This window comes from Streptococcus sp. A25 (assembly GCF_043674095.1).
GTDB classification, from domain to species: domain Bacteria; phylum Bacillota; class Bacilli; order Lactobacillales; family Streptococcaceae; genus Streptococcus; species Streptococcus suis_V.
Genome location: NZ_JBIMJO010000019.1, coordinates 1 through 52,172, shown reverse-complemented (window position 1 = coordinate 52,172; position 52,172 = coordinate 1). Strand labels below are relative to the sequence as shown.

At 41.0% G+C, this 52,172-nt stretch carries 54 protein-coding genes and 4 pseudogenes; 42 read left to right on the top strand and 16 right to left on the bottom strand.

All coding sequences use genetic code 11. The features are described 5' to 3' along the window. Window positions 1-555: 555 nt before the first annotated feature. The 4 genes from hrcA (at window position 556) to dnaJ (ending at window position 6,048) form a co-directional block, all read left to right on the top strand. Window positions 556-1,590, top strand: coding sequence for a heat-inducible transcriptional repressor HrcA (gene hrcA, locus ACHBID_RS09035; protein ID WP_394732176.1), 1,035 nt, complete (start codon window positions 556-558; stop codon window positions 1,588-1,590). Window positions 1,591-1,602: 12 nt separating this feature from the next. Further along, window positions 1,603-2,115 carry a nucleotide exchange factor GrpE gene (grpE, locus tag ACHBID_RS09030; RefSeq protein ID WP_002943082.1) on the top strand — a complete coding sequence of 171 codons (513 nt, stop codon included), beginning with the start codon at window positions 1,603-1,605 and terminating at the stop codon, window positions 2,113-2,115. Between the two features lie 335 nt (window positions 2,116-2,450). Beyond that, window positions 2,451-4,271: a molecular chaperone DnaK gene (gene dnaK, locus ACHBID_RS09025; protein ID WP_105206373.1), complete on the top strand. Its 1,821-nt coding sequence runs from the start codon at window positions 2,451-2,453 to the stop codon at window positions 4,269-4,271. 640 nt (window positions 4,272-4,911) lie between these two features. Continuing rightward, window positions 4,912-6,048 (top strand): molecular chaperone DnaJ, encoded by a 1,137-nt coding sequence (gene dnaJ, locus ACHBID_RS09020; RefSeq protein ID WP_105206372.1) that lies wholly within the window; start codon window positions 4,912-4,914, stop codon window positions 6,046-6,048. Window positions 6,049-6,096: 48 nt separating this feature from the next. Here dnaJ and ACHBID_RS09015 read toward each other — a convergent pair. Next, a pseudogene (locus ACHBID_RS09015) lies at window positions 6,097-7,556 on the bottom strand (IS1182 family transposase). A 401-nt stretch (window positions 7,557-7,957) separates the two neighbouring features. Here ACHBID_RS09015 and ACHBID_RS09010 point away from each other — a divergent pair. The 7 genes from ACHBID_RS09010 to ACHBID_RS08980 all read left to right on the top strand — a co-directional run bounded on the left by ACHBID_RS09010 (window position 7,958) and on the right by ACHBID_RS08980 (window position 15,215). Further along, window positions 7,958-8,353 (top strand): zinc ribbon domain-containing protein, encoded by a 396-nt coding sequence (locus tag ACHBID_RS09010; RefSeq protein WP_044677158.1) that lies wholly within the window; start codon window positions 7,958-7,960, stop codon window positions 8,351-8,353. After that, a complete protein-coding gene (locus ACHBID_RS09005) occupies window positions 8,350-9,960 on the top strand; it encodes an ATP-binding cassette domain-containing protein (protein WP_394732175.1) in 1,611 nt (536 codons plus the stop codon). Before ACHBID_RS09010 ends, ACHBID_RS09005 begins: the two co-directional genes overlap by 4 nt. A gap of 4 nt (window positions 9,961-9,964) precedes the next feature. Then, window positions 9,965-10,774, top strand: a complete 810-nt coding sequence (locus tag ACHBID_RS09000; RefSeq protein WP_105206370.1) for an ABC transporter permease — start codon at window positions 9,965-9,967, stop codon at window positions 10,772-10,774. A gap of 394 nt (window positions 10,775-11,168) precedes the next feature. Then, complete coding sequence (locus ACHBID_RS08995) at window positions 11,169-11,996, top strand: lipoate--protein ligase family protein (protein WP_394732174.1); 828 nt, start codon at window positions 11,169-11,171, stop codon at window positions 11,994-11,996. 10 nt (window positions 11,997-12,006) lie between these two features. Further along, window positions 12,007-13,455, top strand: coding sequence for an amidase (locus tag ACHBID_RS08990; RefSeq protein ID WP_394732173.1), 1,449 nt, complete (start codon window positions 12,007-12,009; stop codon window positions 13,453-13,455). A gap of 122 nt (window positions 13,456-13,577) precedes the next feature. Further along, on the top strand, window positions 13,578-14,453 hold the full coding sequence (locus ACHBID_RS08985; RefSeq protein ID WP_394732172.1) for a transporter substrate-binding domain-containing protein: 876 nt from the start codon (window positions 13,578-13,580) through the stop codon (window positions 14,451-14,453). Window positions 14,454-14,543: 90 nt separating this feature from the next. Beyond that, window positions 14,544-15,215: an amino acid ABC transporter permease gene (locus ACHBID_RS08980; RefSeq protein ID WP_014637448.1), complete on the top strand. Its 672-nt coding sequence runs from the start codon at window positions 14,544-14,546 to the stop codon at window positions 15,213-15,215. A gap of 31 nt (window positions 15,216-15,246) precedes the next feature. Here ACHBID_RS08980 and ACHBID_RS08975 read toward each other — a convergent pair whose 3' ends face one another. The 4 genes from ACHBID_RS08975 to ACHBID_RS08960 form a co-directional block, all read right to left on the bottom strand. Then, window positions 15,247-15,462 carry a helix-turn-helix transcriptional regulator gene (locus tag ACHBID_RS08975; protein WP_014637449.1) on the bottom strand — a complete coding sequence of 72 codons (216 nt, stop codon included), beginning with the start codon at window positions 15,460-15,462 and terminating at the stop codon, window positions 15,247-15,249. 1 nt (window position 15,463) lies between these two features. Further along, window positions 15,464-15,988 carry a hypothetical protein gene (locus ACHBID_RS08970; RefSeq protein WP_014637450.1) on the bottom strand — a complete coding sequence of 175 codons (525 nt, stop codon included), beginning with the start codon at window positions 15,986-15,988 and terminating at the stop codon, window positions 15,464-15,466. Window positions 15,989-16,122: 134 nt separating this feature from the next. Beyond that, window positions 16,123-17,991 (bottom strand): heavy metal translocating P-type ATPase, encoded by a 1,869-nt coding sequence (locus ACHBID_RS08965; protein ID WP_394732171.1) that lies wholly within the window; start codon window positions 17,989-17,991, stop codon window positions 16,123-16,125. A 149-nt stretch (window positions 17,992-18,140) separates the two neighbouring features. After that, on the bottom strand, window positions 18,141-18,602 hold the full coding sequence (locus ACHBID_RS08960; RefSeq protein WP_394732170.1) for a Fur family transcriptional regulator: 462 nt from the start codon (window positions 18,600-18,602) through the stop codon (window positions 18,141-18,143). Between the two features lie 161 nt (window positions 18,603-18,763). Between ACHBID_RS08960 and truA the strand changes: the two genes are divergently transcribed. The 11 genes and pseudogenes from truA (at window position 18,764) to ACHBID_RS08905 (ending at window position 27,532) form a co-directional block, all read left to right on the top strand. Beyond that, window positions 18,764-19,513 (top strand): tRNA pseudouridine(38-40) synthase TruA, encoded by a 750-nt coding sequence (gene truA, locus ACHBID_RS08955; protein WP_394732169.1) that lies wholly within the window; start codon window positions 18,764-18,766, stop codon window positions 19,511-19,513. Then, window positions 19,503-20,264 (top strand): bifunctional hydroxymethylpyrimidine kinase/phosphomethylpyrimidine kinase, encoded by a 762-nt coding sequence (locus tag ACHBID_RS08950; RefSeq protein ID WP_394732168.1) that lies wholly within the window; start codon window positions 19,503-19,505, stop codon window positions 20,262-20,264. The genes truA and ACHBID_RS08950 overlap by 11 nt, the downstream gene beginning before the upstream one ends. Then, window positions 20,254-20,739: an ECF transporter S component gene (locus ACHBID_RS08945; protein WP_394732167.1), complete on the top strand. Its 486-nt coding sequence runs from the start codon at window positions 20,254-20,256 to the stop codon at window positions 20,737-20,739. Before ACHBID_RS08950 ends, ACHBID_RS08945 begins: the two co-directional genes overlap by 11 nt. Then, complete coding sequence (locus ACHBID_RS08940; RefSeq protein WP_394732166.1) at window positions 20,720-21,283, top strand: TIGR01440 family protein; 564 nt, start codon at window positions 20,720-20,722, stop codon at window positions 21,281-21,283. Before ACHBID_RS08945 ends, ACHBID_RS08940 begins: the two co-directional genes overlap by 20 nt. Before the next feature lie 108 nt (window positions 21,284-21,391). Beyond that, complete coding sequence (locus ACHBID_RS08935; RefSeq protein ID WP_172066956.1) at window positions 21,392-21,820, top strand: Rrf2 family transcriptional regulator; 429 nt, start codon at window positions 21,392-21,394, stop codon at window positions 21,818-21,820. Window positions 21,821-21,895: 75 nt separating this feature from the next. Continuing rightward, window positions 21,896-22,897 (top strand): annotated as a pseudogene (locus ACHBID_RS08930) (NADP-dependent oxidoreductase). A gap of 11 nt (window positions 22,898-22,908) precedes the next feature. Then, on the top strand, window positions 22,909-23,745 hold the full coding sequence (locus ACHBID_RS08925) for an alpha/beta fold hydrolase (RefSeq protein WP_394732165.1): 837 nt from the start codon (window positions 22,909-22,911) through the stop codon (window positions 23,743-23,745). 134 nt (window positions 23,746-23,879) lie between these two features. Then, complete coding sequence (locus ACHBID_RS08920; RefSeq protein WP_394732164.1) at window positions 23,880-24,479, top strand: DUF1349 domain-containing protein; 600 nt, start codon at window positions 23,880-23,882, stop codon at window positions 24,477-24,479. Window positions 24,480-24,593: 114 nt separating this feature from the next. Next, on the top strand, window positions 24,594-25,877 hold the full coding sequence (tig, locus tag ACHBID_RS08915; protein ID WP_394732163.1) for a trigger factor: 1,284 nt from the start codon (window positions 24,594-24,596) through the stop codon (window positions 25,875-25,877). Window positions 25,878-26,041: 164 nt separating this feature from the next. Beyond that, window positions 26,042-27,172, top strand: coding sequence for an ABC transporter ATP-binding protein (locus tag ACHBID_RS08910; RefSeq protein WP_394732162.1), 1,131 nt, complete (start codon window positions 26,042-26,044; stop codon window positions 27,170-27,172). Window positions 27,173-27,313: 141 nt separating this feature from the next. Beyond that, window positions 27,314-27,532 (top strand): hypothetical protein, encoded by a 219-nt coding sequence (locus ACHBID_RS08905; RefSeq protein WP_002942208.1) that lies wholly within the window; start codon window positions 27,314-27,316, stop codon window positions 27,530-27,532. Here the strand turns inward: ACHBID_RS08905 and ACHBID_RS08900 are convergent. Then, window positions 27,529-28,497: an aromatic acid exporter family protein gene (locus tag ACHBID_RS08900; RefSeq protein WP_394732161.1), complete on the bottom strand. Its 969-nt coding sequence runs from the start codon at window positions 28,495-28,497 to the stop codon at window positions 27,529-27,531. The genes ACHBID_RS08905 and ACHBID_RS08900 overlap by 4 nt on opposite strands. A 74-nt stretch (window positions 28,498-28,571) precedes the next feature. Further along, window positions 28,572-28,961, bottom strand: a complete 390-nt coding sequence (locus ACHBID_RS08895) for a DUF1761 domain-containing protein (protein WP_105111365.1) — start codon at window positions 28,959-28,961, stop codon at window positions 28,572-28,574. Window positions 28,962-29,107: 146 nt separating this feature from the next. Between ACHBID_RS08895 and rlmB the strand changes: the two genes are divergently transcribed. From rlmB to rpsI, 6 genes are all read left to right on the top strand, one after another. Beyond that, a complete protein-coding gene (gene rlmB / locus ACHBID_RS08890) occupies window positions 29,108-29,836 on the top strand; it encodes a 23S rRNA (guanosine(2251)-2'-O)-methyltransferase RlmB (protein ID WP_394732160.1) in 729 nt (242 codons plus the stop codon). Next, on the top strand, window positions 29,836-30,357 hold the full coding sequence (locus ACHBID_RS08885) for an NYN domain-containing protein (RefSeq protein ID WP_105123580.1): 522 nt from the start codon (window positions 29,836-29,838) through the stop codon (window positions 30,355-30,357). The genes rlmB and ACHBID_RS08885 overlap by 1 nt, the downstream gene beginning before the upstream one ends. After that, window positions 30,354-31,217, top strand: coding sequence for a DegV family protein (locus ACHBID_RS08880; protein WP_105111363.1), 864 nt, complete (start codon window positions 30,354-30,356; stop codon window positions 31,215-31,217). Before ACHBID_RS08885 ends, ACHBID_RS08880 begins: the two co-directional genes overlap by 4 nt. A 54-nt stretch (window positions 31,218-31,271) precedes the next feature. Next, window positions 31,272-32,165, top strand: a complete 894-nt coding sequence (locus tag ACHBID_RS08875) for a haloacid dehalogenase-like hydrolase (RefSeq protein WP_394732158.1) — start codon at window positions 31,272-31,274, stop codon at window positions 32,163-32,165. Between the two features lie 174 nt (window positions 32,166-32,339). Further along, window positions 32,340-32,786, top strand: coding sequence for a 50S ribosomal protein L13 (gene rplM, locus ACHBID_RS08870; RefSeq protein WP_002876943.1), 447 nt, complete (start codon window positions 32,340-32,342; stop codon window positions 32,784-32,786). 19 nt (window positions 32,787-32,805) lie between these two features. After that, on the top strand, window positions 32,806-33,198 hold the full coding sequence (gene rpsI / locus ACHBID_RS08865; RefSeq protein ID WP_002942223.1) for a 30S ribosomal protein S9: 393 nt from the start codon (window positions 32,806-32,808) through the stop codon (window positions 33,196-33,198). 106 nt (window positions 33,199-33,304) lie between these two features. Here the strand turns inward: rpsI and xerC (ACHBID_RS08860) are convergent, their stop codons facing one another. The 5 genes from xerC (ACHBID_RS08860) to ACHBID_RS08840 form a co-directional block, all read right to left on the bottom strand. Next, window positions 33,305-34,522 carry a site-specific integrase gene (gene xerC / locus ACHBID_RS08860; RefSeq protein ID WP_105106608.1) on the bottom strand — a complete coding sequence of 406 codons (1,218 nt, stop codon included), beginning with the start codon at window positions 34,520-34,522 and terminating at the stop codon, window positions 33,305-33,307. A gap of 64 nt (window positions 34,523-34,586) precedes the next feature. Then, complete coding sequence (locus ACHBID_RS08855; RefSeq protein WP_105106609.1) at window positions 34,587-34,850, bottom strand: helix-turn-helix domain-containing protein; 264 nt, start codon at window positions 34,848-34,850, stop codon at window positions 34,587-34,589. A gap of 195 nt (window positions 34,851-35,045) precedes the next feature. Further along, the gene (locus ACHBID_RS08850; RefSeq protein WP_105106610.1) at window positions 35,046-36,413 is read right to left on the bottom strand and encodes a hypothetical protein; all 1,368 of its coding nucleotides are present in this window, start codon (window positions 36,411-36,413) and stop codon (window positions 35,046-35,048) included. A gap of 120 nt (window positions 36,414-36,533) precedes the next feature. Beyond that, a complete protein-coding gene (locus ACHBID_RS08845; protein WP_105106611.1) occupies window positions 36,534-37,133 on the bottom strand; it encodes a hypothetical protein in 600 nt (199 codons plus the stop codon). 68 nt (window positions 37,134-37,201) lie between these two features. After that, window positions 37,202-38,167 (bottom strand): hypothetical protein, encoded by a 966-nt coding sequence (locus ACHBID_RS08840; protein ID WP_394732157.1) that lies wholly within the window; start codon window positions 38,165-38,167, stop codon window positions 37,202-37,204. Window positions 38,168-38,800: 633 nt separating this feature from the next. On the opposite strand from ACHBID_RS08840, the gene ACHBID_RS08835 reads away from it, so the two are divergent. Beyond that, on the top strand, window positions 38,801-39,211 hold the full coding sequence (locus ACHBID_RS08835; protein WP_105106613.1) for a hypothetical protein: 411 nt from the start codon (window positions 38,801-38,803) through the stop codon (window positions 39,209-39,211). A gap of 169 nt (window positions 39,212-39,380) precedes the next feature. Here the strand turns inward: ACHBID_RS08835 and ACHBID_RS08830 are convergent, their stop codons facing one another. Next, the gene (locus ACHBID_RS08830; protein WP_029170891.1) at window positions 39,381-39,728 is read right to left on the bottom strand and encodes a helix-turn-helix domain-containing protein; all 348 of its coding nucleotides are present in this window, start codon (window positions 39,726-39,728) and stop codon (window positions 39,381-39,383) included. A 159-nt stretch (window positions 39,729-39,887) separates the two neighbouring features. Here ACHBID_RS08830 and erm(B) point away from each other — a divergent pair, with 159 nt between their 5' ends. From erm(B) to ACHBID_RS08795, 7 genes and pseudogenes are all read left to right on the top strand, one after another. Further along, on the top strand, window positions 39,888-40,625 hold the full coding sequence (gene erm(B) / locus ACHBID_RS08825; RefSeq protein WP_262238624.1) for a 23S rRNA (adenine(2058)-N(6))-methyltransferase Erm(B): 738 nt from the start codon (window positions 39,888-39,890) through the stop codon (window positions 40,623-40,625). Window positions 40,626-40,794: 169 nt separating this feature from the next. Then, window positions 40,795-41,055 (top strand): annotated as a pseudogene (locus ACHBID_RS08820) (topoisomerase DNA-binding C4 zinc finger domain-containing protein); the annotation flags it as partial. A gap of 48 nt (window positions 41,056-41,103) precedes the next feature. Next, window positions 41,104-41,382, top strand: coding sequence for a hypothetical protein (locus tag ACHBID_RS08815; RefSeq protein ID WP_153047870.1), 279 nt, complete (start codon window positions 41,104-41,106; stop codon window positions 41,380-41,382). Window positions 41,383-41,614: 232 nt separating this feature from the next. Then, the gene (locus ACHBID_RS08810; RefSeq protein WP_105107987.1) at window positions 41,615-42,373 is read left to right on the top strand and encodes a DUF6414 family protein; all 759 of its coding nucleotides are present in this window, start codon (window positions 41,615-41,617) and stop codon (window positions 42,371-42,373) included. 50 nt (window positions 42,374-42,423) lie between these two features. Continuing rightward, a complete protein-coding gene (locus tag ACHBID_RS08805) occupies window positions 42,424-43,497 on the top strand; it encodes an AAA family ATPase (protein ID WP_238142209.1) in 1,074 nt (357 codons plus the stop codon). 53 nt (window positions 43,498-43,550) lie between these two features. Then, window positions 43,551-43,880, top strand: a complete 330-nt coding sequence (locus ACHBID_RS08800; RefSeq protein WP_394732156.1) for a hypothetical protein — start codon at window positions 43,551-43,553, stop codon at window positions 43,878-43,880. 28 nt (window positions 43,881-43,908) lie between these two features. After that, window positions 43,909-44,307: a hypothetical protein gene (locus tag ACHBID_RS08795; RefSeq protein WP_394732155.1), complete on the top strand. Its 399-nt coding sequence runs from the start codon at window positions 43,909-43,911 to the stop codon at window positions 44,305-44,307. Between the two features lie 338 nt (window positions 44,308-44,645). Here ACHBID_RS08795 and ACHBID_RS08790 read toward each other — a convergent pair whose 3' ends face one another. From ACHBID_RS08790 to xerC (ACHBID_RS08780), 3 genes and pseudogenes are all read right to left on the bottom strand, one after another. Then, window positions 44,646-45,053 carry a type II toxin-antitoxin system death-on-curing family toxin gene (locus tag ACHBID_RS08790; RefSeq protein ID WP_394732154.1) on the bottom strand — a complete coding sequence of 136 codons (408 nt, stop codon included), beginning with the start codon at window positions 45,051-45,053 and terminating at the stop codon, window positions 44,646-44,648. Continuing rightward, window positions 45,050-45,271, bottom strand: a complete 222-nt coding sequence (locus ACHBID_RS08785) for an AbrB/MazE/SpoVT family DNA-binding domain-containing protein (RefSeq protein ID WP_105106819.1) — start codon at window positions 45,269-45,271, stop codon at window positions 45,050-45,052. Before ACHBID_RS08785 ends, ACHBID_RS08790 begins: the two co-directional genes overlap by 4 nt. Window positions 45,272-45,691: 420 nt before the next feature. Next, window positions 45,692-46,246: pseudogene (gene xerC, locus ACHBID_RS08780) on the bottom strand (tyrosine recombinase XerC); the annotation flags it as partial. A gap of 188 nt (window positions 46,247-46,434) precedes the next feature. Between xerC (ACHBID_RS08780) and ACHBID_RS08775 the strand changes: the two are divergent. From ACHBID_RS08775 to ACHBID_RS08750, 6 genes are all read left to right on the top strand, one after another. Further along, complete coding sequence (locus ACHBID_RS08775) at window positions 46,435-46,677, top strand: histidine phosphatase family protein (RefSeq protein ID WP_394732177.1); 243 nt, start codon at window positions 46,435-46,437, stop codon at window positions 46,675-46,677. Further along, a complete protein-coding gene (locus ACHBID_RS08770) occupies window positions 46,674-48,113 on the top strand; it encodes a 6-phospho-beta-glucosidase (RefSeq protein ID WP_105122465.1) in 1,440 nt (479 codons plus the stop codon). Before ACHBID_RS08775 ends, ACHBID_RS08770 begins: the two co-directional genes overlap by 4 nt. Window positions 48,114-48,200: 87 nt before the next feature. Continuing rightward, window positions 48,201-49,190, top strand: coding sequence for a lipoate--protein ligase (locus tag ACHBID_RS08765; protein ID WP_172021242.1), 990 nt, complete (start codon window positions 48,201-48,203; stop codon window positions 49,188-49,190). 149 nt (window positions 49,191-49,339) lie between these two features. Then, entirely contained in the window at window positions 49,340-50,188 is an 849-nt protein-coding gene (locus tag ACHBID_RS08760) for an S-adenosyl-l-methionine hydroxide adenosyltransferase family protein (protein WP_105110865.1), read from the top strand. Window positions 50,189-50,212: 24 nt separating this feature from the next. After that, on the top strand, window positions 50,213-50,764 hold the full coding sequence (locus tag ACHBID_RS08755; protein ID WP_105110866.1) for an ECF-type riboflavin transporter substrate-binding protein: 552 nt from the start codon (window positions 50,213-50,215) through the stop codon (window positions 50,762-50,764). A 274-nt stretch (window positions 50,765-51,038) separates the two neighbouring features. After that, window positions 51,039-52,022 (top strand): rhodanese-related sulfurtransferase, encoded by a 984-nt coding sequence (locus tag ACHBID_RS08750; protein WP_105110867.1) that lies wholly within the window; start codon window positions 51,039-51,041, stop codon window positions 52,020-52,022. Window positions 52,023-52,172 lie beyond the last annotated feature (150 nt).

The window sequence follows — 52,172 nt, the reverse complement described above, 5'->3', positions numbered from 1 at the left end:
ATTATTGGGAATCCCAGCTTAAATCATAGATACCGTAAGGGATTTTATTCTTTATTTAAAACTTTGCAACAGAACCGGAGAGCTTGAATTATATGGTGATAGAGAAAATAAAGTGGAGTTTGTGAAAACAATCTTCCAAAGACGCTATTTGCCATCTTTGGGACTGTACGGCATTCTACTGGGAACAAGTTTGCGTTCGCGTCCAGGTTTTGTCTTAGGTATTTCTATCATTTATATTCCGCTTTTATTATTACTAGGCATCCGTTTTTATCGTATGGTAAAAGAGTAACTAGGTCCTCAGACTGATTTTTAGCACTCTAAGCAAAAGAGTGCTAATTTTTTGGTTTTTTCTCTTGACAATCCATTTTTTCGGCGTATAATGGGAGTATATAGGTTAGCACTCGACATCATAGAGTGCTAACGCTCTTCGAAAATCAACACTAACCGTTGTCAGCTTGCCTTTGTGAACCACAGTTCTACATTCGGCCTCGCTTCCTAGGCTACTGTCGATTTTCATTGAGCGTAACTAAAACAGTGTTCATGAAAGGAGCGGAGATGATTACCCAACGTCAAAATGATATTTTGAATCTGATTGTTGAATTGTTTACGCGCCATCATGAGCCGGTTGGTTCTAAGGCCTTGCAGGAGATGATTGCTTCTAGTTCGGCTACCATTCGCAATGATATGGCTAAGCTAGAGCAGTTGGGCTTGCTAGAAAAGGCCCACACGTCAAGTGGTCGGATGCCCAGTCGGGCTGGTTTTCAATACTTTGTCAACCACTCACTCAACTTGGAACACATCAATGAAGAAGATGTTTATCAGGTGGTTAAGGCCTTCGATTTTGAAGCTTTCAAGCTGGAGGACATCTTGGAGCGGGCAAGTCAGGTCCTAGCGGATTTGACAGGCTACACCTCGGTCATCTTAGATGTGGAGCCGACCAGTCAGCAGCTGACTTCCTTTGACATCGTGCAGCTCAGTAGCCACGATGCTCTGGCAGTCTTGACTTTGGATCAGTCTAAACCTGTCACTGTCCAGTTTGCTATTCCCAAGAACTTTTTAACCAGGGACTTGGAAGTGCTCAAACGCTTGGTAGATGAACGCTTCGTTGACCAGACGGTCTTGGCAATCCACTACAAGCTGCGGACGGAGATTCCCCAGGTGGTGCAGCGTTACTTTACCACGACGGACAATGTCTTGGATCTCATGGATTACATCTTTGCCAATCTTTTCCAAGAATCGGTCTTCATCAGTGGAAAGGTCGCCTCGCTGACTTACGGTAATCTAGCTACCTACCAGCTCTTGGATAGCGCACAGCTATTAGCATCAGAGTTGCGGCAGGGATTGGCTCCAGGCCAGCAGACCAGCATTTCAGTGGCGGAACACAGCGACCCGGCCCTTGCAGATGTGACGGTCATTCATCATCGCTTTCCTATCCCCTATCGGGGCATGGCTCAGATGAGTTTGCTTGGTCCTGTTGATATGGACTATCGTAGGCAGATGAGTTTAATCAACATCATCAGCCGCGTCCTATTTATGAAATTAACCGATTATTACAGATATTTAAGTAGTAATCATTACGAAGTCAATTAGAAGGAGAATGCTTTGTCAGAAGAAATCAAAAACGAAGAAATCGTAGAAGAGGTTGAAGCAACAGAAGAAGTTGTGGAGACACCTGAAAAATCGGAATTGGATTTGGCAAACGAGCGTGCGGAGGAATTTGAAAACAAGTACCTTCGTGCCCATGCTGAAATGCAAAATATCCAACGCCGTGCCAACGAGGAACGCCAAACCATTCAGCGTTACCGTTCACAAGACTTGGCTAAGAAAATCTTGCCGAGCTTGGATAACTTGGAACGTGCCCTTCAAGTCGAAGGTTTGACAGAAGATGTCAAAAAAGGCCTTGAAATGGTACAGGAAAGTTTAATTCAGGCCCTCAAAGAAGAAGGGGTGGAAGAAGTCGCAACCGATGTCTTTGACCCAAATCTTCACATGGCCATTCAAACTGTTCCAGCCACAGACGACTGCCCAGCAGAACACATTGCACAAGTCTTCCAAAAAGGCTACAAACTACATGAACGTCTGTTGAGACCTGCTATGGTAGTGGTATCTGAATAGCTTAGTCTTCCAGTTTATCTTTTATTACTTCGTTAACTTGCCTTGCCGTACTCCAGTACTGTCTTCGGCTCGTTGCCTAGTACTAAAAGTAAACTGAAACACTAAGACCGCTCTGCTATTCTCCCCCAAAAAAGAAACTTGACCGAAATGTCATGCACAGTAGTTTGCAACCAATCGCTTCGTCGCGAGGCTCCTAGCTCTTGGGCAAACTTTGTGTCGGTAACTCTAAGGTCGCTAAAGCGACAAGAGTTACTCGAAAACTATGAAAAAACCTCGTCTGCAATGACGGTAAACTATGAATGAATAAAAGAAAACTAAAAAAAGAGGTAACACACATGTCTAAAATTATCGGTATTGACTTAGGTACAACAAACTCAGCAGTTGCAGTTCTTGAAGGAACTGAATCAAAAATTATCGCAAACCCAGAAGGAAACCGCACAACTCCGTCTGTTGTATCTTTCAAAAATGGTGAAATCATCGTTGGCGACGCGGCAAAACGCCAAGCAGTAACCAACCCAGATACCATTATCTCTATCAAATCAAAAATGGGAACTTCTGAAAAAGTTTCAGCAAACGGTAAAGAATACACACCACAAGAAATCTCAGCTATGATCCTTCAATACTTGAAAGGCTACGCTGAAGAGTACCTTGGTGAAAAAGTAACTAAAGCCGTTATCACGGTTCCTGCTTACTTCAACGATGCACAACGTCAAGCAACCAAAGACGCTGGTAAAATCGCTGGTCTTGAAGTAGAACGTATCGTCAACGAACCAACTGCAGCAGCCCTTGCTTACGGTTTGGACAAGACTGACAAAGATGAAAAAATCTTGGTATTCGACCTTGGTGGTGGTACTTTCGACGTATCTATCCTTGAACTAGGTGACGGTGTCTTTGATGTACTTGCAACAGCAGGTGATAACAAGCTCGGCGGTGACGACTTTGACCAAAAGATTATCGACCACATGGTAGCAGAGTTCAAGAAAGAAAACGGTATCGACTTGTCAGCTGACAAGATGGCCCTTCAACGTTTGAAAGATGCGGCTGAAAAAGCGAAGAAAGACCTTTCTGGTGTAACATCAACTCAAATCAGCTTGCCGTTCATCACTGCAGGTGCAGCAGGTCCGCTTCACTTGGAAATGACATTGACACGTGCAAAATTTGACGAATTGACTTACGACCTTGTAGAACGTACAAAAGTTCCTGTTCGTCAAGCTCTTTCAGATGCAGGCCTTAGCTTGTCAGAAATTGACGAAGTTATCCTTGTCGGTGGTTCAACTCGTATCCCAGCCGTTGTAGAAGCTGTTAAGGCTGAAACTGGTAAAGAGCCAAACAAATCTGTGAACCCTGATGAAGTTGTTGCTATGGGTGCGGCAATCCAAGGTGGTGTCATCACTGGTGATGTCAAAGACGTTGTCCTCCTTGATGTAACTCCATTGTCACTCGGTATTGAAACAATGGGTGGTGTATTTACAAAACTCATCGACCGCAACACAACCATCCCAACTTCTAAGTCACAAGTCTTCTCAACTGCTGCAGACAACCAGCCAGCTGTTGATATCCACGTGCTTCAAGGTGAGCGTCCAATGGCAGCGGACAACAAGACTCTTGGCCGCTTCCAATTGACTGACATCCCTGCAGCACCTCGTGGTATTCCACAAATCGAAGTAACATTTGACATCGACAAGAACGGTATCGTTTCTGTAAAAGCTAAAGACCTTGGTACGCAAAAAGAGCAAACAATCGTTATCCAATCTAACTCAGGTTTGACAGATGAAGAAATCGACCGCATGATGAAAGATGCAGAAGCAAACGCAGAAGCAGATAAGAAACGTAAGGAAGAAGTGGACCTTCGTAATGATGTGGACCAAGCAATCTTTGCGACTGAGAAAACTCTGAAAGAAACAGAAGGCAAAGGCTTCGACGCAGAACGCGATCAAGCTCAAGCAGCTCTTGATGAGTTGAAAGCAGCTCAAGAAGCTAACAACTTGGACGACATGAAAGCGAAACTTGAAAACCTCAACGAAAAAGCCCAAGCCCTTGCAGTGAAACTCTATGAACAAGCAGCAGCACAACAAGCAGCCGCAGGTCAAGAAGGCGCTCAAACAGCTAACAACGCAGGCGATGATGTCGTAGACGGCGAGTTTACTGAGAAGTAGTAAAAACGTTCGGGGAACGTTTTTAGCCCGAGTCGAGAGATTCGGAAGCGAGGATACCAAAACTGATGGCTACTAAAAGTAGCTCATCAGTTAACGGTTACCGCTATTGCGGCTAACCTAGATGTCTTACTAGCTCGAAAACAAAGTATTATCGACTTTGTTTTCTCACGTCGTAAATGGTTCAGGAGACCTTTTTATCCCGAGCTATGAAATTCTTCACTAGGCTTCGTTAACTCTCCTTGATGGACACTAGTTCAATCTTCGTCCAGTTGCCTAAGCCTAGTCTTGAATTTCTTTGAGTATCTAGGGTTCGGAAAATCATTTTTTCCGAAGTTCTTAGCTCGAACTCAGTTCTCATCATCCTGAGAATAAAATCATTTCGTCAATAAAATTTCCAATCACAGAGGTTGCAACCCAGCCTCTGTTTTTGGGTAAATACCCTTCTAACTTTTACAGAAAGGAAAGTGTTCGTAACTGAACACGGGCGACTTTCTATACTCTAAAGAAAGGAATACAAGTTCGGTAATTCGAACACAGGCTAAAAACCTAGTGAAAAAGATAAACTTCCTAGTGTGTTAGGCACACTGCGTCAGTTTCCTATTTTCATACGGTTTTCTTAACGCCTTTTGTATCATAAACTATGAACAATACTGAATTTTACGATCGTCTTGGTGTTTCTAAGAATGCTTCGCCAGACGAGATTAAGAAGGCTTATCGGAAGCTTTCGAAGAAGTACCATCCAGATATTAATAAGGATCCGGGTGCGGAGGATAAATACAAGGAGGTCCAAGAGGCTTATGAAACCTTAAGCGATCCGCAAAAACGTTCTGCCTATGACCAATATGGTCCTGCAGGAGCCAATGGAGGCTTCGGTGGTGGAGCAGGTGGTTTTGGTGGTTTCGACGGAGCAGGTTTCGGTGGCTTTGAAGACATTTTCTCTAGCTTCTTTGGCGGAGGTGGTGCGACCCGCAATCCTAATGCACCTCGTCAAGGGGATGACTTGCAGTATGCGGTCAACTTGAAGTTTGAAGAAGCGATTTTTGGTGTGGAACGTGAGGTGTCCTATAACCGTGAGGCAACTTGTCGAACCTGTACAGGTTCAGGTGCCAAACCTGGAACAAGTCCTGTAACCTGTGGGCGTTGTCATGGTTCTGGAGTGATCAATGTGGACACCCAAACTCCGCTTGGAACTATGCGCCGTCAAATGACCTGTGATGTCTGTCATGGTCGCGGAAAACAAATCAAAGACCCATGTACAACCTGTCATGGAACTGGTCATGAAAAACAAGCCCATACAGTGACGGTTAAGGTGCCAGCAGGTGTGGAAACCGGTCAACGGATTCGCTTGGCAGGTCAAGGGGAAGCTGGTTTCAATGGTGGTCCATACGGAGATCTTTACGTTGTAGTTCAAGTTCAGGCATCAGACAAGTTTGAACGTGAAGGGACAACCATTTACTATAAATTAGACCTCAACTTTGTCCAAGCAGCACTTGGTGATACTGTTCATGTACCAACAGTTCACGGTGATGTGGATATGGTCATTCCTGAAGGTACCCAGACTGGTAAGACCTTCCGACTCAAAGGAAAAGGTGCCCCAAGTGTCCGTGGTGGTGCCATCGGTGACCAATATGTGACCGTCAATATTGTCACTCCGACAGGCTTGAATGACCGCCAACGTGCAGCCCTTAAAGAATTTGCGGCAGCGGGAAATATTGATGTCAAACCCCATAAAAAAGGATTCTTTGACAAGGTAAAAGATGCCTTTGAAGATTTATAAATCGAGATGAAGTCTGGAGAATTTTCTATTTAGAATATTGACAAGCCCTCACAAGGTGCTTGTCTCAGAATGAAGACAAACATCTCGCTTGATGTTTGTCTTTTTCTGTTTATTGGTCTGATAGTCCGTCTTTTTGCCAGAATAGTGGCTATTTGGACAAAATAAAAAGGCTTCCCTGCCCTCATTTTTACCAATTTCTTGAGATTTAAACACGCCAAAGTCAGTCCAACCTTATCCTCCATTTTGGACTTGCCTTTCTCTCTTGTGTAACGAAGATTGTGGTACTCTTTGGCTGTCCCAAAGAGGCGTTCAATGGTTTCTTTCCGCTTCTGGTAGAGCTCCTTCATACCTTTCCTGTGCCGAATCTCTTCACAGCTTTCTAAAGCCTCTTTCCAAATGTGTCGAGTTACCACTTTCTGCTTGTTCTTGCTTTCTGTACAAATTGATAGAAGTGGACAAGTAGCACAGATAGCTGAGTCACTCTTATATTCCCGATAACCTTCTCTGGTTGTAGTGCGATAGGTTAAGACCTGATTCTCAGGACAGATATAACAGTCATAGTATTCATCATAGACAAAATCCTTCGAGCGTAGTTTCCCTTTCTTTCCTTTCGGTCGTGTATACGGAAAGACTGGAGTAATCTCTTGTTCTAGGAGGAAGCGAGCGATACTTGGGGTCTTATAGCCAGAATCGGCAACGAGAAAGCTAGGCTGAAAGGGTTGGAGTTTAGCGAAGAGTACAGGAAAGGCCTGGCTGTCATGGACATTGCCAGCCTCCACGCTATAAGCCAGAGCCCAACCATGCTTGTCACAAGCAACCTGAGCTGTATAAGCAAATACTTCCTTATGGTCCCCTTTATGAAACCAGCCACTTTCAGGGTCAGTTGTAGAAATTTTCTTAGTGATGGGTCCCTCCTCTTTTGCGGGCCCTAGCGGCTTTTTTGCATGCTTTTCTCTATCCCTGTTAATTTCAATCTCTAGCTGGTCACTCATAAACTTGGCTTGCTTTTCAATTTCACGATTGATGAATTTACGATTATTCGCCGCAGCCTTGATATGGGTACCGTCAATGAAAATTTCTGTTGGATCTATGAAGCCTGCATTGACGCAGAGACCTAAGATATGGGTGAAAATGCCTTCAATAACTTGTCTATCTTGAAAACGACGGACATAGTTCTTTCCGTAGGTAGTGAAATGAGGCACCTTATCATCCAGTCGAAGACCAAGAAACCAACGGTAGGCAGTGTTGACTTCGATTTCCTTAATGGTTTGACGCATGGAACGAATGCCGAAGAGACACTGAAGGATTGGAATTTTAATGAGCAGAATAGTGTCAAGACTAGGACGCCCTGTATCATCGCTATAGCTATCTGCGACTAAGTCATAGATAAAGGAGAAGTCAATAGCTTCCTCTATTTGACGAAGGAGATGATCTTGAGGAACAAGGTCATCTAAACTGTAGAAACCAAATTGACCGCGATTGTAGTCTGGATTTTCTTTGTGTAACATAGCGATTCTCCTTCTGCTTATTAGCTAGTATTCCTATCTCTATTATACTACTTTACATATGAAAAAGCCGTTAGAAATATAATTCTAACGACTTTGTCTTCAATCTGTGACAAGCCCTCACAAGGTGCTTGTCTTTTTTATATGCAAGTTTGTTGGTTATAACGTCTAATAATGTCCTGAAATTATTTTTGGAATATTATCTCTGAATAACTATATTGACTGTAACATGGAATTTTTGGTATTATAATATTAGCTATTTCGAAAAGAGTTTGATGAAATAATAGACTAATACGCTGTTTTTCGATAAAGTATTAGCTTACAAAAATGATAGATTAAAATTTTTATGTAACCTGAATAATGTGTTTGTAACACTGACGATATCTGTATTGAGGAGGATCTTGATGAGTTTTATTAATCAATTAAAGGAAAAGGTTTCACAGGTTGGTGAACACGTTAAAGAAACAACTCAGGATGTCATTTCTGAACAACAAAAGAATAGAGAGACAAATAAGAAGAAAAAAGAGATTCAACAACTACAAGAAATGATTGATGACTTATATAGGCTTATAGGAATTCAGTTTATTGAAAGTCATCCAGAAGAAATTCGGGAAGGAACATTATTTCAAAAAGAACTAACCCGAATAAAGGAACTGTATAATACTCAGTTGGAAATACAGGAGAGAATTGATGCAGAATTATATGAAAGCAAAAATTGTTTATCTTGTGGTCGCAAAATAGCTAATAACCATCAATTTTGCACGTACTGTGGTGCGTTGTCAAGTAGGGAGGAGCCATGATTGAAAAATATTTGGTGAAGAGAACTTGCTATAGATGTTCTCAAACGCTTGGGATAGGTTGGAAATATTGCGGTTTTTGTGGTGAATTAGTGAATAATGATGGTGCTAAAATTCAGATATCAGTCCCTTTGGAAAACTTATTTTATCAAGGAGAAACTATAAAACAAAAGGTTTCAAATCGTTTTTCAAATGTAAGTCAAATCATGGATAGAATGAAAGATACGGTTTCTGTACATTTAAATAAAGGTGAAGAAATTAGAAATACTCATTTGGTACCATTAATCTTTAAAGTGACCATTGATGGTGTGGAAACGCTGAAAATCGATTCTTTTGTACTAGAAGCTGATAAAGGATTTGTGGCAAAAGATTACTTAGGATACTATTACCAGAATATGCGTTTTCAAGTACAAGTAAATTCTAGTATGCTTTCTGTTGGAGAAAAACACTATTTTATTAATGGTGATTGTTTGAGGATTGATGATACTTGCTATATATTCAGTTTGATGAATCAAGAAAATGTGAAGTGGAAGTCAGCCGAGTTAAGTATCGACTTGCTTCAAGAAATAAAAGCTGAATTTCTAGAAATGAATCAAGATGGTCTGATATTCATCAAGCCTAGTGAAACAGAGCAATTAACTGTCAATAAAATACACATTTCAGCAAGAAGTCGTTTAAGGGATGGGGACCTAATTAACTATAATCACAGATTATTCATTATGTTGGGTGGTGTATTGTTTTTCCAAGATGAATTACAAGAGTCTGAAAAAAGTAGTCTTGCGGAAAATATCCATGGGTTAGAACATGGGGAGGGCTTAAAGGTTAATATTCGGGAACGCAGTGCGGGAAGCAAAAAGCTATTGTCGGACATACAGTTTTCAATTAATCCCGGAGAAATGATTTTGATTCTTGGAGGGTCAGGGGCTGGAAAAACGACTCTTATCAATGCCATTATGGGTAATGAGAAAGCAGATGCGACGATTTTACTTGGAAAGAATAATCTATATGAGGATTTTGATATGGTGAAGCGAACAATTGCAAATGTTCCTCAGTTTAGTCTTCATAGAGAAAAAGATACAGTATATATGACGCTTAGAAATGCTGCAGAGATGAAGTTGGTTCGGGATTTTGTAAGAGATGAAAACTTGTTGGAGCAAAAGATTTACACAGTTTTGAAAACGGTGAATTTATCAAGGAAGCGTGACAGTTTAGTTTCAGAGCTTAGCGGAGGTGAGAAGAAACGTCTTAGTATCGCAACTGAGTACATTTCCGATCCTGTTGTATTTATTTTGGACGAGCCAGATTCTGGAGTAGATGGCAGCAACGCTCGCGTAATTATGTCTAGTTTGCGATCCATTGCAGACAATCAGAAGATTGTTATTGTTATTTCACACAATCCAGATCGGACGCCGAAACTATTTGATAAGGTTCTTGTATTGGCTAAGAGTGAGAGTGAACATTGTGGAAAATTAGCATTTTATGGATCTGTTGAAGAAGCTCTTACATTTTTCAAGACAGATCAGTTAGAGTTAGTTGTATCCAAAATTGAAGATGAACCAGATTATTATATTCAAAAATATGAAAAGTATTTAGACCAAAGAGGAGGATAAGGTAATGGATTACGCATCAAGTAAGGAACAGGTTTCAATATATTTTGGTAAGTTTAGAAGGTCATTTCAATATTCAAAAGGTTGGTATTCTTTTTTGAGTACTTTGATTATTGCAGTTGTAGCTTGTCTAGTTTCAGGAAAAAATGGATTTAACTCAGATTTTTGGACCGGTAATTCAGCTATTGCTCAAACATCTTTTATACTCGCCTGTTCATGCATCTGGATTGGTCTGTTTAATTCTATAACGGTTATTTGCAAAGAACGCGATATTATCAAACATGAGTATCGGTCTGGAATGAAATTGTCGTCATATATTGTTGCACATTTAATTTTTCAGGCTCTTATTTCCTTGTTAGAAGCGATTATTATTATGACCGTAGTCTTTTTGTTTTATGGGTCAAAAATTTCTGAATTGTCTCGATTTGGTGACTTAAGTTTATTAAGATTCTTCTCCTATTTCTTAACATTTTTTTTAATAATTTATGCGTCAGATGTGTTAGGAATCTTGTTATCATCGATTGTAAAAAATACTGAGCAAGCAATGACGATTATGCCATTCTTTATTCTTTTACAATTTTTATTCTCAGGACAAATTCAATTAGAAGGAACTCTGGCTTTCCTCACAAACGGAATGGTCAGTCGATTTGGATTAGATGCGTTATTATATTTAGCCAATGCAACTAACAGTATTTCTGATAATCCACATAACATATTTATTTGTTGGATAGCCTTAATTGTATTTTCTCTTTTTTATGCCTATTTATCTGTCAAGATATTGAAATCCGTTGAGAAGGATCAGCGTGGTACAAAATAAGAGAGAGTTATGAGCAATTCCTCAATCGTTAGAAATTGCACTCTAAAATTATAAAAATAGATTTTGTTGATTTGATGATTGAAATGTTTCACAGAAACTTTTAACATGTTCCCATAATTTAAAAAGGAATTATGTTGCTATGTCGATTGATTCAGCAAGTCTATTTTTTGATTTATTGAGATTATTTTCTAATGATTGATTTTTTTTATACTCAACCAAAATCAAAACTAGCGATTTAAACGCATTCAATCTAAACGTTTAACGTCCAAAGTGATTAGAAGATGGCTTTTTTTTGATTTTAATTGAGTATTAACATAATCTTGGGATAAATTTTCTAGTCCCTTCAAATGTTTGTGATAAAATAAGTTTAATAAAGGAAAGAGAACGCTTACGGATGAAATCTTGGGTTGAGAATGTGGCCATAAAGAAATACGAAGATCGGTCTGGCTTGACGGGTTTGAAACAGGGGCCACTGGTGTGGACTGAGGTCTTTTTGCGCGAGGTCAATCGTCAGTCCAATACAGGGATTTTACATTTTTGGCCCATGGACCAAACGGTCATTCTGGGAAGGATGGACAGTCAGGTTTCCCAGTTGGACATGGGCTTAGCCAGTATTGGTCAGGCAGGCTACAGTCCTATTATTCGGAGTTTGGGCGGTCTGGCAGTTGTTGCGGATGAGGGGATTTTGAATGTCACTCTGATTTTGCCCAATCCTGCTAGTCATAAGGTCGATTTGCGGGAGTCTTATCAGGTCATGGTGGATTTGATTGCTCAGGCGCTTTCGGATTTTCCCTTTGAGGTGGTCAGTGGTGAGGTGGCAACTTCCTACTGTCCTGGGACCTACGACCTTAGTATCAAGGGGCGGAAGTTTGCTGGATTGGCCCAGCGGATTTACCAAGAGGCCATTGCCATTTCTGCCTATATCAGTGTGTCAGGCAATCAAGTCAAACGAGGGCAAGTGGTGGCTGATTTTTATGCAGCAAGTTTTGCTCCGCAAGAAGTATCGGACAGATTTCCGCAAGTAAATCCGAATTCGATGGCCAATCTGTCAGACTTGGTAGGTCAGGATGTGACGGTGGAGGATATGAAAACACGAATTGAGCATGTCTTGATTGAAAACGGGGCTTTTCTGACTACCTTTTATCCTTCGTCGGACAACATGGCTGATTTTATGGCGCTCGGAAAGACCATCAAGCAGTCTATGGAAAAATATGGAATCTAGGAGGAAATCTATGAAATGGAAAGATGCGACAGCTATGGCCCAGGCTGTCAATCAAAAACAGGTTTCTGCCAAGGAGTTGGTGCAAGAAGCCATTGACAGGATTGAAAAACTCAATCCCGACCTCAATGCGGTTGTCAGCAAGCAATATGAAGCTGCCTTGAAAGAAGCGGAGAAAGAAGACTATCTGGGCAAACCATTTGCTGGAGTTCCTCTCTTGTTGAAAGATTTAGGGCAAAATGAAGCAGGGCACTTATCAACGGCAGGGTCTCGTCTATTTCAGGATTACCGTGCAGGTTACACAGACAGACTGGTGCAGGCTTTCAAGGACCTGGGTTTTATCATCTTGGGACGGACCAATACGCCAGAGTTTGGTTTTAAGAACATATCGGATTCTAGCCTACATGGTCCTGTCAATCTTCCCTTGGACCCTAGTCGCAATGCAGGTGGCTCTAGCGGTGGTGCAGCTGCAGCAGTAGCTTCTGGTATGGTGCCTTTGGCAGCCGCATCGGATGGTGGAGGGTCTATTCGCATTCCCGCCTCTTTCAACGGTTTGATTGGTCTAAAGCCCAGTCGGGGCCGTATTCCGGTCGGCCCACATTCCTATCGTGGCTGGCAGGGAGCTTCCAGCAACTTTGCTCTGACCAAGTCGGTTCGCGATACCAAACGCCTCCTCTATCACTTGCAGACCTATCAAGTCGAGGCTCCCTTTCCTTTGGCTCTTCTACCTGAGCAGTCTCTCTTTTCATCCAGGAACAAGCCCCTGAAAATTGCCTACAGTCTAGAATCGCCAATTGGTAGTTCGGTTTCCACTGATGCCCAACAGGCTGTCTTGTTCCTTCTGCCTCAGCTGGAAGCCTTGGGACACCAAGTCACAGAGCTATCAAGTCCTATCCTGGACGGTATCGAAGTCATGCAGGCCTATTATCTGATGAACAGCGTCGAGACGGCCCAGATGTTTGAAGAGATAGAGGCAGGGTTGGGTCGGTCCATGACACCTGATGACATGGAAGTCATGACCTGGGCCATTTACCAGAGTGGACAGACCGTTCCAGCCAAACTCTACTCCAAGGTCTTGCAGGATTGGGACCGCTACAGTGCCAGCATGGCGGACTTCCACCAGCACTACGACCTCATTCTGACACCGACCGTGGCAGATGTGGCTCCCAAGCTAGACCAGTTCACTCACACACAAGAGATGCTGGACCGCTTGTTGCATATTCAGGAGTTGGAAATGGCAGAGCAGCAGAGCTTGATTTGGGAGATGTTTGCAGAAAGTCTGGCCTGGACACCCTTTACCCAGCAGGCAAACATTACCGGTCAGCCAGCCATTTCTTTGCCAACTTATGTGCGGGCGGATGGTTTACCAATCGGCATCCAATTGACAGCAGCCAAAGGTCGAGAAGACTTGTTACTCTATGTGGCAGACCAGTTAGAACAAGCTGGACTTCTTCATTTATAATTTCTCTATTTTTCAGTTCAATTATTTGCCAAAACGTTTTCAAAATGTTAACCTGTAAAAGTTGGTGGGTTAACACCGAAAAAGTAAAAAAGGAAGCTATGGCTTCCAAAGGAGATTGTTTTATGTTAAAAAAAGTTTTGGCCTCAGCTCTCTTGGTTTCTACTTTGACCTTGGCAGCATGTTCTAGCTCAAGTTCGAATACTAGCAGTTCTTCTGCTGAACAGACTCAATGGAAAAAAGTACAAGAAGCTGGTGTCTTGAAAGTTGCTACACCAGGAACCCTCTTCCCAACTTCTTACTACAACGATGCTAAAGAATTGGTCGGATATGAAATTGACATGATCAATGAAATTGGTAAACGTTTGAAATTGGAAATCGAATACCAAGAAATCGGTGTGGCAGAAGCCTTTACAGCTGTTGATAGTGGTAAGGTCGATATTTCTGTTAACAACTTTGACATGACAGAAGCACGTAAGGAAAAGTACAACTTCTCTATCCCTTACAAGTATTCAGTTGGTGGCTACATCGTTCGTGAAGATGGTTCATCAGGAATCGAAGCAGCTGACTTGAGCGACTGGACAGGTAAAAAAGCAGGTGGTGGCGCAGGTACTCAGTACATGAAAATTGCTGAAAAGCAAGGTGCAGAGCCAGTGATCTATGACAACGTAACCAACGATGTCTATTTGCGTGATGTATCAACAGGTCGTACAGACTTCATTCCAAACGACTACTACACACAAGTCATGGCCATCAAATGGGTCAATGCCAACTTCCCAGACATCAAGGTAAAAATGGGTGATGCAAAATACAATCCAACTGAACAAGGTATTGTCATGAGCAAGGCTGACACAAGTTTGAAAGAAAAAATTGACGAAGCTCTTGAAGCAATGAAAGCTGACGGAACTTTGAAGGCAATTTCTGAGAAATACTATGCAGGACAAGACTTGACAGTTCCTGTTGAAAATGCAGATGAGTTGCCAGTTATCGAAGTTGAATAAGACCTCGTAACAAATTAAATGCATCTTGTATAGACTTTGTCAGTCCCAGACTGGCAAGGTCTATATGGTTTTTAGGAAAGAGGAGAAGATATGGATATTAACTGGCAGGCAGTTTTTAATGCAGATATTGCAAGAGAGGCTATTCCACAGATTTTGGAGGGACTTCCCTACACTTTATCCCTATCCCTAATTGGTTTTGCCTTGGGGACTTTCTGCGGATTTTTTGTAGCCCTCATGCGGATGTCTAAGTTTGGACCCTTGCGTTGGTTGGCTATGACCCATATTTCTCTCATGCGTGGCATTCCCCTCATGGTTCTTCTTTTCTTCATCTATTTTGGTCTGCCCTTTATGGGCTTGCAGTTAGATGCCATAACAGCCTCTATCATCGCCTTTACCTCCATGTCCAGTGCCTACATTTCTGAAATTATTCGTGCATCTCTTTCAGCCATTGATAAGGGGCAATGGGAAGCGGCGCGTTCCCTGGGTTTGCGGACCAATGTGATTTACCGAAAAATCATCATTCCTCAAGCTTTTCGCATTGCCCTTCCACCCCTTAGCAATGTTCTCTTAGACATGGTAAAAAGTACCTCTCTGACAGCTATGATTACGGTGCCAGAGATTTTCAATAAGGCCAAGATAGTCGGCGGAGCCAAGTCGGACTATATGACCGTCTACATCTGTGTGGCCCTTATTTATTGGGTTATCTGTACCTTGTATGCTGTCGGACAGGTACATTTGGAAAAACGCTTGGCGACCTACTAAAAAAAGAAAAAGCCCTAGGCTTTTTCTTTTTTTAGTTGTCTTCATGCACATATTCCAAAATATCTCCTGGTTGGCAGTCTAGGATTCGGCAGATGCTCATCAGGGTATTGAAACGAATGCCTTTGGCCTTTCCTGTTTTGAGAATGGACAGGTTGGCTTCGGTAATGCCGACTTGCTCTGCCAGGTCCTTGGAAGTCATTTGTCGGTCTTTGAGGACCTTGTCTAAGTTTACGCGAATCATTTCCATATCAGATAAACTCGCTATTCTCGGTTTCAAGTTCTTGTCCCTTTTGGACTAAGGTCCAGACAAAATAAGTCAGGAAGATAAAGAGAGCATTGAGGATAAAATCAGACCAACGTAGATTGAGGAAGTTGTTTGGTCCAGCAGCATTTGTCAGGGCAATCAAAGTAGTTAGGCCAAATTGACCAGCAGTCAAAATTAGTAAACTGAACAAGAGTTTCTGATAGAGTGCTAGGCTAGATGAGGCGAAATAATCGTCTTCCAGAAGTAGCTTACATAGCTTTTGGATCAGGTGGGCAATATGACTGAGTGCCGCCAAGACGATTAAGATTAATCCACTTGATAAGAGGATGAGCCAGACACCAATCTGGTCAATAGATTTGTTAAAAGTGTATTCCCAAGAACGTGTTACAAAAGAATCCCCGCTAAAACCTGCCAATGTAAAGAAGGCATAGAGAGCAATCAAAAAATAGAAGAAAAAGCGAACACAGCCAGCTAATAATCCTGCTGTTTTGAGTAGATTTGTTTTCATAGCAAACCTCCAATTATTATTGTTTTATGATAATATTATCTTCAAAATTATTATAAAACAATAATTTTTGGAATGCAAGCGTTTTTTTAAAAAAAATAATAAGAAAACCGCCCCAAGTAGCTGGCGGCTTTCTGCTATTTAAAATACAAGAGTCTCAACCCATTCAAAATCACCAAAATCGTTGATCCTTCATGGCCCACCACACCAAGTGGTAGGTTGATAGACTGGAAGAGGTTAGAGATGATAAGAAGTGCAATGACAGACAGGGCAAAGACGATATTTTGCTTGATGATGCCCCGCATTTTCTTAGAGAGACGAATGGAGTAAGGAATTCTCGTCAGATCTTCCATGAGTACGATGTCAGCTGACTCCATAGCGATGTCCGTTCCGCTTCCCATAGCATAGCTGACATTGGCTTGGGCAAGGGCAGGAGCATCGTTGATACCGTCGCCGACCATGCCGACAGATGCAAACTCGGTTTGCAGTTCTTTGATAACAGAAGCCTTGTCTGTAGGCAGGCAGTTGGCAATCACACGGTCAATACCGACCTGACTCGCCACATAACGAGCGGTCTTTTCTTGGTCGCCCGTCAAGAGAATTGGTGTCACCCCCATCTCTTTCAACTGGGCAATCAGCTGCTTGCTCTCAGGCTTCAAACTGTCTTCCACCATGAAGATCGCCACTAGCACATCATTTTGGCTGACATAAACCAGGGTTTTCCCAGTGCTCTCCGCCTCATCGATTTGCGTCAGCAAGTCAGCAGACAGCGGACTTACCAAACTATCTACCACAAAACCCGCCTTACCGATTTTCCAGTTGTCGCCCTCATAGACCGCCACCAATCCTTTACCGGTCACGTCTTCTAGGCTTTGGAGGGCAATAGCAGAGCTGTTAGCCGTATAGGTCATGAGAGCTTGAGCGATTGGGTGACTCGATTGTTTTTCAACTGCCTGAACAACCTGCTTGATAAGTTTTTCATCGCCAAGATAGGTCGCTCCAACAACTTCAGGTTTACCAATGGTCAGGGTACCGGTCTTGTCAAAGACGATGGCCTCTAAATTGGCGATGTTATCCGCAATGTCGCCTCCTTTGATAATCATGCCCTTGCGTGCCGCACGGCTGATGGCAGAAAGTGTCGCCGGTGAAGAAGAAGCCACAAGTGCACATGGAGAAGCAATGGTCAAGAGAATCATGCCACGGTAGAAGGCGGTTAACCAGTCCCAATCCAGAGCAAAATGAGCAAAGAGGATAAAGAGCGGCACCACTACCAAAACAACTTTCACATAGGTATCTTCCATGTTTTCAATGAAAGTCGCTGTTTTTGATTTGGATTCTTGGGCATTTTCAACCATTTGGACGATTTTATCAAAGAGGGCGTCGCCTTTTTCAGCTGTAACTTGAACGGTCACCGTTGGACCTTGGTTAATAGTACCGCCGATAACAGCCTGTCCAGCCATTTTTTCCGCAGGGAGCGGCTCGCCTGTAATCATGGATTCGTCAAAGATGGATTGCGGACTGATGAGAGTAGCATCCAGTGGAACCGTGTCGCCCTTGCGAACTTGCAAGAGGTCACCGATGCGAATGGCTGCCGTATCCAAAACAGTGATGTCACCATTTTCCTCGATTTTACGAGCAGTTGGAGGTGTCATGTTCATGAGAGCAGCGATAGCGTTCTTGCTTTTTTCCATGGCTAATTCTTCCAGAGTAGAAGACAGGGAGAAGATGAAGATGAGCAGGGCTCCCTCCATCCAGTAGCCAATTAGACCAGAGCCGATCGCCGCCAAAATCATGAGGAGGTCAACAGACAGGTGCTTGTCGAAAATCAGCTCAGAAATGCCTTCCTTGGCTGACTGGTAGCCCCCGATGACAAAGGCTGAAATGAAGAGGCTGGGTGCCCATCCCTGCTCGGTCTGTAACAGGATTATCCCTACTAGGATAAATATTAGGCAGACAGCAGTTGTGATGATGTGACTGTATTGTTTGAGGTTGGTTACGAGTGTCATAGTTTATTGTTCCTTATTTAGAATTGTTATCATTTAAACTAAGTTAATTATAACAATTCTAAAAAGAAAGTCAAGTATTTTTAGAATAATTCTAAATAAGATTATTCTGATAATTCAAAGGGAAATAAAAAAAGCGACAGAGTCGCTTTCTAGCTATTCAGTTGACATTCGGGACAGACACCGTAAATGGACAGGACTTCTTTGGTAATCTTATAGCCAGTTTGTTCATGGGCTTCGCGCTTGAGACTTGGAATTTCCACGTCCATGAAATCGGTGATTTTTCCGCATTTCTCACAGATAACATTGAGGTGTTCATGCCCCATAAAGTCATAGTAGGTCGTCGTGTCATTTGCTCGTTTGAGTTCGGTGATAAATCCTTCTTCCAAGAGAACCTTGAGGTTATTGTAAACCGTTGCCAAACTCATATTAGGGTAGTTGGGCAGGAGGTCCTTGTAAATCATTTCAGCACTTGGGTGATCGTCGCTTTCAATGATATAGGCTACAACGGCCTTACGGGTCTCTGTAATGCGAACACCTTTTTCCTTTAAGTGTTGAATAACATGCTCAAAGGCAGTTTGGTTTTCTGCATTCAGGTGAGAATGTAGCTCCATTCCGGCCTCCTTTTCTTTTTATAATAATTCTAATTATTTCCTTCATTATATTCTTTTTTTGGAAAGCTGTCAATGACTGAAGTTGTCACTTCAATCTGTACTAGGACAGTTGTTGATTTATAGCCTTGTTTTTCCAAGTTTGCTTGTGCTACAATCAGAACATGACACGATTTAAGGCAATTATTTCCTACGACGGCCATGACTTTTCTGGTTTTCAACGCCAGCCCCATGCCCGTACAGTTCAGGAAGAAATCGAAAAAACACTAGAAAGACTAAACAGTGGCCAGCCGGTGACAGTGCATGGTGCAGGTCGGACAGACGCAGGAGTGCACGCTTATGGTCAGGTGATTCATTTTGACTTGGCAGGCAGTCGAGATGCAGAGAAGCTCCGCTTTGCCCTGGATACTCAAACACCTGAGGATATTGATGTGGTCAGTGTGGAGCAGGTAGCGGATGATTTTCATTGCCGCTATGCCAAGCACAGCAAGACCTATGAGTTTTTGGTGGATATTGGGAGGCCTAAGAATCCCATGATGCGGCACTATGCGACCTTTTACCCATATGATTTGGACTTGAGCTTGATAGAAGAAGCCATTCAGGATTTGGTGGGGACCCATGATTTTACAGGTTTTACAGCTTCGGGGACCTCGGTGGAGGACAAGGTACGGACCATCACAGCGGCGACAATGGAGTATGACCAGCGGCGTCAGTTTTTGATTTTTACCTTTTCAGGCAATGGCTTTTTGTACAAGCAGGTGCGGAATATGGTTGGGACCTTACTGAAAATCGGTAACGGTCGCATGCCCGTTGGGCAAATCAAGCGGATTTTGGCAGAAAAGGATCGTGGCTTGGCGGGTCCGACTGCGGCAGGTAACGGCCTCTATCTAAAGGAGATTATCTATGAAGACTAAGTATATTTTGGCGCTTTCGGGCAACGATATTTTCAGCGGTGGCGGTCTCCATGCGGATCTGACGACCTACGCTGTCCACAAGCTGCATGGGTTTGTGGCGGTGACTTGCTTGACAGCCATGACGGACAAAGGTTTCGAGGTCATTCCGACGGAGGCTGCGGTATTTGCCCAGCAGTTAGCTAGTGTGAAGGATGTGCCCTTTTCTGCGATTAAGATTGGCTTGCTTCCCACGGTGGACATAGCAGAGCAGGCTTTGGAGTTTATCAAGGCTCACCAGGAGATTCCTGTGGTCTTGGATCCAGTCTTGGTCTGCAAGGAAACGCATGATACTGAGGTCAGCCAGTTGCGAGATGAACTCTTGAAGTTCCTTCCCTATGTCAGTATGATCACGCCAAATCTGGCAGAAGCTCAGCTATTGCTCCAAAAAGACATCAAAACGGTGGAGGAGATGAAGCAGGCGGCAGTGGCCTTGTATGACTTGGGAGCCAAGGCGGTGGTCATCAAGGGAGGCAATCGCTTGGGCGATCAGCAGGCTGTGGATGTTTTCTACGAGGGTCAGGAAGTGGTGGTGCTCCAGTCGCCTCTGTTGTCAGAAAACAATGTAGGGGCAGGCTGTACCTTTGCGTCCAGCATTGCCAGTCAGCTTTTGCTGGGAAGAGAACCTTTCGAGGCAGTCAGGCTGTCCAAGGACTTTGTCCATGCGGCGATTGAAAAATCAGATGATTATGGGGTGATTCAATATGAGAAATAAAAAAACACAAGAATTAGTATTATTAGCCATCTTAACAGCCTTGACCCTGGTCTTGGCCCATGTTCATATGCCGACCCTATCCGGCTTTGTCACACTTTTGGATGTGGGAGTTTACTTTACAGCCTTTTACTTGGGCAAGAAAGAAGGAGCCATTGTTGGCGGTTTGGCAGGTTTGCTGATAGATTTCTTGCTGGGCTATCCCCAGTGGGCATTCTTTAGTCTAGTCTTCCACGGTGCTCAGGGTTATTTTGCAGGATGGAAAGGTAAAAGTCGTTATCTTGGGCTTGCTCTAGCGAGTATTAGCATGGTTGGAGGTTATTATCTAGCTTCTCGACTTTATTTTAATGACCTGAAAGCCATTGAAAGTGTTCTAAGCAATACCTTGCAAAACACAGTTGGTCTGGTAGTTGGTTACATCTTGGCTCAGGCAATAGAAAGAATTGGTGCAGTAAATCATGTCATTAAAGGAAATTAAGGAAGAGACCAAGCAAGTTGTCGAAGAGGTCCTAGAACTCAGCAATCTTCAAAAGGGGCAGATATTTGTCCTTGGATTGTCCTCTAGTGAAGTCATCGGAGGACACATCGGTAAAAACTCCAGTCTGGAAGTCGGTGAGGTGGTTGTTGAAACCATCTTGGAAATCCTGGAGCCAAAAGGTATCTATCTAGCTGTCCAAGGCTGTGAACACCTCAATCGTGCCTTGGTGGTGGAGCGGGAATTGGCAATCCAGAAGGACCTGGAAATAGTCAATGTCTTACCCACCCTTCATGCAGGTGGTTCAGGTCAGCTGGCGGCCTTCAAGTATATGAAGGATCCGGTGGAAGTCGAGTTTATCACCGCTCAGGCTGGTGTAGACATCGGCGACACAGCTATTGGCATGCATATCAAGCACGTACAAGTTCCGATTAGACCTAGCTTGCGTGAGATCGGCCAGGCCCATGTTACAGCTCTTGCCAGCCGTCCTAAACTGATCGGCGGTGCCCGTGCAGCTTATCTGGAAGATCAAATACGGAAAAATTAATCACAGCCAGAAGGTTGTGATTTTTTTGAATACAAAATCCTTGCCAAGTAGATTTCTTTTTGCTAAACTTGTTCTTGTGGTTGATACAAGTTCAAAGAGAGGATTTCCATGGATACCAAATTTTCAGTAGCTTTGCATATCTTGACCATGATTAGCGAGAGTAGTGATGTCATGACGTCGCAGGCCTTGGCAACCAGTGTCGGTACCAATGCCAGTTATATCCGCAAGGTCATCGCTCTCTTGAAGAATGCAGGCATCATACAGTCCCATCAGGGCAAGGCTGGCTATGAGTTGAGCAAGGATCCGTCGGACATCAGCCTCCTGGACATCTACTATGCCACCCAGGAAGTCACGCATATCCAGCTCTTTCAGCAGCACCAACACGCCAATCAATCCTGCCCAGTTGGTCGGCACATTGCAGGGGCTGTCCAGCCAATCTTTGCGACCATTGAGCAGGATTTGCAGGATAGATTATCCCAAGAAAGCTTGGCCCAGGTCATTGCTAACTTGTATCAAGAGGCAAAAAAATCCAACTGACTTTTACAAGTCAGTTTCTATTTCGCACAACTTGGACTTGTATCAGATACAAGTCGTTTAAAAAAGGGGTAAACCATGAAAGCAGCACAACATACATCTTATAACAAAAACAATATCGTACTTAACCTAACAGACATTGCTAAGCCAAACATCAAACCAGACCAGGTCCTTATCAAAGTGACCGCAGCAGGTGTCAATCCTTTGGACAACATGATTTCTCGTGGAGATGTCAAGATGATTGTCCCTTACAAATTGCCACAAACAGCGGGCAATGAGGTCGTTGGCTTGGTGGAAGAAGTCGGCTCAAGCGTGACCAATTTTGCAGTTGGTGACCGTGTCTTTGGTCGTCTTCCTCTCGACAATATCGGTGCCTTTGCCGAGTATGTAGCGGTGGAGGCTGCTGCACTTGCTAAAGTTCCTGCCTATCTGACGGATGTGGAAGCGGCTGCCGTTCCCCTGACTGCCCTGACCATTATGCAGGCATTGGACCTCATGGGTGCAGAAGCTGGCAAGACCATTTTCATCTCAGGTGGGACAGGCGGTGTCGGTGGTATGGCTATTCCGATTGCCAAAGCCAAGGGATTGACGGTTATTACCAACGGTGACGGGGAAAATGCAGAGCGGGTATTGGCACTGGGAGCTGACCAGTTTATCGACTACAAGACAGAAGATTACACCAAAACCCTCTCCCAAATCGACTATGTACTGGACACACTTGGTGGTGCAGAAACTGAAAAATAAATGTCGATTATGAAAAAAGGTGGTCAGCTGGTTTCCCTCCGTGCCATGCCAAATGGCGAATTTGCCAAACGCATGAACCTACCAAAATGGAAACAAATCCTCTTTGGCTTGGTTGGTCGCAAGTTTGATAAAATGGCGGAAAGCTACGGAGTACACTACCATTTCGTCTTTGTAGAAAGCAATGGTCAACAGCTACAAGAAGTAGCAGACATTTTCAGCAAGCTAGAAATCAAACCGTCTATCGACACCGTTTACCCATTTGAAGAAGTCAACGCAGCCTTGGACAAGGTAGCCAACGGTCGCTCACGTGGAAAAACTGTCCTCAGTTTTAAATAGTAGGAATTCTTATGTCTTATATCACAACTAAAAATCAATACATTACTGTCGCTGGCAATCAGATTGCCTACCGTGAACTAGGCAAGGGCAAGTCTAAACTGCCCTTGGTCATGTTAGTCCACTTGGCCGCAACCTTGGATAACTGGGATCCAAAATTGCTAGACTTACTAGCTGAAAAAGAGCATGTCATTGTCCTTGATTTGCCTGGCGTCGGAGCCAGTCAAGGCAAGGTAGCTCCTACGATTCCAGGAATGGCAGAGCAGGCTCATGCTATTATCAAGGCTTTGGGGCATACGAAAATTAACCTGCTCGGTCTTTCCATGGGTGGTTTTATTGCCCAAGAAATCGTTCGTCTTGATAGTCAAATGGTTAACCGCTTGATTCTTGCAGGAACAGGTCCTCGTGGGGGTGTTGAAGTCGATAAGGTGACAGGAAAAACCTTCCGCTATATGCTGAAGGCAGGTCTGGAGCGTGTGGATCCAAAACGCTATATTTTCTACAACCACGATAAAGCAGGCCGTCTGGAAGCTGAAAAAGTTTTGGGTCGTATGGGAGAAAGAAAAGCTGAGTATGCAGACAAGGACATGAATATCCCAGGATTTTTAACCCAGCTGAAGGCGATCAAACGTTGGGGGAGAGATCCTCAAGACGATATGACCTTTATCACGCAACCAACGCTGATCGTCAACGGTGACAAGGATATGCAAGTTCCGACTGAGAACTCTTATATCATGCATGAGAAAATCAAAAACAGTCAACTCATCATCTATCCCAATGCAGGTCACGGGTCTATCTTCCAAAATGCAGATGACTTTTCAACAGCCTTGATAGACTTTTTGGAGGAATAGTCCCTATTACTCTTGCATATACAAGGCCTGCAAAGTCCCCAAAATCACCTTAGCCTGCTCTTGAAAGAGTTGATTGAGTTACTTGTCTTCCTTATCTTTTGTCTGTATAATAATCTAAAACGAAAGGAAATCAAATGAACACAAAAGATTTTTACTGGGTACGAGAACCGGAAAACTACCAGATTTCAGACAAGGAAATCAGAATCACAACCCAAGCCCATACGGACTTGTGGCAGAAGACCTACTACCATTTTGTCAATGACAACGCTCCCCTGCTCCTGATGGACACGGAGGAAGAGTATTTCTCCTTTACGGTTAAGACAGATTTTTCCAATAGTCATACCCGCTTTGACCATTGTGGTGTCGTGGTTTATCAGGATTCGGAAAACTGGATTAAGGGCTCGATTGAGTATGAAAATGAGGAGTTTCAGCACTTGGGCAGCGTTGTGACCAATCAGGGCTTTTCAGACTGGGCAACCCAGGAAATTCCTGCTTCTGTCAAGTCAATTTATTACCGTTTGAGCCGACGTGGCAGTGATTTTTGCATTGAAAACTCCAAAGACGGTATTCATTTTGAGCAGATGCGAATCTGCCACCTGTATGAAGGCAATGGTAAAATCCATTTCGGTATCTATGCCTGCTCGCCAGAAGACTCTTCCTTTGAAGCGATCTTTTCAGAAATGACCTTGACAGACTGCAAATGGCTAGCCCATGACGGTCAACAACCAGACTAGGGGATTGGGCAGAAGCTCGGCTATTTCCCAAAAGTCCGTTATAAAATCGTTGAAATCCTTGTCAATTGTGTTATAATGAAGAGTATGCAATAAAATTTTAAGGAGAATGACAGAATGTCTGTATCATTTGAAGCAAAAGAAACAAACCGCGGCGTTTTGACTTTCACAATCGGTCAAGATGCCATCAAACCAGAATTGGACCGCGTTTTCAACAAAGTTAAGAAAGATATCAATCTTCCAGGTTTCCGTAAAGGTCACTTGCCACGTGCCGTCTTCAACCAAAAATTTGGTGAAGAGTCATTGTACCAAGATGTCGTAAATGCATTATTGCCAGCAGCTTATGAAGCAGCTGTTGCTGAAGCTGGTCTTGAAGTAGTTGCACAACCAAAAATCGACGTTGTGTCTATGGAAAAAGGTCAAGACTGGACAATCACTGCGGAAGTTGTGACCAAACCTGAAGTAAAATTGGGTGACTACAAAAACTTGGCAGTTTCAGTAGAAGCTACTAAAGAAGTAACAGACGAAGAAGTTGACGCAAAAATCGAAGCTGCACGCAACAACTTGGCTGAATTGGTTATCAAAGAAGGTCCAGCAGCTGAAGGCGATACAGTTGTGATCGACTTCGTCGGTTCAATCGACGGTGTTGAATTTGACGGCGGTAAAGGTGAGAACTTCTCACTTGGACTTGGTTCAGGTCAATTCATCCCAGGTTTCGAAGCACAATTGGTAGGCCACGCAGCTGGTGAAGAAGTAAACGTTGAAGTGACTTTCCCAGAAGACTATCAGGCAGCTGACCTTGCTGGTAAACCAGCCCTTTTCGTGACAAAAATCCACGAAGTAAAAGCAAAAGAAGTTCCAGCTTTGGATGACGAATTGGCAAAAGACATCGACGAAGAAGTAGAAACACTTGATGAGTTGAAAGCTAAGTACCGTAAAGAATTGGAAGCAGCAAAAGAAGTTGCCTTTGACGATGCAGTTGAAGCAGCAGCTCTTGAATTGGCTGTAGAAAACGCTGAAATCGTTGAATTGCCAGAAGAAATGATCCACGAAGAAGTTCACCGTGCAATCAACGAATTCTTGGGTGGTATGCAACAACAAGGTATCTCACCAGACATGTACTTCCAAATCACTGGTACAACTCGTGAAGACCTTCATAAACAATACGAAGCAGATGCTGAAAAACGCACTAAGACAAACTTGGTTGTTGAAGCAGTAGCGAAAGCAGAAGGTTTCGAAGCAACTGAAGAAGAAATCAACAAAGAAATCGAAGACTTGGCAGCGACTTACAAGATGGAAGTGGCACAAGTTCGTAGCTTGCTTTCACCAGAAATGCTTAAACACGACATCGCTGTGAAGAAAGCCGTAGAAGTGATCACAAGCACTGCAACTGTAAAATAGGATTGATAGGAACAAAGGTTGGGCAATTTTCCCAGCCTTTTTTCAATGCGAAGGATTTTTGGCAGAGTTGCACAAAATCGTCTTGCTATTTTTGTATACCTTGACCTAGCACTTAAAAGCGCTTTCATTTATAATATAACTATCAAAGAAAGCGAGGATTGAACATGGTTCAATTGAATTTAAAAAACATCTACAAAAAATACCCAAACAGCGAGCACTACTCAGTTGAAGACTTCAACTTGGACATCAAGGACAAGGAATTCATCGTATTCGTAGGTCCTTCAGGATGTGGTAAGTCTACGACGCTTCGTATGATTGCTGGTTTGGAAGATATCACAGAAGGGGAAGCTTACATCGATGGCGTTCTCATGAATGATGTGGCTCCAAAAGACCGCGATATCGCTATGGTATTCCAGAACTATGCCCTCTACCCACACATGACTGTATTTGACAACATGGCTTTTGGTTTGAAATTGCGTAAATACAGCAAGGACGAAATCAAAAAGCGTGTAGAAGAAGCTGCTCAAATCCTTGGTTTGACAGAATTCTTGCAACGTAAGCCAGCCGATTTGTCAGGTGGTCAGCGCCAGCGTGTTGCCATGGGTCGTGCTATCGTCCGTGACGCAAAAGTATTCTTGATGGATGAACCTTTGTCAAACTTGGATGCCAAACTGCGTGTATCCATGCGTACAGAGATTGCAAAAATCCACCGCCGTATCGGAGCAACAACCATCTACGTAACCCACGACCAAACAGAAGCCATGACCTTGGCTGACCGTATCGTTATCATGTCTGCGACTAAAAACCCAGCAGGTACAGGTACAATCGGTCGTATCGAGCAAATCGGTAGCCCAGAAGAGCTCTACAACCGCCCAGTTAACAAGTTTGTTGCTAGCTTCATCGGTAGCCCTGCTATGAACTTCTTCACAGTTACGCTTCAAGATGGCGTTCTTGTTGGAGATGGTTTCAAAGTGGATCTTCCAGAAGGACGTCGCAAACACTTGGAAGAAAAAGGCTACAATGGCAAATCATTTACCCTCGGTATCCGTCCAGAAGACATCAAGGCTTCTCAGTTGGAATTAGACACATACCCTTCTTCTATCGTGGAAGCAGAAGTGGTGGTATCTGAGCTTCTCGGTGCAGAAACCATGCTTTACTCTAAAGTCGGTAGCACAGAGTTTGTATCTCGCGTTGATGCGCGTGATTACCACAACCCAGGCGAAACTGTTCGCTTGACCTTCAACCTTAACAAGGCTCACTTCTTCAATGATGAAACAAGCAAGGCGATTGTCTAACCTTTCTAAAATCGTTCATAAAACACCTGACCGCTAGATGAAAATCTGGCGGTTTTTTGGGGTTGAGAACGCATAAATACTTGTTTTTTTTTGTTAAATTCTATATAATAAATATAGAAAACACTTACAGGAGGTCCCCTTATGAAGAAGCTACTGAGAAAAATTCGTATAACGGCTCTTTATATTTTGCTTTACAATCTCATTTTAATCCTCTCCATTTGGCTAGGAAAGGTATCTTCCAAGGAAGAATTTATGATTGCAGTCGCAGGGAATGCGGTCATGATGGGCCTATCTTTCGTGCATTTGCACAACCAAGTGTCAGATGAATTTCATGGAAAAGTAGAAGAACCGTCGGCTTAAACTGACGGTTCTTGGTCTTTATAGACTTCGTAAAAATCAACCTTGAGGCGAATAAAAGCCTCCATATCGTGTAGGAGTTGGAAGAGGGTGGCCCGGGTTTCAAATTCTTCTCGGGTTTGTGGTAGAGGTCGCTCGCGGAAGGTGGCATGGAAGAGCTCGATGTCTAGGAGTAGTTCCTTGGCAGAATTTTCTCGGCTCAGTTGCTGGGCTGCTCGCTCAAAGAGGCTGGACAGGATGACATTTTCTCTGCCTTCCAGTAAACACTTGTTGATATTTCCTGCCATAGTCCGCAGGATTTTGCTTTGGGCAGCCCGCATTTCAAAATAATGTACCTGGTAATTGGTGCGGTGGAAGACCTGGTTGTGGCGGTCCAGGTAGACGACTTTCAAGGCCTCTTCCAGGGTCTGGTCCAGCTGATTGATCAATTCTGCCTCGTTACGCCCGTCTCCCTGGAGCAGGAAGGCCTCAAAACGCAGGAGAATCTGCTTGAGCAGGTCTTCGACTTGGTCGTGGTAGGCCTCGATTTGCTTTTCTTGTGAGGGCATATAGAGGTTAAACAAAAGTGCCAGTCCTGCCCCAATCAGAAAAAGCGTCAGCTCATTTCCCAAAAAAGCGAGAGAAAGATTGGTCTCCAGCATAAGGTGGGTGACGAGGACGGTTGATGGGGCAATACCTGCCTCCCAGTTGAAATGGTAGGCCAGGGGGACGTAGAGGGCTAGGTAGATGCCTAGGGTCCAGATGCCGAAGCCAAATAGGGCGAAGGTCAGGACGGCTATGGTCAGGGCCAGGAGGGTGGAAAAGAGACGGTTACGGGCCATTTTGAAGCTGGACTTGCGGGTGTCCAAGATGCTGAGGATGGCGATAATCCCAGCCGACGTCGCATAGGACAATCCCAGCGCTGTCGCTAGGTAAACGGCTAGGACGGTGGCAAATATCAGTTTGATAGTGCGGAGGGAGATTGACATGATAGCTCCTTTGGTCTTGTTCTCTTTCTATTGTACCACAAAACAAAATCCTCCTAAAGCTAGGAGGGGAATGGTTATGCAAATAGAGCTAGGACACCAACTACCAAGTAGCAGACCAATTTGTAGCTTTCATTGATAAGGATGAGCTGGATAGAACGTTGCTCAAATAAATAATTTTTCAGCGATGAAATGATAGCGAATACACCCATGCCACCTGCTGCATGAAGTGGTGATACGCCAAGTGTTTGGATGTAAATCATTAACAAGACCGCAAAGATGACCTCGATAATGACAGACAGCATCATTTCTTTTTGTCCATTTTTACCAGCCTGACGATCAGCCTCAATCTTTTTCATATCAATGCCAGAGGCCTTAATCCAAGCATCGCGGAAAATCAAACCATACCACAAACCACCAATAGCAAAGGCTACAAGCCCTGCAACAATACCTAAAATAATCGACATAAGTTCTCCTTAATAGTTCCGCTTGTACGGACAATTTTTGAGATAAGGATACCACAGGGAGATGGGAAAGTCAAGATTAGAAAATAAATCGATAGTCAAAAGTGACTTTGACCTTTTTTGCGGGCAATCTATGCTATAATGGCAATATGGAAACAAATGACATCGTATATGGCGTGCACGCCGTTGTGGAGAGTTTGGAGGCCAACACTGGCAACAAGCTCTACATCCAGGACGACCTGCGCGGTAAAAATGTAGAAAAAATTAAAAATCTGGCAGCAGAAAAGAAGGTGTCCATTTCTTGGATGCCCAAAAAGACCCTGTCTGACATGACAGAAGGTGCGGTCCACCAAGGCTTTGTCCTGCGGGTGTCTGAGTTTGCCTATGCGGAACTTTCGACTATTTTGGACATAGCAGAGCAGCAAGACAATCCCCTTATTCTCATCTTGGATGGTCTGACAGACCCCCACAACTTCGGCTCAATCTTGCGGACGGCAGACGCTACTCAGGTAGCTGGGATTATCATTCCCAAGCATCGTGCCGTTGGCGTGACGCCGGTTGTGGCCAAGACGTCGACAGGTGCGGTGGCCCATGTGCCCATTGCCCGTGTGACCAATCTTAGTCAAACCCTTGATAAGCTCAAGGAGGCTGGTTTCTGGGTATTTGGTACCGATATGAACGGAACTCCAAGCCACAAGTGGAATACAGCTGGTAAGTTGGCGCTGATTATTGGCAACGAAGGTAAGGGGATTTCGCCCAATATCAAAAAACAGGTGGATGAGATGATTACTATTCCTATGAAGGGACATGTCCAATCCCTTAACGCCAGTGTGGCAGCCGCTGTTCTCATGTATGAAGTGTTTCGGAAGAAAATCTGATGAAGGAAAAAGTGCTCATTGTCGATGGCTACAATATGATTGCCTTCTGGCAGTCCACCAAGCAGGATTTTAAGAAGGGAAATCTGGATGCAGCTAGGACGTATTTACTGAGGACCTTGTCCCATTACGCAGCCTTTGAACATTTAGAAATCATCTGTGTCTTTGACGCCCAACATGTGCCCGGCCTTCGACAGACCTATGACGAATACAGGCTGACGGTGATTTTCACTGAGGAAGAGGAAACAGCTGACAGCTATATTGAGCGTTTGAGTGCAGAGCTTAATAGCAACCGGTGCAGGCAGGTTTCGGTGGCAACCAGCGACCTCAATGAACAGTGGGTGGTTTTTTCGCAAGGTGCCTTGCGTGTTTCTGCGCGAGAACTAGAGGAACGGACCAGGGTGGTCAAAAAAGATTTAGATAAATTTGTGGACCAGGTGGACCTCTACACGCCTAGATTATCTCCCTGGTCCCAAGGAAATTTACAAGATTTGCAACATTTAATGGAGGAATTGGATTCGTGACTTTTAAGATTGTAACAGACTCAACGTCTGATTTGCCACAGGAGTGGTTAGCAGAAAATGATGTGACCGTGCTCGGTTTGACCATCAATTTGGACGGAACGACCTATGAAACGGTAGGATCAAATCGACTAACAAGTGCAGAGCTGCTCAAAAAAATGGAGGCGGGTAGTCAGCCGACGACCAGCCAGGTCAATGTTGGTCAATTTGAAGAGGTATTCGAAGAGGCTGCTAAGGCAGGACAAGATGTGCTTTACCTAGCTTTTTCAGCAGCCCTATCCGGAACCTACCAGAGCGGTGTCATTGCGTGTGACATGGTCTTGGACCAGTATCCAGAAGCAAGTATTGAGATTGTCGATACCAAGGCAGCTTCTATCGGTGAAGGTTATCTGGTAATGAAGGCGGCAGCAGCGCGTGCGGAGGGTAAGAGCTTGGCTGAGGTCAAGGAGCTGGTTGAGGACTTAGCCCCTCGTTTGCGGACCTATCTTTTGGTTGACGACCTCAATCACCTGGTGCGCGGTGGCCGCCTGTCCAAGGCAGCAGCACTCATTGGTGGCCTGGTCAACATCAAACCTCTCCTGGCCCTTAATGCCGAAGGTAAGCTAGAGGCAGTCGCTAAGTTGCGTGGTCGTAAAAAAGGTGTCCGTGAGATGTTGGACCGTACCCTGACTGATTTGGATCATTCAACGGTCATGGTCGCTTACACAGGTGATTTGGCAGCAGCCCAGGACATTCAGTCTACCCTTTTGGAAAATGACCAGGTAACCGATGTTATCTTGACCGAGTTGGGACCTATTATTGCTACCCATACAGGTACAGGTTCCCTAGCCATTCTGTCTATTTCTACCGAGAAGAGAGCCTAGTATCAGCTCTCTTTTTACCAGTTATGGAATAAAGCGCTTACAAGGAGAATGCATATGAAACGTTTACTATCTGCCTATGCCAGCGAGATTGCTCAGATGACTCCTGCCCCGCTCAAGCAGGCTATTTTGGCCAGCGAAGGCCGGACTGTTCTGGGGGAAACGGTCGTTACGGCTGCCCCGCTGATTGCGGGTGTTTCCAATGCCGAGATGATGGCAGCTTTTAGCTGTGATTTGCTGGTGCTCAACGAATTGGATGTTTTTTCTCCCCAGATTGTCGGTTTTTATGATTGCGACAATCCCATTGCAGAGCTGAAACGATTGACAGGTCGGCCCATTGGGATTAACTTAGAGCCAGTTGATGAGGAGCAGGATTTACTTGAAGAACGCATTTCCCTCTCCGCAGGTCGTCTGGTCAGTCCAGACAGTCTTATAAGGGCAGAGGAGCTGGGCGTAGACTTCATCATGCTAACTGGAAATCCAGCTACGGGGGTATCCTTGTCGGCTATCCGCTCTGCCATTTCCCTAGCAAAAGAGCACTTCAAGGGGTTAGTCTTTGCTGGGAAAATGCACGGTGCTGGTCTGGGCGAGTCGGTGGTCAATGAAGAGGTTCTGCTGGAATTTGTTGCTTTGGGGGCAGATGGTGTTTTAGTCCCTGCTGTCGGGACGGTTCCGGGAGTGCGGGAGGAAATCGTGGCACCTATCGTTAGTCAGGTCAAGGCGCGTGGGGCTTTGGTTATTTCGACCATTGGGACTAGTCAGGAGAGTGCGGATCCGCAGACCGTGCGGGAATTTGGGCTTAGTAACAAGCGGGTCGGTGCGGACATTCATCATATCGGAGACGGCGGTTTTGGCCGTATGCCAGACCCTGAAAATATCTTGGCCTTGTCCCTGGCGGTCAGAGGCAAGCGCCATACTTACTTTAAGATGGGACAATCTGTGAGACGATAAACCGCGGTTCAAAAAGTGAAAAAAGTAAAGTAAAATATCTTGACGCCGACTGCTAGATTTGATACAATGGTAGACGGTATTGTTTACCCCATTTGAAAGGCCCCGGAACCTTCCAAATACCCGCGGACCGGAACATCCGCCCAGTAAACAAAAACGATTCGTATAGGAGAAATCATGAACAAAACAACATTTATGGCTAAACCAGGCCAAGTTGAACGTAAATGGTATGTAGTAGACGCTACTGATGTACCTCTTGGACGCCTTTCAGCAGTAGTTGCTAGCGTTCTTCGCGGTAAAAACAAACCAACTTTCACACCTCACACTGATACTGGTGACTTCGTTATCGTTATCAATGCTGAAAAAGTGAAATTGACTGGTAAAAAAGCGACTGATAAGATCTACTACACTCACTCAAACCACCCAGGCGGATTGAAATCAATCTCAGCTGGTGAATTGCGTTCTAAAAACGCTGTTCGTTTGATTGAAAAATCAGTTAAAGGTATGCTTCCACACAACACTTTGGGTCGTGCACAAGGCATGAAATTGAAAGTGTTTGTAGGCGCTGAGCACACTCACGCTGCACAACAACCAGAAGTACTTGATATTTCAGGTCTTATCTAAGGGAAAGGACGTAATCTAAATGGCACAAGCACAATACACAGGTACTGGTCGTCGTAAAAACGCGGTTGCACGCGTACGTTTGGTCCCAGGTACTGGTAAAATCACAGTTAACAAAAAAGATGTAGAAGAGTACATCCCACACGCTGACCTTCGTTTGGTTATCAACCAACCATTCGCAGTAACTTCAACACAAGGTTCATACGACGTTTTCGTTAACGTGAACGGTGGTGGTTACGGTGGTCAATCAGGTGCGATCCGTCACGGTATCGCGCGTGCATTGCTTCAAGTAGACCCAGACTTCCGCGATTCATTGAAACGCGCAGGCCTTCTTACTCGTGATGCTCGTATGGTTGAACGTAAGAAACCAGGTCTTAAGAAAGCACGTAAAGCTTCACAATTCAGTAAACGTTAATTATCAGCGATATATCAACGTTTCAAAGCACTCAAGAGTTTACCTCATGGGTGCTTTTTTCGTGATTTTTTGAAAAGTTTACCTTAAAATTTACCTTATTTTTACCTTATTGCTTCAGAGAGTTTAAAGCAAATTCTCCAACAGCCATTGGAATTACATTTGAGGTATTGACATAAATTTGAGTTGTAAGGGTATCACTATGGGTTAGAGCTGCAGAAATAGCTTCTAAACTCATTCCCGCCTGTTTGGCAAGTGTTGCCCCTGTGTGTCGGAGTTTATGAGGTGTAGCGTGTGTCAGATGTGGGTGACGCTTTTTAACTGTTCGCATTTTGTTATTTAGATAATCTGCGTGCAGAGGTTTATTGATGTTTCCTTTGGTATCTATATAAGTGAAGACGAACTGTTCAGGATTTGTAATGATTCCAAACTTTGCAAGTTCTTGCCTTTGTTGTTTTTTCCAATTCTGGAGAAGTTGAAGTAAGTCAGATGAAATAGCAAAGGTTGTTTTCTTGTTCCCTTTGGTTGATTTCACATCTCCATACCTATCTAGTGCTTGGAGTAATTGAATTTGGGATTTTTCAAAATTAATGTGTTTCCACTGCAAAGCATAAGATTCAGATTTTCGGTCTCCCAAGAAGAAGGTAAGATAAAATAGAACATAGTCTTTAAGCGAAATTTTTTCATTAGTCAAGTCATCTTGGAAAGCCGAGAACCACTCTTGTAGTTGTTCCTGTGTAAGGTAGAGGTCTTCATCTCTCTTTGCTTCCGCTAATTGGATTTTCTTGGTTGCTTTGATACGACGCAAGGTTTTAGCAACTTTATTTGATTCTATATATTCTAATTCCTCTGCCCAATCAAATATGGAAATTACATAGCTTCTCAAGGTCTTGAAATTGGCGTATTCATTAGCTTTAGCAGTCATCAAGTTTAGAATAACTTGCTTGTTCTGATTGAGAAATTGAATAGTGTAATTACCTAGCATAGGTAAAATATGTTTTTTGAAACAAGTTTTTGTATTGGCTATAGTTGACCTGCTTGGGGGCTTTGTAGTTGAAGTGGTCTGTCCTGCTTTATAATACTCCCACCAGACATTTTCGTAAAAATCTTTGAATAGAATGTCTATCTTGCCTAGCCCTGTAAACTCATTGTTCTCAATCTGATTGATTTTTGTTAAAAGGTCTATCTCTGCTTGTCGTGCCTCCTTTTTACTTTTGAAACGCTTATCAAAATAGTTATTATTGACGATACCAAGTGGCATCCGTGCTTCCGTTGGAATATACACTTTTAAGCGATATGTTCCGTTTTTTGTCTTAGTGATAGTCATGATATTCTCCTCTTTTCGAACCAGAAAATATCAAGACAATTATAAAATAAAAAGTTAGATATTTCTAGTTTTGCGAAAGTAGCCATGAGTCGATGGCTTGTTTGTTGAAACGAACTGTTTTTCCGATCTTAATAGATGGAAGCCCTTTGCGAATCCATTCATCCAACGTGTTATTTGAAATTCCAAGGTAGTCACATGCTTGTTTTTTGTTTAAGTATGAATTGTCTATATTTCGATGATGAATTTGTTTTTCAATTTCTGATGTAATTAAACTTGAAATTAATATCTGAATTTGTTTGATCTGATCGTCTGGTAAGATAACTTGCATTTTAACCTCTTTTCTCGTAAAATTTGCAATTGTTTTTTGATATTAGTTATTATGCCACAGTGTGAACTAAAAACTGTTATTTTTGGAAAAAATTAGAAGAATGCTGTTAATTTGTCTTCTGTTTCGGAAGACAATTTTTTTACGAAATGCTGTAATATCAACGTTTTGGAGGTTTTACAAAGTTGTAAAATCATATTAAAAACCGTTAAATAATTCTTTTAAATTCAACAATCGATTCAAAATTAATTTATATAAATCAATTTTATAATGATGTTTTCGACGTAATTTATTGTTCAATGAGTATATTTCATTTCTGAATTCTTTTGTAAACTTTGGGATTTGAACAAAGTGTAATTCATTTGTGTTGTAATTTTTGTGACAACCTAAACCATGTTCCTTTGCAAAATCAAGAGCATCAAACATCAATCGTATAACAATTAATACATTCCACGTTATCATCTCGGATAAATAAAATGATTCCGAATTAATATTTAATTCTTTCTGACTTTTGGCAATCAAATTTTTTCTATAACGCGATCTATTTTCTTTCGAAACAAATTTAGCATTTATAAGACTAAGTATTTCTTCATCTAAAACTAGCGGAGTGTTTGTTGAATGTGACACGTTAATCTGTTTTTTCAACAATTCTTCGAATGTCGCACGTGGTTTTGCTTTGAAAATTTTGGATAATTCTCTGTCAGTATTTATTACTGATTGTTCGATTTCTTTTATGAAATTGAAGACTCCACTAGAAACTAATTCTTCTAAGTATTGAATGATTTTCAGATCATCAATTTCTGCTAGAACACAGGTACGAAGAAAGGATTTAATCTTATCTTTTTGCAAAACGGTCTCGAAACGATACACTTCAAAATCTTCTGTTTTTGCTTTATCAAGTTGTCCAAGCTTTTTGGCTTTCTTAGTTTTATTGTAAAGAACTTGCTGATTGTTTTTATAGGCATTGGTCGTCAAACGATCATAATCTTTGTCTTTGATACTTTTTGAAGAGGAAGCAAAATTCACTTTCTTATGTGTCAGACAACGTAGAAGTAATGCTCTTGTTTGCAAATGGAAAGCTGAATGTATTGCCATTGTAAATGCAAGTTCAATTTCGTGGAATTCGCAATGATATATTGTACATGAAATTCCTATTTCAAGTTCCAACAATGACAATGCTCTATTTAATCTTTGATAGATACCTTCGATTGAATCTGTGGATATGTTTAAACCACAGTGGATCAATTCAATACGATAAAAATAACTGCTGTCAAATGGATTTTTTCCCATAAAGAATGAACCAAAAGTAGATGATTTGACAAATAATTCGGAGACAGTACCTGAACTGTCATATTGCTTCTCGATAGTAAAATTGTTATTTTCATAATTAGCTAGCTCGAATTTCTGGTTATTAATGTGAATCTGTCCTTTTACATTAAGAACGACCTTGTCGATGCCCCAGTAGGCATTTGTTACAGAAAAACAACTTTCCATTTCCTTTGCATTCTCATCGTAGATTTTTTGTTTTTCCTCTTCGGACATACCTCTTGTAATTTTTGAGACCATTTTTTCCTCTTTCTTTTTTCGAAAGAATTATGCCACATTCAGAACTTCGTCAGAGAAAAAAATACAAAAAATGACAAAAAATAGAGATAAATTCCAAAAAGAAATTTATCTCTATACTTTCTATTTTTGTTCTACCACTATATCTTCAAGTATATAATTCTCAAAGATAAACATTTCCTCATGAATTGTCTTTTGAATGGATATAGGTAAGGCTGATAAATACACATAATCCCCTATTTCAAAATTTGTTTCATTGACACGCATTTTTGTGCTGTATTGTACTTTGACTCTATTTTCACAGTTATCCTTGATAATCATTTCGATCCAATTCGAATTTGGTTTTAAATGTTTATCAATAACTTTTCCAAAAACAAACATCTTTGCGAAATGGCTTGGATATGCAAAACCGAAGTTAGGCTTTTTATTGAAGAATACCGCCAGTTCAGTCTGCTCTTCTTGGATGGAATCTATAATAATTTCGTAGCTATTCTTTGTATTAATGTTTTCGATATGACCTGATATCGATACCGTCATTCCCTTCTTCAATTGAAATTTTTCACGATTAAAATAACATTTCAAATATGTGTGCTTACGACCGGCGCCGTTTCTGATAAAGAGACCAAGATATGGCACGATATCTTGGTCATTTACTTCAACGATTTTTCCTCTTGCTAAAATTGTGTTTCGATTTATTTTTTGTAGATTATTTTGATTCCTCATTATATGTCCTCCATTTGATCAATTTTCTACACAATCATTATGCCTGAATCTTAAAATCAAAAAATTCGTTACAAAATATAATTAGTAACCGTAACAGAAAGACGCCAATGCGACAGATTTAAAACCGAAACAGCCATTAGTGCAAGTCGATTATAAGCAATTGGCATTCCTGACGCTAATGCTTTGGATTTGTTTGTGCCGCGTAGAATATACAACTCATCACGTAGATCATAAATAAAATTTCTACGCTGTCTTTCGTATTTGCTTTGTGATTCCTTTTTCAATTTCTGATGGCCATTTTCCCATCTTTGAATTAGAAGAGATTTCAATGAATGTTTAATGTTTGGATTAGAATTAATTTTATCAAGATAGTAGAAATAGCTATCTCTTGAATGTTGAGCGCGTAATGCATGTAAATTAATCTGATTGTTCATCTCTTCTTCTGTGAAAATAGGCTCATTTTCTCCTATTCCAGAAAAAGTCTGTTTCACTAGCTTGATGTCTTTTGGCAATATATACTGCATTTGTTTCTTACCACCTTTGCTACGTTTGACGAAAATATAGCAGTTACCATACTCGTCTATTTTCAGGTCTTGACCGGTTAGGTTTTTGAGTTCATTACGGCGAATTCCAACGACTTTCTGGAATTCGATTAGGCGAGAGAAGAGAGAGTTCAATTCTTGTCTTTTCCCTTGTTGATTCGCTTCATGTTTTCGTCCTCTAACTATTTTATCACTTGTGCGTTTTTGTTTTCGAATTCGGTTTAAATTGATTCCTGCTGCCTTCGCAATTGGCGCAAGGTATGTATGAATTGTTGCTGCGGTATATTGTTTTGGGTCTTGTTGAAGATCATCATGATATTGTTGAAGAACCTCTTCGGTGATATCTGAAATACTCTTAATGTTATTTTCTTTTGCCCATTTCGCAAAACGTGTTGCAGAACGTTTGTATGATGTTCGTGAGGTATTGTTTGTAACATCTTTTGTTGCTGCGACGAAAATGTCGTGTTTCAAAGAATTTCGTTTTCTAGGCATTTTCTTTCTCCTTTCTTTCCTAAAATGCTTATTATTGGTAAACTGCCTCCCACCCTTTTTTAGATCGAGCTGGGTATGCTCTGAAAATTTCCGATGAGGCTGTCCTATGGGACTATCGTTTTCAATACTCTTCAGTAGCACCGTCGAATATCTCTGAAATCTTCGTTTGTCATTGAACTGGTTATTTTTCAAACCGAACTTTCTACTTTTACTTTCACTAAACATCTTTTACTGTACTATATTATGTGATAAATGGTTATTCTGTACTTCATTTCATTCCGCAGAATAACCATTTATTCTATTCTTGTTCATTCCCTTATCAGTCAATGACAGCTGACAAGAGATATCCATATCAATTGAAAATATGATTTACACCGAGCCCAGTGCGTATTTTCAAAAGAATATAGTGTTATCACTCCTTTCTCTATTTACTTCAATATGTTCAATTGTATTATGTCACTTTTTCAAAAAAATAAAAAAACGAAAAACATTTCTCGCTTACATTGATTCGCAACACGATTTTTTTGTTTTGAAAAAAAGTGGCATACTAATAACGAATCAGATTGGAGGTGTGTATATGGAATAAAATATTTTCTAAACACATAACAATATTAAAGGAAAGGAGTGAGTATTATGACTGATGAAGTTCTAATTGAAGAGATAGTATCAATTATTGTTGATGTGGAAATGAAGTGTAAGAAATTTCTGCTATTAAATGGACATTGTATCGATGTTGTCAGTGATTATTATTATTCAGATGAAGATTGTGCGACGATTTCTTTTTCAAGAAATAATGATAAATTGACCATTCGATTTGATAATCAGCAATGTATTGTTACTGTAGAAAATGAAATATTTACTGTTACTTCAGAAGTAATTGAAGAAGGTATTGAAATTCAAATTGAGATTTTGATAAAGCAGGCTATTCTTGGAAAATGGAAAATGTTTATGAATGATGTAAAGAATAATTCATTATTTGAAGCTATTCAAAAACATAGATTCGATGATTATTCAAGTGGTCCTGATTCGGTAATATATTACTAGCACGCTTAAAAACGAACTAGAAAAAATGTCTAGCAATTAGAAAAATAATTCTCAAAAGACGAATGAATAAAACTAAACAAATAGAAAAACGCGTAAATCCTAAAAAGTTGGATCTATGCGTTTTGTTTTGTATGAATATATAACATATTTTATTATGTGCATTAAAGGATTACATGTTCTCTACATTTATTATTGCCTCAAACAATGTTAAATATTCCTTCCGCTTTTTTTGAGAAATTGGGAGGAGCGTTTTTTGAAACTTCTCAAATGATGGATCGTTTGAGGTGTTTTCGTTTTTATCTTGGACATGTTGTTGGAAGAATGTACTCATTGATATTCCAAAAGCATCAACAATTTTTTCTAATGTATTCACCTTAATATTAGAGCGTTCGCCACGCTCTATTTTTGCTATTGAAGAAACATCTAAGCCAGCTGCCTCAGCTAATTGCTCCTGAGTTAGATGAAAGTCTTTCCGTAAAGTTTGAATTCTTTTTGCGACAAATTGATCTAAAGCCATTATCTGTCCTCCTTTTATTTAAGGATATAGATTTTAAAGGACAGTTGAAAGGTTACGAAAGGCTAGTTATTCTATCCTTTTAAGGACTTATTGTGGTATAATATATCTATTGAAGTTAAATTAGATGCTAAAAATTTGTAATTAAGAAGGAGTGATTACATGAACAAAAATATAAAATATTCTCAAAACTTTTTAACGAGTGAAAAAGTACTCAACCAAATAATAAAACAATTGAATTTAAAAGAAACCGATACCGTTTACGAAATTGGAACAGGTAAAGGGCATTTAACGACGAAACTGGCTAAAATAAGTAAACAGGTAACGTCTATTGAATTAGACAGTCATCTATTCAACTTATCGTCAGAAAAATTAAAACTGAATACTCGTGTCACTTTAATTCACCAAGATATTCTACAGTTTCAATTCCCTAACAAACAGAGGTATAAAATTGTTGGGAGTATTCCTTACCATTTAAGCACACAAATTATTAAAAAAGTGGTTTTTGAAAGCCATGCGTCTGACATCTATCTGATTGTTGAAGAAGGATTCTACAAGCGTACCTTGGATATTCACCGAACACTAGGGTTGCTCTTGCACACTCAAGTCTCGATTCAGCAATTGCTTAAGCTGCCAGCGGAATGCTTTCATCCTAAACCAAAAGTAAACAGTGTCTTAATAAAACTTACCCGCCATACCACAGATGTTCCAGATAAATATTGGAAGCTATATACGTACTTTGTTTCAAAATGGGTCAATCGAGAATATCGTCAACTGTTTACTAAAAATCAGTTTCATCAAGCAATGAAATACGCCAAAGTAAACGATTTAAGTACCGTTACTTATGAGCAAGTATTGTCTATTTTTAATAGTTATCTATTATTTAACGGGAGGAAATAATTCTATGAGTCGCTTTTTTAAATTTGGAAAGTTACACGTTACTAAAGGGAATGGAGATAAATTATTAGATATACTACTGACAGCTTCCAAGAAGCTAAAGAGGTCCCTAGCGCCTACGGGGAATTTGTATCGATAAGGGGTACAAATTCCCACTAAGCGCTCGGGACCCCTTGTAGGAAAATGTCCTAAGTGTGGCAACAATATTGTATTAAAAAAATCGTTTTATGGTTGTTCAAATTATCCTGAATGTACCTTCACTTTAGCTGAACATTTTAGAAAGAAAAAACTCACCAAAACAAATGTAAAAGAATTACTAGAGGGAAAAGAAACCCTGGTAAAAGGAATCAAAACGAAAGATAGAAAGTCCTACAATGCCGTTGTAAAAATCGGAGAAAAGGGATATATTGATTTTATATCTTTCTCAAAATAAACATAAAATGTGTTGTTGGTAATTTCGCAACTATTGCCATTCAATATTATGAATAAATTCTTGCTTGCGACACCAGCTTTTGCTGATCATCCTATAGTTTCATCGGTAATATGGATAGTTGCATTTTTACTAGTATCAAATTTATTACAAGGTAATACAAATAATGTAAGACGTTATGCAATTATTGAAATTGCTTCAGTATTAATTTGGAATCCATTTTATGTTTATAGATTCGGAACTCCTGGATTGGGTTATCTAATCTATCTAGTTGGATTGGGATTGTTAGTTTATTCTATTTTCGGAGCAAAGTTGAAAACTGTTAGTTGATAAAAGCCATTTTATTTTAATATCAATACAAAAACGCTCTAGATTTCTAGGGCGTTTTAAGGTGCATTGTGAAGTGGAAGAAGTTGTTACAATTATCTATTCTCTGGATATAGAGATTAAATAATAATTTTTTGAGTTTAGTGATTTAAGTACGTAGAGGAGTAGTTTTTAGGAATTTTGGTATAATAGGATTGCTCAAATAGTCTGAAAATATAGTAACAAGGAGGAAGTAATGGCCAATTTTTTTGCTGGGAAAATTGTTTATCTTGATGAGCAAGCCGTTTTTGATTTTTTAGAATTACATCAAAATGGGATACAATCTGATATCATAAAACGTGTGTCCGAAAATATGGTTGAGGTAGATGCCGAGGGAAGGGTTGGTATGAATTTCTTTTCTCGATTTAAGATAGGACTCTCTGGTAATGCTTCATATCAACGAAGTGGTGTAGTAGAATCACAGATTACCTCTACATTGCTAAGTAACTTTAAAAAGTTTGTAACCAATAAAAAAGGTTCTTCAAAAGTAGAATGTTTAGATAACGTTAAGTTGTTTATTGAAAAAGATTCTCCTGCTTTTTACCGTAACATCACTCCTGTTCTCGATATGATTAGTGATATTACTAAAATGAATAGTATTACGGATGATGATAAAAATAATTTTCAAGGTATTGAAATAAAGAATATTGAACGAACTTTAGACCGACTTTCTGGATATTATGAAATTAGGGGTATTAGCTCTGAGAGTAAAGAAAGTGTTTTTAGATTCAATATATCGGGTCTACGTAATAATTATACGTTGAGTGACTTAACCAAGATGGATATCAAACTCTATGGAATTAAGGTTGGAGAAGTAGATTCGATTGATTTAAGTTTTAATACCATGATAGATAGATTATCAAGCAATAGGCGGTCGCAACTTGGAACTGACTTTGATGAAGAACAAGATAATGAGAAAATACCGATATATGATGTTCTAGTGGCAGGTGTGTAATGGTAAGATTTAATATTTTTTTTGAGCCGGTTCAAAAGTTTAATGAAAGAGTGGCTAAATTAGATAACTACGTTTCGTTTAATGAAGTACTTATAAACTGGACAAATGGAGCTAAAATTCAGGAAATAGCAGAACCACTAGTGGGAAAGGATTACTGTGTTTTTAGGATGGACTCATATTCGTTATCGACAAGTTTAGTTTTTGAAAATATCGATTTATTAGTAAAAATATTTGAATTTGCCGATATTCTAGAAGTGTACCTTCATAATCCGCCTAAAAAATTTTTCCACTTAATTAGGCAACAAATTCCTTCAGAGAGTGTACATATTGAACAAAGTACTTTTAAGAAAATTGAAAAGAAACAGTTTCAAGACGTTATACATGACTTAAATGAAAATATAATTGGCCAAGGAGAAGCTAAGAAAAGTTTATTAAGAAAACTAGTTGCTCAACTAATACGTCCAAGTTCAAAACCATTAGTTTTAATGTTCTATGGTGAACCAGGGATTGGAAAAACGGAGACAGCAAAACAACTATCAACGACACTATATGGGAATGACAATATTATTAGAGAACAAATGTCGATGGTTGGTGGTGAATCAAGCGTAAAATATTTTAAATCAACAAATCATAGCGAAGACTCATTTTCTAAAACATTATTAAACAGAGAATCTAATGTTATTTTGCTTGATGAGTTTGCTCTGGCACCTGCATTTTTTCATAGTACCTTCTTTCAAATGTTTGATGAAGGCATCTATGAGGACCAAAATTATAAGGTAGATCTCAGTAACTCAATCATTATTTGCACATCTAATTTTAAAAATCTTTCAGAAATGGAGAATAATATTGATGTAGCATTATTAAGTCGATTCGATGGTTTTGTTAAATTTTCTCCTTTATCTTTTGATGAGAAAAGGCAGATTTCAAAGATAGTCTATTCAAAAATTATTGACTCAGAATCCATGACTAAGGAGTATAAGGGATATTTAGATGAAGTTAAGATTTTAGAAATCTTGGAATCTAAATTAAATGCACTTCCTAACGTTCGAGCGATAAGAAAGTATGTTGAAGATATTGTTGCAGATAAGCTATTGGAAGTAATTATAAAGGATAAATCATGCTGACTATGTTAATTCTCTGAGAACATACGATAGAAACATGAGGTGGTGAACTTAATTTGAAAAAACAATATTTCTATAAAAATTTTTGGTTCTGGGTGGCGCTATCCTTATTGATTTATGTATTGAGGCAGTCTGAAGTATCAGGTGTTGAATTATTAGTTAATATAATTGTTTATGTTTATAAGCAGGTTATAAGTGAACCAATTGCATTTTTGGCATTTCTTATTAGTATAATTACTGTATACATAGAAAGAATTAATGTTTTGAAAACTGATAGGAGAGCTAAGCTATCTATTTCTTATAAAATAGAAGGTAAGTCGAAAGTAAAAGCTTCATTCAATGATGCGGAGAAGGAAATTGAGGTGCCTGGTAGTAAGAATATATGAAAATTCAGGAACAATAAAGTCTACCTATATGCTTACACCGTATGTTAAAGAAAATAATTTAAGTATAGATACTATAGATGGTGGTTATTTTTCGTTTAATGCAGTACATATACATTTAAACGAAAATACTAACTTTTTTAAACCAGATGATTTACATCATGAGAATTACATATTTCCTAAATCATTTATTTCAAATAACCCAAATGAAAACCAATCTCATTTTATCTTTTGTCTATTCGAGGGAGTAGATGGTTCATATAAACTATTATTACTTGTCTATTTAAAAAATATAGTCGGGAATTATTATCTTGAAGTAATTGATAGAGTAGATGCTCTAAATAAAAATGCAAAAGATTTACAACAGTATTATGACCAGTTTAAAAAATGTGAACAATATCTTTCTGAAAATAAAATAATTATCTCTTAAGCTCAATGTAAATAGACTTCTTTAGTGAATATTATAAAAATGATACTCAGAGAAAGTAAACGAACATATGGCTGCATCACTAACGGAACTTATTAGTGATGTCTCCTAGAAATCCTAGAATTACTAGAATTACCTGAACTCTGATTTAGTTTGGCTGAGTCTAAGTAAAAATGACTGCAATCAATGTTGATAAATGATTGCAGTCAGAATACTATTAGTAATAAGAATACAGTAGAATACAGTAGAATACAGTAGAATACAGTAGAATACAGTAGAATACAGTAGAATACAGTAGAATATAGAAAAGTGGCTATCAACTTCGGTCGATAACCACTTTTCTATTTTTTGTACACTCGATTTTCTTCTTTTAAGAATTGGGTAATCCTATCTTTTAATTCCTCGAAGTCACCTTGAAAGGTAGCAATATCAATCGTTTTTTCCAGTCCATCGTTTAAGGAAAGATTGGATTGATATCCATTCATTGCTAGAAACATATGTAAAGCAAGCACTGCAGTTCGCTTGTTGGCGTTCTTAAATGGGTGTTTTTTGATCAGGTTTATCCAGATAATGGCAGCCTTACTATAAATGTCGGGATAGAGTGTTTTTCCAAAAATCTCTTGTTTTGGCTGCTCAATAATCATCTGTAGGCTGTTTGGATCAGCTATCCCAACGGGCTCTTTTGGGGAATATCTTCCAATAACCATGACATTGATTTTGATAATGTCTTCGGCGGTTAGGTATTTCATTTATCTACCAACTCTTTCAATAATTCATCGTATTGATTCATGGCTTTTTCAAGTTCTCTATCAAAATCAAATTTTGGCTCAGCTTTACGAATAATGACATTATTTCCTGAAGTGACGAATTCGATTTCTTCACCAATTTCTGCACCAAGTGCTTCTTTTATAGCGTTTGGGATAGTGATAACAGTGCTGTTACCTGTTTTGCGTAATAAAACATTCATCGGATATACCTCCTGTATTTGTAAATACATTATACAAGATATATACAAAAATTAAAAGTGAATACTTCTGTTTGACACATTTTCTAGAATCAAGAATAAGGTAAACTTTTATATTTTCTGGTCCGATTTTGCATATTTTGATTGAAAATTTACCTTATTTTGATGAAATTAGTTGAAATTGGATGAAATTTTGAGTTTTGAAAACCCGTGAAAACGTTGATATTAAAAGCTTTTGAAATTGGTTGAAATAAACGATGCTCCAACCAGGTCTTAAGAAAGCACGTAAAGCTAGCCAGTTCTCTAAACGTTAAGAAACGGCTACAATACAGCATTTACAACACTTCATGGTTCACACCATGGGGTGTTTTTTTGATGTTTTTTAGCAAAATTCACACCACTTTTCACACCAAATTCACACCATTACTTTTTGAGATTGCGATAGGCAATTTCTCCCACAGCCATTGGAACGACGTTGGAAGTGTTGACATAGGTCTTTGTTGTGATAGTATCACTATGTGTGAGAGCTTCAGAAATAGCCTCTAGTGATGTTCCTGCTTGTTTAGCTAGTGTTGCTCCAGTGTGGCGTAATTTGTGCGGTGTTGCATGAGTCAGCTCCTTGTGACGGCGTTTGACTGACTTCATCTTGTTATTGAGGTAATCAGCGTGTAAGGGGCTATTCACATTGCCTTTCATGTCGATATAGGTAAATACATATTGTTCATCAGATTGGATAATGCCGAATTTGGCTAGTTCGGCTTTCTGTTGTTTTTTCCAAGATTGGAGAAGGTCAGTAAGTTCATTAGGAATTCGAAATGTTGTTTTCTTATTTCCCTTAGTAGATTTAGGATTCTTGTATTTATCCAAGGCTTGAACTAATTGAATTTCCTGTTTTTTAATGTTGATGTGTTTCCATTGCAAAGCGTAGCTCTCGGATTTTCTATCCCCTAAGAAAAAAGTAGTATAGAATAGTACATAATATATATTGCTTGAAACAAAAAAAGCAAAATTGTGTCAAGAAAATGATTTCATCAGGAAATACTCTTTGTATCAATTGTTACCAAAATTTAGGGAATGAAGTGCTGTATCACGGCCTTGTCATTTACCTAGCTTTTGGTACAATAGAATGAAAAGAGAAAGGAGCAAGTTATGAAAAATATCTTTCCATTGACATTGGAGGTATTACGGAAGAAGCGGACAATCAATCCGTTTTAGTAGTTAGCCATGGAGCCGCCATCGCCCAATTTTTCAGACAGGTATTGACAGATTTTCCGCGAGTGCGGATGCGGAATTGTGCCATACTGACTTTTACTTATGAAGACGGTCACTACGATTTGCAAAGCATTGTGGATCCCGTTAATAAAGAAACTCTCTATCAAAAAGAAGGAAAGGAAAAGGAGAAAAAATGACAGTAACAAAAGTATTTCCAAAAGGATTTTTATGGGGTGGTGCAACAGCAGCCAACCAATGTGAAGGAGCTTACGATGTAGACGGACGTGGTCTTGCCAACGTCGATGTCGTGCCGATTGGCGAAGACCGTGGACCAATTATCACAGGTCGCAAAAAAATGTTTGACTTTGAGGATGGTTATTTCTATCCGGCTAAAGAGTCTATCGACATGTACCATCATTTCAAGGAAGATATTGCCCTCTTCGGCGAAATGGGCTTTAAGACTTATCGTCTTTCTATCGCTTGGACACGGATTTTCCCTAAGGGAGATGAGTTAGAGCCAAATGAAAAAGGCTTGCAGTTCTACGAAGAACTCTTCAAGGAATGTCACAAATACGGGATTGAGCCTTTGGTGACCATTACTCACTTTGACTGTCCGATGCATTTGATTGAGCACTATGGTGGCTGGCGCAATCGCAAGATGCTGGAATTCTACGAGCGTCTTTGCCGGACTCTCTTCACTCGCTATAAGGGCTTGGTTAAATATTGGTTGACCTTTAATGAAATCAACATGATTCTTCATGCGCCATTTATGGGTGCAGGACTTTACTTTGAAGAAGGTGAAAATGTAGAAGAGGTCAAATACCAAGCGGCCCACCATGAGTTAGTGGCTTCAGCTATTGCGACCAAGCTTGCCCATGAAATCGACCCAGAAAACAAGGTCGGCTGTATGTTGGCGGCGGGTCAATATTATCCAAATACTTGTCATCCGCGCGATGTCTGGGCGGCTATCAACCAGGACCGTGAAAATTATTTCTTCATTGATGTACAAGCGCGTGGGGAATACCCAAATTATGCCAAGAAGCATTTTGAACGCGAAAACTTGAATATCGTGATGACAGAGGAAGATTTGACCCTTTTGAAAGAGCATACAGTTGATTTCATTTCCTTCTCTTATTATTCAAGCCGTGTGGCATCTGGTGACCCAAAAGTCAATGAAAAGACAGCTGGTAACATCTTTGCCTCTATCAAAAACCCATATCTGGATGCCTCAGAGTGGGGCTGGCAGATTGACCCACTTGGCTTCCGTATCACGATCAACTCTATCTGGGATCGCTATCAGAAGCCAATGTTCGTTGTGGAAAATGGTCTGGGCGCTGTCGATACGCCGGATGAAAACGGCTATGTGGCAGACGACTACCGGATTGATTACCTCCGCAAGCACGTTGAAGCCATGCGGGATGCCATTGTTGAGGACGGCGTAGAATTGCTGGGCTACACAACCTGGGGCTGTATTGACCTGGTGTCTGCAGGTACAGGTGAGATGAAAAAACGCTACGGCTTTATATACGTAGATCGTGACAATGAAGGTAATGGAACACTCAAGCGTTCTAAGAAAAAATCATTCGACTGGTACAAGAAGGTTATCGCCAGCAACGGTGCCGATATTGATTAATATGAAACAAGCCTCGCGCTTGTTTTTTGTTATAGTTTCCAATATAATAAAAGGTGGTTAACGATTTATAAAATCAAGGAGTCTAGCATGAAATACATTGTAAATAACAGTAACAATCCTGCTTACAATATCGCTCTCGAAGCCTATGCCTTCAAGGAATTGACCGATATTGATGAAATCTTTATTCTCTGGATCAATGAGCCTGCCATTATCATCGGTAAGCATCAGAATGCTATTCAAGAAATTAACAAAGAGTACACAGATGAAAACGGCATTCACGTTGTTCGTCGTTTGTCAGGTGGTGGCGCGGTATACCACGACCTCAACAACCTCAACTACACCATTATTTCCAATAAGTCTGAAGAAGGTGCTTTTGACTTCAAAACCTTCTCCAAACCTGTGATTGACACGCTGGCAACTCTGGGTGTTGAGGCTAATTTCACAGGACGTAACGACCTTGAGATTGATGGGAAGAAAATCTGTGGAAATGCCCAAGCCTATGCTAAAGGTCGTATGATGCACCACGGCTGTCTCCTCTTTGACGTGGATATGACCGTCCTTGCCAATGCGCTCAAAGTTTCCAAGGACAAGATTGAGTCTAAAGGGGTTAAATCTGTCCGTGCGCGTGTGACCAATATCAATGATGAATTACCAGAAAAAATGACTGTTCTGGAGTTCAAGGATGCCATCCTTAACCAAATGAAGAAGGAATATCCAGATATGGACGAGTATGTCCTGACTGACGAGGACTTGGCTCGTATCCAAGAAATCCATGATACCCAATTTGGTACTTGGGACTGGAATTTCGGTCAAACGCCTGAGTACACTGTGGAGCGCAACGTTCGCTACCCAGCAGGTAAAATCACAACCTATGTGAAAACGGAGAGATCTGTTATCGAAAATATCAAGATTTATGGTGACTTCTTTGGTATCGGAGATGTTTCGGATATTGAGAAATTGCTGATTGGTACACGCTACGAATATGCGGACGTCCTTGCCAAGTTGCAAGAAATCGATACCACGCATTACTTCTCACGCATGACGACAGAAGAAGTGGCTAAGGCTATTGTAGCCTAAGGAATAAGGAACTTGGGTGTATTTTTAATCAGACACTCAGGCTCCTTTTCTTGTTATAGTTAAAACTTATAACAGAGCTTAGAAATTACCTATTGGATTCTTGAAGCGTTTTTTGTTATCCTAGAACAGTATCAAATTTAGGAGAACTTATGTCTAATAATTTACTTGTTTTACAATCGGATTTTGGTCTTGTTGACGGAGCGGTTTCAGCCATGATTGGTGTAGCTCTCCAGGAATCACGTGACCTTGTGGTTCACAATTTGACCCACGATATCACCCCTTACAATATTTTTGAGGGCTCTTACCGCCTCTTCCAGACAGTGGAATACTGGCCAGAAGGCACTACTTTTGTATCGGTTGTTGATCCAGGTGTTGGCTCCAAGCGTAAGAGCGTGGTGGCATTGACCGAGCAAAATCACTATATCGTTACCCCTGACAACGGTACGCTGTCTTTCATCAAGAAGCACGTTGGTATCAAGGCAGTACGCGAGATTTCTGAAGTGGCCAATCGCAGAGCTAATACAGAGCATTCCTATACTTTCCATGGTCGCGATGTCTATGCTTATACCGGTGCTAAGTTGGCATCTGGGCATATCACTTTTGAAGAAGTGGGGCCAGAACTGCGAGTAGAAGACGTTGTTGAAATTCCAACCGTTCCAACAGAACTTGGACAAGACTTTGTCAAGGGCGCCATCGACATTCTCGATGTTCGCTTTGGTTCTCTCTGGACCTCGATTACCCGTGAGGAGTTCTATACCCTCAACCCGCAGTTTGAAGACCGCTTTGAGGTGACCATTTACAACAACGATATGCTGGTCTACCAAAACCAAGTGACCTATGGCAAGTCCTTTGCGGATGTCCGAATTGGTCAGCCACTCTTGTATATCAATTCCCTCTACCGTGTTGGTCTTGCTATCAACCAGGGTTCATTTGCTAAAGCCTACAACGTTGGTGTCGGTCAAAACTGGCACATTGAAATCAAACGCATTGTTAACTAAACATATTTTTTAAGGAGATTTAGGATGAAAAATAATTCTATCAAAACAGTTGTCGCAACCGGTATTGGTGCAGCCCTCTTTGTGGTAATTGGGATTTTAATCAGCATTCCGACACTTGTTGTACCAAATACTTCGATTCAGCTTCAGTATGCTGTCCAATCCCTCTTTTCTGTTATCTTTGGTCCAGTTGTTGGTTTCTTGGTCGGCTTTATCGGTCATGCTTTCAAGGATTCATTGCAGTATGGTTCACCATGGTGGTCATGGGTTTTGGCATCAGGTGTATTTGGTTTAGTGCTTGGTTTTGCCAAAAATCGTCTTCGTGTCCAAGAGGGAATTTTCGAGAAAAAAGATATTCTTTCCTTCAACATTTTCCAAATTATTGCTAACGTAGTAGCTTGGGGAGTAGTTGCACCTGTTTTGGATATCCTGGTTTATAGCGAGCCTGCAAATAAGGTTTTTGCGCAAGGCTTGGTTGCTGGTATTGTGAATGGCCTGACAGTGGCTATCGCAGGAACAATTTTGGTAGCCGTTTATACCAAATCACAAACTCAAACCGGAAGTTTGTCAAAAGATTAAGAAATGTGCCTGAGAAGAGATTCTCAGGTATTTTTCTGTTATAGCTTCAAACCATAATAACATGCCAATAGTCCTACCATCGGAGCAGCTTGGGGAATTGCAGGCATTGAGGGAAGAATTTTCAGACCAATAGTTTCAATCAAGATTTTTGTATTTCTGCCGGATTCGGGGTATAATTTTACAGACTGTGTTATTGAAAAATAGCAGAGCTTCGAGCTGGTCAAATCGCTTGATTAGCGCTAATCTATTGCAAAGATTAAAGGAGAATCACACCATGTCAAAAGACATTCGCGTATTGCTATATTATAAATATGTTCCAATCGAAAATGCGGAAGCTTATGCAGCTGAGCACTTGGAATTCTGTAAATCGATTGGTCTCAAGGGGCGTATCTTGATTGCTGATGAGGGCATCAACGGTACTGTTTCTGGTGACTATGAAACAACTCAAAAGTACATGGATTATGTCCATGCTAACCCGCTTTTCAGCGACCTTTGGTTTAAAATTGATGAAGAAAATGAACAAGCATTCAAGAAAATGCACGTTCGCTATAAGAAAGAAATCGTACATTTGGGTCTAGAAGACAATAACTTCGATAGTGATATTGACCCGCTTGAAACAACAGGTGCTTACTTGTCACCAAAAGAATTCAAAGAGGCGCTTCTGGACGAAGATACCGTTGTTTTGGATACCCGTAACGACTATGAGTACGACCTAGGTCATTTCCGTGGCGCAATCCGTCCTGACATTCGCAACTTCCGTGAATTGCCACAATGGGTTCGTGACAACAAAGAAAAATTCATGGACAAGCGCGTGGTTGTTTACTGTACTGGTGGCGTCCGCTGTGAGAAATTCTCTGGCTGGATGGTTCGTGAAGGTTACAAGGATGTCGGTCAGCTCCACGGTGGTATCGCAACCTATGGTAAAGACCCAGAGGTTCGTGGCGAATTGTGGGATGGTAAGATGTATGTCTTTGACGAGCGTATTGCAGTTGATGTCAACCATGTAGACCCAGTTGTTGTTGGTAAGGACTGGTTCGATGGCACACCATGTGAACGCTATGTCAACTGTGGTAACCCATTCTGTAACCGTCGTACCCTCATGTCAGAAGAAAATGAGCATAAGTATGTTCGTGGATGTTCTGCAGAATGCCGTGCCCATGAGCGCAACCGTTACATCTCTGAAAACGGCTTGACCCGCGAAGAATGGGCAGCACGTTTGGAGGTAATCGGTGAGAGCTTGGCACCAGTGCATGCTTAATTATATGTAGGAGTTTGGAGAAATCCGAGCTCCTTTTTTTCTGCCATTTTCTGGAACCTTACACTTAATACTAATACTCAACTAAAATCAAAAATAGCCAAACTCCAATCTCTACGTACAATTGATTTGAGTTGAGAAGGAGATAGGTTT

Coding starts and splice junctions, on each gene's coding strand:
- ACHBID_RS09010 (WP_044677158.1), top strand. CDS start 7,958: ATGAGTTTTATTAATCAATTAAAGGAAAAGGTTTCACAGGTTGGTGAA.
- xerC (WP_105106608.1), bottom strand. CDS start 34,522: ATGACTATCACTAAGACAAAAAACGGAACATATCGCTTAAAAGTGTAT.
- ACHBID_RS08900 (WP_394732161.1), bottom strand. CDS start 28,497: ATGTCAATCTCCCTCCGCACTATCAAACTGATATTTGCCACCGTCCTA.
- ACHBID_RS08795 (WP_394732155.1), top strand. CDS start 43,909: ATGCTTACACCGTATGTTAAAGAAAATAATTTAAGTATAGATACTATA.
- rlmB (WP_394732160.1), top strand. CDS start 29,108: ATGGAAACAAATGACATCGTATATGGCGTGCACGCCGTTGTGGAGAGT.
- ACHBID_RS09000 (WP_105206370.1), top strand. CDS start 9,965: ATGGATTACGCATCAAGTAAGGAACAGGTTTCAATATATTTTGGTAAG.
- ACHBID_RS08855 (WP_105106609.1), bottom strand. CDS start 34,850: ATGCAAGTTATCTTACCAGACGATCAGATCAAACAAATTCAGATATTA.
- ACHBID_RS08835 (WP_105106613.1), top strand. CDS start 38,801: ATGACTGATGAAGTTCTAATTGAAGAGATAGTATCAATTATTGTTGAT.
- ACHBID_RS08925 (WP_394732165.1), top strand. CDS start 22,909: ATGTCTTATATCACAACTAAAAATCAATACATTACTGTCGCTGGCAAT.
- ACHBID_RS08960 (WP_394732170.1), bottom strand. CDS start 18,602: ATGGAGCTACATTCTCACCTGAATGCAGAAAACCAAACTGCCTTTGAG.
- ACHBID_RS08785 (WP_105106819.1), bottom strand. CDS start 45,271: ATGAATGTTTTATTACGCAAAACAGGTAACAGCACTGTTATCACTATC.
- ACHBID_RS08965 (WP_394732171.1), bottom strand. CDS start 17,991: ATGACACTCGTAACCAACCTCAAACAATACAGTCACATCATCACAACT.
- truA (WP_394732169.1), top strand. CDS start 18,764: ATGACACGATTTAAGGCAATTATTTCCTACGACGGCCATGACTTTTCT.
- ACHBID_RS08830 (WP_029170891.1), bottom strand. CDS start 39,728: ATGGCTTTAGATCAATTTGTCGCAAAAAGAATTCAAACTTTACGGAAA.
- ACHBID_RS08765 (WP_172021242.1), top strand. CDS start 48,201: ATGAAATACATTGTAAATAACAGTAACAATCCTGCTTACAATATCGCT.
- ACHBID_RS08945 (WP_394732167.1), top strand. CDS start 20,254: ATGAGAAATAAAAAAACACAAGAATTAGTATTATTAGCCATCTTAACA.
- ACHBID_RS08995 (WP_394732174.1), top strand. CDS start 11,169: ATGAAATCTTGGGTTGAGAATGTGGCCATAAAGAAATACGAAGATCGG.
- ACHBID_RS08920 (WP_394732164.1), top strand. CDS start 23,880: ATGAACACAAAAGATTTTTACTGGGTACGAGAACCGGAAAACTACCAG.
- ACHBID_RS08905 (WP_002942208.1), top strand. CDS start 27,314: ATGAAGAAGCTACTGAGAAAAATTCGTATAACGGCTCTTTATATTTTG.
- ACHBID_RS08910 (WP_394732162.1), top strand. CDS start 26,042: ATGGTTCAATTGAATTTAAAAAACATCTACAAAAAATACCCAAACAGC.
- ACHBID_RS08770 (WP_105122465.1), top strand. CDS start 46,674: ATGACAGTAACAAAAGTATTTCCAAAAGGATTTTTATGGGGTGGTGCA.
- ACHBID_RS08810 (WP_105107987.1), top strand. CDS start 41,615: ATGGCCAATTTTTTTGCTGGGAAAATTGTTTATCTTGATGAGCAAGCC.
- ACHBID_RS08755 (WP_105110866.1), top strand. CDS start 50,213: ATGAAAAATAATTCTATCAAAACAGTTGTCGCAACCGGTATTGGTGCA.
- ACHBID_RS08750 (WP_105110867.1), top strand. CDS start 51,039: ATGTCAAAAGACATTCGCGTATTGCTATATTATAAATATGTTCCAATC.
- ACHBID_RS08935 (WP_172066956.1), top strand. CDS start 21,392: ATGGATACCAAATTTTCAGTAGCTTTGCATATCTTGACCATGATTAGC.
- ACHBID_RS08980 (WP_014637448.1), top strand. CDS start 14,544: ATGGATATTAACTGGCAGGCAGTTTTTAATGCAGATATTGCAAGAGAG.
- ACHBID_RS08840 (WP_394732157.1), bottom strand. CDS start 38,167: ATGCCTAGAAAACGAAATTCTTTGAAACACGACATTTTCGTCGCAGCA.
- ACHBID_RS08950 (WP_394732168.1), top strand. CDS start 19,503: ATGAAGACTAAGTATATTTTGGCGCTTTCGGGCAACGATATTTTCAGC.
- ACHBID_RS08885 (WP_105123580.1), top strand. CDS start 29,836: ATGAAGGAAAAAGTGCTCATTGTCGATGGCTACAATATGATTGCCTTC.
- rpsI (WP_002942223.1), top strand. CDS start 32,806: ATGGCACAAGCACAATACACAGGTACTGGTCGTCGTAAAAACGCGGTT.
- dnaJ (WP_105206372.1), top strand. CDS start 4,912: ATGAACAATACTGAATTTTACGATCGTCTTGGTGTTTCTAAGAATGCT.
- ACHBID_RS08970 (WP_014637450.1), bottom strand. CDS start 15,988: ATGAAAACAAATCTACTCAAAACAGCAGGATTATTAGCTGGCTGTGTT.
- ACHBID_RS08985 (WP_394732172.1), top strand. CDS start 13,578: ATGTTAAAAAAAGTTTTGGCCTCAGCTCTCTTGGTTTCTACTTTGACC.
- ACHBID_RS08975 (WP_014637449.1), bottom strand. CDS start 15,462: ATGGAAATGATTCGCGTAAACTTAGACAAGGTCCTCAAAGACCGACAA.
- hrcA (WP_394732176.1), top strand. CDS start 556: ATGATTACCCAACGTCAAAATGATATTTTGAATCTGATTGTTGAATTG.
- dnaK (WP_105206373.1), top strand. CDS start 2,451: ATGTCTAAAATTATCGGTATTGACTTAGGTACAACAAACTCAGCAGTT.
- ACHBID_RS09005 (WP_394732175.1), top strand. CDS start 8,350: ATGATTGAAAAATATTTGGTGAAGAGAACTTGCTATAGATGTTCTCAA.
- ACHBID_RS08815 (WP_153047870.1), top strand. CDS start 41,104: ATGAATAAATTCTTGCTTGCGACACCAGCTTTTGCTGATCATCCTATA.
- ACHBID_RS08790 (WP_394732154.1), bottom strand. CDS start 45,053: ATGAAATACCTAACCGCCGAAGACATTATCAAAATCAATGTCATGGTT.
- ACHBID_RS08760 (WP_105110865.1), top strand. CDS start 49,340: ATGTCTAATAATTTACTTGTTTTACAATCGGATTTTGGTCTTGTTGAC.
- ACHBID_RS08895 (WP_105111365.1), bottom strand. CDS start 28,961: ATGTCGATTATTTTAGGTATTGTTGCAGGGCTTGTAGCCTTTGCTATT.
- ACHBID_RS08875 (WP_394732158.1), top strand. CDS start 31,272: ATGAAACGTTTACTATCTGCCTATGCCAGCGAGATTGCTCAGATGACT.
- ACHBID_RS08845 (WP_105106611.1), bottom strand. CDS start 37,133: ATGAGGAATCAAAATAATCTACAAAAAATAAATCGAAACACAATTTTA.
- ACHBID_RS08940 (WP_394732166.1), top strand. CDS start 20,720: ATGTCATTAAAGGAAATTAAGGAAGAGACCAAGCAAGTTGTCGAAGAG.
- tig (WP_394732163.1), top strand. CDS start 24,594: ATGTCTGTATCATTTGAAGCAAAAGAAACAAACCGCGGCGTTTTGACT.
- ACHBID_RS08850 (WP_105106610.1), bottom strand. CDS start 36,413: ATGGTCTCAAAAATTACAAGAGGTATGTCCGAAGAGGAAAAACAAAAA.
- rplM (WP_002876943.1), top strand. CDS start 32,340: ATGAACAAAACAACATTTATGGCTAAACCAGGCCAAGTTGAACGTAAA.
- ACHBID_RS08990 (WP_394732173.1), top strand. CDS start 12,007: ATGAAATGGAAAGATGCGACAGCTATGGCCCAGGCTGTCAATCAAAAA.